42 protein-coding genes (2 of these 42 only partly in view) are annotated in these 57,671 nt (G+C 49.2%); 20 read left to right on the forward strand and 22 right to left on the reverse strand.

The annotated features are described in order from the left end of the window. Window positions 1–2,797 carry the 5' portion of a response regulator gene (locus B7982_RS06890; RefSeq protein WP_088660119.1) on the reverse strand. Its footprint begins 1,715 nt before the window's first position, so the window shows 2,797 of its 4,512 coding nt (coding positions 1–2,797); it begins with the start codon at window positions 2,795–2,797; its stop codon lies off the left edge, out of view. Between the two features lie 168 nt (window positions 2,798–2,965). On the opposite strand from B7982_RS06890, the gene B7982_RS06895 reads away from it, so the two are divergent. The 14 genes from B7982_RS06895 (at window position 2,966) to B7982_RS06960 (ending at window position 22,430) form a co-directional block, all read left to right on the forward strand. After that, window positions 2,966–6,607 carry an exodeoxyribonuclease V subunit gamma gene (locus B7982_RS06895; protein ID WP_088660120.1) on the forward strand — a complete coding sequence of 1,214 codons (3,642 nt, stop codon included), beginning with the start codon at window positions 2,966–2,968 and terminating at the stop codon, window positions 6,605–6,607. A gap of 2 nt (window positions 6,608–6,609) precedes the next feature. After that, the gene (locus B7982_RS06900) at window positions 6,610–10,386 is read left to right on the forward strand and encodes a UvrD-helicase domain-containing protein (RefSeq protein ID WP_088660121.1); all 3,777 of its coding nucleotides are present in this window, start codon (window positions 6,610–6,612) and stop codon (window positions 10,384–10,386) included. 1 nt (window position 10,387) lies between these two features. Further along, entirely contained in the window at window positions 10,388–12,493 is a 2,106-nt protein-coding gene (locus B7982_RS06905) for an ATP-dependent RecD-like DNA helicase (protein ID WP_088660122.1), read from the forward strand. Window positions 12,494–12,564: 71 nt separating this feature from the next. Continuing rightward, entirely contained in the window at window positions 12,565–13,266 is a 702-nt protein-coding gene (locus B7982_RS06910) for a hypothetical protein (RefSeq protein WP_088660123.1), read from the forward strand. 158 nt (window positions 13,267–13,424) lie between these two features. Next, window positions 13,425–13,607, forward strand: a complete 183-nt coding sequence (locus B7982_RS06915; RefSeq protein WP_255396746.1) for a winged helix-turn-helix transcriptional regulator — start codon at window positions 13,425–13,427, stop codon at window positions 13,605–13,607. 205 nt (window positions 13,608–13,812) lie between these two features. Then, window positions 13,813–14,652 carry a DNA damage-inducible protein D gene (gene dinD, locus B7982_RS06920; RefSeq protein ID WP_088660124.1) on the forward strand — a complete coding sequence of 280 codons (840 nt, stop codon included), beginning with the start codon at window positions 13,813–13,815 and terminating at the stop codon, window positions 14,650–14,652. Between the two features lie 347 nt (window positions 14,653–14,999). After that, a complete protein-coding gene (locus B7982_RS06925) occupies window positions 15,000–15,377 on the forward strand; it encodes an Hsp20/alpha crystallin family protein (protein WP_088660125.1) in 378 nt (125 codons plus the stop codon). A 566-nt stretch (window positions 15,378–15,943) separates the two neighbouring features. Next, a complete protein-coding gene (locus B7982_RS06930; RefSeq protein WP_088660126.1) occupies window positions 15,944–16,933 on the forward strand; it encodes a metal ABC transporter substrate-binding protein in 990 nt (329 codons plus the stop codon). A 1-nt stretch (window position 16,934) separates the two neighbouring features. Further along, window positions 16,935–17,573 carry a metal ABC transporter ATP-binding protein gene (locus B7982_RS06935; RefSeq protein ID WP_088660127.1) on the forward strand — a complete coding sequence of 213 codons (639 nt, stop codon included), beginning with the start codon at window positions 16,935–16,937 and terminating at the stop codon, window positions 17,571–17,573. 40 nt (window positions 17,574–17,613) lie between these two features. Continuing rightward, on the forward strand, window positions 17,614–18,468 hold the full coding sequence (locus B7982_RS06940; protein ID WP_088630148.1) for a metal ABC transporter permease: 855 nt from the start codon (window positions 17,614–17,616) through the stop codon (window positions 18,466–18,468). Between the two features lie 72 nt (window positions 18,469–18,540). Beyond that, window positions 18,541–18,960 (forward strand): hypothetical protein, encoded by a 420-nt coding sequence (locus B7982_RS06945; RefSeq protein ID WP_088660128.1) that lies wholly within the window; start codon window positions 18,541–18,543, stop codon window positions 18,958–18,960. Between the two features lie 25 nt (window positions 18,961–18,985). Further along, window positions 18,986–19,486 (forward strand): hypothetical protein, encoded by a 501-nt coding sequence (locus B7982_RS06950; protein WP_088660129.1) that lies wholly within the window; start codon window positions 18,986–18,988, stop codon window positions 19,484–19,486. Next, complete coding sequence (locus tag B7982_RS06955; RefSeq protein WP_088660310.1) at window positions 19,476–21,449, forward strand: TonB-dependent receptor; 1,974 nt, start codon at window positions 19,476–19,478, stop codon at window positions 21,447–21,449. The genes B7982_RS06950 and B7982_RS06955 overlap by 11 nt, the downstream gene beginning before the upstream one ends. 75 nt (window positions 21,450–21,524) lie before the next feature. Continuing rightward, complete coding sequence (locus tag B7982_RS06960; protein ID WP_014545921.1) at window positions 21,525–22,430, forward strand: DUF58 domain-containing protein; 906 nt, start codon at window positions 21,525–21,527, stop codon at window positions 22,428–22,430. 83 nt (window positions 22,431–22,513) lie between these two features. Here the strand turns inward: B7982_RS06960 and B7982_RS06965 are convergent, their stop codons facing one another. The 4 genes from B7982_RS06965 to B7982_RS06980 are packed head-to-tail and all read right to left on the reverse strand — an operon-like array spanning window position 22,514 to window position 26,894. Then, window positions 22,514–24,496: a GTP-binding protein gene (locus B7982_RS06965; protein ID WP_088660130.1), complete on the reverse strand. Its 1,983-nt coding sequence runs from the start codon at window positions 24,494–24,496 to the stop codon at window positions 22,514–22,516. Between the two features lie 18 nt (window positions 24,497–24,514). Beyond that, window positions 24,515–25,624 (reverse strand): GTP pyrophosphokinase family protein, encoded by a 1,110-nt coding sequence (locus tag B7982_RS06970; protein WP_088660131.1) that lies wholly within the window; start codon window positions 25,622–25,624, stop codon window positions 24,515–24,517. Then, window positions 25,624–26,193: an HD domain-containing protein gene (locus B7982_RS06975; RefSeq protein WP_088630141.1), complete on the reverse strand. Its 570-nt coding sequence runs from the start codon at window positions 26,191–26,193 to the stop codon at window positions 25,624–25,626. Before B7982_RS06975 ends, B7982_RS06970 begins: the two co-directional genes overlap by 1 nt. Window positions 26,194–26,195: 2 nt before the next feature. Beyond that, window positions 26,196–26,894: an SIMPL domain-containing protein gene (locus B7982_RS06980; protein ID WP_088660132.1), complete on the reverse strand. Its 699-nt coding sequence runs from the start codon at window positions 26,892–26,894 to the stop codon at window positions 26,196–26,198. Window positions 26,895–27,099: 205 nt separating this feature from the next. Here B7982_RS06980 and pgi point away from each other — a divergent pair, with 205 nt between their 5' ends. After that, window positions 27,100–28,764: a glucose-6-phosphate isomerase gene (gene pgi, locus B7982_RS06985; protein ID WP_088660133.1), complete on the forward strand. Its 1,665-nt coding sequence runs from the start codon at window positions 27,100–27,102 to the stop codon at window positions 28,762–28,764. Window positions 28,765–28,859: 95 nt separating this feature from the next. Here the strand turns inward: pgi and B7982_RS06990 are convergent, their stop codons facing one another. Continuing rightward, window positions 28,860–30,800 (reverse strand): GGDEF domain-containing phosphodiesterase, encoded by a 1,941-nt coding sequence (locus B7982_RS06990; RefSeq protein ID WP_088660134.1) that lies wholly within the window; start codon window positions 30,798–30,800, stop codon window positions 28,860–28,862. A 106-nt stretch (window positions 30,801–30,906) separates the two neighbouring features. Then, window positions 30,907–31,176 carry a hypothetical protein gene (locus B7982_RS06995; RefSeq protein ID WP_088660135.1) on the reverse strand — a complete coding sequence of 90 codons (270 nt, stop codon included), beginning with the start codon at window positions 31,174–31,176 and terminating at the stop codon, window positions 30,907–30,909. A gap of 122 nt (window positions 31,177–31,298) precedes the next feature. On the opposite strand from B7982_RS06995, the gene B7982_RS07000 reads away from it, so the two are divergent. After that, window positions 31,299–34,343 (forward strand): histidine phosphatase family protein, encoded by a 3,045-nt coding sequence (locus B7982_RS07000; RefSeq protein WP_088660136.1) that lies wholly within the window; start codon window positions 31,299–31,301, stop codon window positions 34,341–34,343. Window positions 34,344–34,738: 395 nt separating this feature from the next. On the opposite strand, the gene B7982_RS07010 is transcribed toward B7982_RS07000, so the two are convergent. Then, a complete protein-coding gene (locus B7982_RS07010) occupies window positions 34,739–35,722 on the reverse strand; it encodes a MoxR family ATPase (protein WP_014545931.1) in 984 nt (327 codons plus the stop codon). A 94-nt stretch (window positions 35,723–35,816) separates the two neighbouring features. Here B7982_RS07010 and B7982_RS07015 point away from each other — a divergent pair, with 94 nt between their 5' ends. Beyond that, a complete protein-coding gene (locus B7982_RS07015; protein WP_088660138.1) occupies window positions 35,817–36,551 on the forward strand; it encodes a hypothetical protein in 735 nt (244 codons plus the stop codon). On the opposite strand, the gene B7982_RS07020 is transcribed toward B7982_RS07015, so the two are convergent. Then, window positions 36,552–37,445, reverse strand: coding sequence for a hypothetical protein (locus B7982_RS07020; RefSeq protein WP_088660139.1), 894 nt, complete (start codon window positions 37,443–37,445; stop codon window positions 36,552–36,554). A gap of 109 nt (window positions 37,446–37,554) precedes the next feature. Next, entirely contained in the window at window positions 37,555–37,890 is a 336-nt protein-coding gene (locus tag B7982_RS07025) for a TfoX/Sxy family protein (protein ID WP_088660140.1), read from the reverse strand. A gap of 53 nt (window positions 37,891–37,943) precedes the next feature. Between B7982_RS07025 and B7982_RS07030 the strand changes: the two genes are divergently transcribed. Further along, entirely contained in the window at window positions 37,944–38,276 is a 333-nt protein-coding gene (locus tag B7982_RS07030; protein ID WP_088660141.1) for a multidrug efflux SMR transporter, read from the forward strand. A gap of 96 nt (window positions 38,277–38,372) precedes the next feature. After that, complete coding sequence (locus tag B7982_RS07035) at window positions 38,373–40,313, forward strand: sodium/solute symporter (RefSeq protein WP_088660142.1); 1,941 nt, start codon at window positions 38,373–38,375, stop codon at window positions 40,311–40,313. A 60-nt stretch (window positions 40,314–40,373) separates the two neighbouring features. Here B7982_RS07035 and B7982_RS07040 read toward each other — a convergent pair whose 3' ends face one another. The 6 genes from B7982_RS07040 to B7982_RS07065 form a co-directional block, all read right to left on the reverse strand. Then, window positions 40,374–41,435: an acyltransferase gene (locus B7982_RS07040; RefSeq protein WP_088660143.1), complete on the reverse strand. Its 1,062-nt coding sequence runs from the start codon at window positions 41,433–41,435 to the stop codon at window positions 40,374–40,376. Continuing rightward, complete coding sequence (locus B7982_RS07045; protein ID WP_088660144.1) at window positions 41,435–42,514, reverse strand: protein BatD; 1,080 nt, start codon at window positions 42,512–42,514, stop codon at window positions 41,435–41,437. The genes B7982_RS07040 and B7982_RS07045 overlap by 1 nt, the downstream gene beginning before the upstream one ends. Window positions 42,515–42,605: 91 nt before the next feature. Beyond that, window positions 42,606–44,051, reverse strand: coding sequence for a glycosyl hydrolase family 8 (locus B7982_RS07050; protein ID WP_088660145.1), 1,446 nt, complete (start codon window positions 44,049–44,051; stop codon window positions 42,606–42,608). Between the two features lie 189 nt (window positions 44,052–44,240). Next, window positions 44,241–45,203, reverse strand: a complete 963-nt coding sequence (locus B7982_RS07055; protein ID WP_088660146.1) for a T9SS type A sorting domain-containing protein — start codon at window positions 45,201–45,203, stop codon at window positions 44,241–44,243. Between the two features lie 7 nt (window positions 45,204–45,210). Further along, on the reverse strand, window positions 45,211–46,158 hold the full coding sequence (locus B7982_RS07060) for a T9SS type A sorting domain-containing protein (protein ID WP_088660147.1): 948 nt from the start codon (window positions 46,156–46,158) through the stop codon (window positions 45,211–45,213). A 269-nt stretch (window positions 46,159–46,427) separates the two neighbouring features. Continuing rightward, window positions 46,428–47,360 carry a T9SS type A sorting domain-containing protein gene (locus B7982_RS07065; RefSeq protein ID WP_088660148.1) on the reverse strand — a complete coding sequence of 311 codons (933 nt, stop codon included), beginning with the start codon at window positions 47,358–47,360 and terminating at the stop codon, window positions 46,428–46,430. A gap of 485 nt (window positions 47,361–47,845) precedes the next feature. Here B7982_RS07065 and B7982_RS07070 point away from each other — a divergent pair, with 485 nt between their 5' ends. Next, complete coding sequence (locus B7982_RS07070) at window positions 47,846–50,083, forward strand: cellulase family glycosylhydrolase (RefSeq protein ID WP_088660149.1); 2,238 nt, start codon at window positions 47,846–47,848, stop codon at window positions 50,081–50,083. 165 nt (window positions 50,084–50,248) lie between these two features. Here B7982_RS07070 and B7982_RS07075 read toward each other — a convergent pair whose 3' ends face one another. The 6 genes from B7982_RS07075 to B7982_RS07100 form a co-directional block, all read right to left on the reverse strand. Beyond that, window positions 50,249–51,955: a DUF4832 domain-containing protein gene (locus B7982_RS07075; protein WP_233138422.1), complete on the reverse strand. Its 1,707-nt coding sequence runs from the start codon at window positions 51,953–51,955 to the stop codon at window positions 50,249–50,251. A gap of 273 nt (window positions 51,956–52,228) precedes the next feature. Further along, window positions 52,229–53,038: an ABC transporter ATP-binding protein gene (locus B7982_RS07080; RefSeq protein WP_088660150.1), complete on the reverse strand. Its 810-nt coding sequence runs from the start codon at window positions 53,036–53,038 to the stop codon at window positions 52,229–52,231. Next, on the reverse strand, window positions 53,028–54,026 hold the full coding sequence (locus B7982_RS07085) for an ABC transporter ATP-binding protein (RefSeq protein WP_088660151.1): 999 nt from the start codon (window positions 54,024–54,026) through the stop codon (window positions 53,028–53,030). The genes B7982_RS07080 and B7982_RS07085 overlap by 11 nt, the downstream gene beginning before the upstream one ends. Window positions 54,027–54,036: 10 nt before the next feature. Next, window positions 54,037–54,882, reverse strand: coding sequence for an ABC transporter permease (locus tag B7982_RS07090; protein WP_073424752.1), 846 nt, complete (start codon window positions 54,880–54,882; stop codon window positions 54,037–54,039). 2 nt (window positions 54,883–54,884) lie between these two features. Next, the gene (locus B7982_RS07095; RefSeq protein WP_233138423.1) at window positions 54,885–56,276 is read right to left on the reverse strand and encodes an ABC transporter permease; all 1,392 of its coding nucleotides are present in this window, start codon (window positions 56,274–56,276) and stop codon (window positions 54,885–54,887) included. A gap of 35 nt (window positions 56,277–56,311) precedes the next feature. Further along, window positions 56,312–57,671 carry the 3' portion of an ABC transporter substrate-binding protein gene (locus tag B7982_RS07100; RefSeq protein ID WP_088660153.1) on the reverse strand. The gene runs 458 nt beyond the window's last position, so only the last 1,360 of its 1,818 coding nucleotides appear in the window; its start codon lies beyond the right edge, outside the window — the gene reads right to left on this strand; the stop codon is at window positions 56,312–56,314.

Below are 57,671 nucleotides of genomic sequence, written 5' to 3' on the forward strand. Positions count from 1 at the left end.
GTCCAAAGACATTCGCCTTGAAGTTCACGTAATAGGCATTCTTGTTTTTGAGGTTTTCAAGAACAATTTCCCGACGTGTCGCCTTACAGAAGCCTTCGCGGTCCTCTTCGCAGACAAACTTTTCGACAATGGCATCAATTCGATTTGCAAAGCCTTGAATTTCGTTCCAGTTCGGGAACAAACGCAAGAAGACGTCCGTACAGCGGTACACGTTTTCGTGCATGGAAACAGCATCAATATAGCACACCAAGTCAAAGTCTTCGGCAAGGCCTTGAATCACCGCCTGCTGCTGGATTTCCTTGCGGAGCTCGTCATCCTTGTCGGCAAAACCAAGCGCCGCAAATTTCGGATGGTCCGAATCGCCCACCTTCACGAACTTCATCTCGCAATAGCGATTGAGGAAGTTCACGTACATCGTATTAAAGCTTTTCTGGGTGGCAAGTTGCTCGCGGATATTCTTGATAGCCCCCGCCTGGAGCATGCGATTCTTATAGATGCCGCTCACAAACTTGTCGACGTAAACAGAGTACGCTACCGAATACTTGACGTTACGCTTGAACGTTTCACCAAACGAGTTCGCCGTCGCCTTATTCATGGAATAAGGCGTAATCTCTTCGGTTTCGAGATTGATGTAGTACACCGACGTGTATTCAGACGATAGCGCTTCGATAATGGAAATATTGCGTTCGAGTTCTACTTTCTGTTCTGCAATTTTTTTGTTCAGCTGAATCCTTTCGGCACGTTTCTTGTCCACTGCGGCAAACGTCATAATCACAAGAGTCGCAACGCCATTGCGGCGTTCCACGACCTGCATCACAAAGCTTATCCACGGGTTCTTGAAAATCGAAGCCTTAAAGAGCAATTCGCGACGGTCATCGTAAGCAAGGAGACGCTGGATATACTGCGGGCTTGCAAGGCGCATCCATTCTTCCTTGTATTCGCTATCGACAATCTGCACCATTCGGCTAGCGCGATAAGAACATGTATTGCGCTCTTGCTCGTTGCCAAAATCAACATTTTTCGAGGGCAAAATTTCACGGGCCGTATCGTTCGACAAATCGCAAAGAAGTATCGCCTCGTACTCCGCCATAATCTTTTCGTGAACAAAGCGTGCGCTAACCTCGTCATCACGGTTTGCAAAGGCGACCACCATTGCCGTCGGCTCTTCATTTTCATCATCGACCTTCACGAACTTCATTTCGCTGTAGCGGATTTGCCCCGCAACATTTGAACGGAACAACGTCACATAGGTCTTATTGTTCTTAAGGTAAGCCTTGATGTTGTTGAGTTCACCAGCCTCAAACATTTTTGGCTTATCGGCGTCATAAACAAATTCTTTTACAAAGCTCAGGTACACTTCATTGTAGAGCGCACCCTTTTTTATCATCGTCTCATAATAACGCTGCGACAACTCGTTCATGGAATATGGAATCACCTCTTTGGTCATGAGGTTCACATACATCACCGAGGAATATTCCGACGCAAGCACGTCGATAATCGAAAGGTTGATTTCCAGTTCCTTTTTCTGCTGCACGAGCTTTTCGTTCAAGCTGAGCCTTTCGGACTGGTCCCTATCCACAACCGAGGCCGTCATGACAAGCGTTACCGGGACACCGTCAATCCTATCCAGGACACGGAATACGTTGCGACACCAAAAATACGAGCCGTCACCCGTCAAATGCTTGAAAACAATTTCCCGGCTATCTGTAGTCGCAAAAATACGTTTCAAGTTTTCAATACTTCCAAACTTATTCCACTGTTCCCGAAATTCTTCATGAACAAATGCAGACGCGTTCTTGAAGCCGACTTCAAAAGGAATAATATCCTTTTCTTTTACGCCATTGTAATATTTTGACCTGCGAACAACCTGTATGATATTCTCTTCCAAATTGATAAGGTCAATGTTTGCAAATTCTTCACTGACTTTTTCGTTGATTTTTTTATTGATGACTTCATCGTTCTTGTTGACAAAGCCCACCAAAAATTCATTATCGTCACCGATATCAAAACGCATCACGCGCGCTTCGTACCAGCGGGCATAACCAAGAGCAATATCACGGAACAGGTAGCGGAAATTACGCTCGCGAGAAAGGCGGTCAAGGACATTGTTTATGTCAAGGCCTTTCTTCATCATCTCCCGATCAGCGGGATGAATGACGTCCATGACAACAAGCCCACCTATTCCATTGAGCTTGCCCTCGGCCGGAAAAAGACCTTTGAGTTCGTCCTTGCAATACAAAGTCCTGAATGTCTTTTTTGTCGGATTGAAGACAAAAACGGACTCCACCTTTTCGCCAAACTTCATGACGATATTTTCGTTGAGGTGGCGTTCAAGTTCGTAGCGTTGCTTGGAACGGATATCGCGGTCCACATTGCGCAGTCTTAAAGTAAAGCCCTTAAGCATACCGGACTTGTCGCGGTCGGCAAAGAAGTTCATCTGGAAATAAACTTCGGCACCATCCAGTTCACATCTAAACGGAACTATATATTGAGTGGCTTTTTCAAGATTTTGCGCAATCACTTCGCGACGGGTTCGTTCACGAAAATCATCACGATCTTCGGAGCAAACGAAATTATCGCAAATGAGCTTAAACCGCTTACGGAGATTGCGCTCTCCACGGAGAGCGGGTACACGGGCAACCAAGAACTGGCTAGCATGGAAAATATCGACATCATCTTCATCTAGATTTTTTGCCAAATCGACATAGCAGACACAGTCAAATTCATCAGCGATGGAATCGATGATGGCATTGCTCTTTTCAATCCAGGATTGTTGATTTACGTCTTTATTTATCATTCATGCTCCGTCCCTATTAAATATATGAAAAATCCCCAAAAAGCAAATGTTTTCCCCAAAAACATGAGATTAAGGTCACAGGCCCAAAAGCCTCAAAAAAGAGGAAATTTTGCAATTTTTTAGCTGTCAACGCCTGTTTTTGACACATGTGAAAGATATATTGTAGCCATGCTATATCTGAAATTCGCGTTAAACCTTGAAAATCTCGCCGACGAACTGATCGAGGCGGTATCCAAAGCATGGACAAACCCGTTTGAAGCCCCGGCCGTCCTCTTCCCGGACCCGAAACTGGAGCAGTGGTTCAGGCTAAAATGGGTACAGAAAAAGAAGTCCCTTGTCGGATTCAATTCGATGATGATCGACCGTTTCCTCATGGAAATCCTCATCGGCGACGATCCGCACAAGCAAAAGCTGAATTCCGATATGCTCCGGAACGTGATTCTCGCGTATCTCGTCAAGGAGACAAACGGCACGCCGAACTACATGCTGATGGACGACGAGGTCAAGCGCTACCTGGTCATCGATGGAGCGCTCGACGAAACACACCTTTTCGATTTTGCAAGCAAGATGGCATCGCTATTCTTGGAATACGAAACAAGCAGGCCGAGCGATTTCATTCGCGGCATTGACGGGAAGTCTGCGCCGGGCATTCTCGATAAGTGGAAGCAAGAGCAATTAGATGACTTTTTTGGAATGGCGAACCACGACATAGCAAAGCGTGAAGCCTGGCAGCGCGAACTGTACTCCGCCATTTTCCACGCCCACGACGGAAACCTTTCGCTGCTTTCTGAAGTTTTCGAAAACGAAGCAAAGCGCAAAGGAATTGAACGCACGGAATACATGACGATTCCGTACCTCTACATTGCATGCCAAGATGATAAAGGCAATGTCACATTCCACACGGAACACACGGGCAACACGCCGCTATTCATTTTTGGTCTTGGCGGCATGGGCCAGTTCTACCGCGTGATTTTGCAGAAATACGCCGAAACGCACGACGTTTACGCCTACATCCAGAACCCCTGTATGGAATTCTGGGAAGATACTTCAACCGTTCACAACCAAAACGCCAACATCCACCGAAACTGGATTTCGCGCAGTGGACAGTGGAGCGACAAGAGCGGGAACATCGAAAATGTCAAAGCAAAGATGTCTGTCGGTATTTCAGATGCCGGCGAAAGCAATGACGTCGACGACATCCCCGAATACACAATCGCAGAAGCGGAAGCCGAAAATACATTGCTCTGCAACTGGGGACGTTCCGGCCGCGACAACATCAAGCTCTGGTGCCAAGCCGCCAATTACGATTTCGACTTTAGCACAAGCGATGCAAGCGAGCTTCCGCACGATACGCTTTTGCACAAGGTGCAGTACGCGATTGCAAACCGCATCAACACATTGCCTGACTTTGCCGCAAGCGATTGCAAATCAAAAGATTTTAGCCTAGATGTGACCGCAGCGCCGACCAAGATTCGCGAAGTCGAAGCGCTCCACACCAGCATCTGCAAGCTCATGCAGGAAGGCGCACGAGTGAACGACATTCTCGTCGTATCGCCTGCGCTAGACGATTACCGCACCGCCATCAAGACGATTTTCGACCAGACTCCCGAAAGGAAAAAGTATGCCAGCGAAAACGACAGGGACGGATTTTTGCACATCCCGTTTGCGATTGTCGATTCACCGGCCAGAAGTTCGCAGACCGAAAATGTACTGGACAACTTGTTCTCGATTTTGGAACAGGGAACCATTACACGCCCGACATTCTTTGCGCTTTTGCGCAATCCGGTCGTGCAGCAGACGCGCCACATCAGCGAAGACGACGTGAACAATTGGGAAAGCTGGATTGAAGAGACAAACGTCTATCGCGACCGCGAGCACAAAAAAGAGGACTGGCTCGGAGGCGTTCGCCGATTGCTCCTTGCAAAAATGACGAAGAATCCCGTTGCATTTTCACACGGGGATTCTAGCGAAACGCTCATGCCGTATGCCGACATGGCAACAAGCGACAGCCGCTCGCTTTGCAAGTTTGTGGAATGCATCGAAGCTCTCAAGAAGTGGATGGATTTCGGAAAGGCCGGGCAAGTCGCGGACCTCAACAAGCTCAGTGATTTTATCAGCGAATGGATTACGATGTCTGGCGCACCCGACGGTTTCGCCAGCGAAACGATTATCGTCAACAACGTGATGCAGGCCATCGAAGGTCTCCGCAACCAGATGGATGCCGGGCTCGAAAGCATCTCGTGGAAAGTCGTCAAGCAGACGCTTCTCACCGCCGCACAGTCATCCGCTTACAGCTGCGGAACACTTTTCGTCAACGGCATCACGTTCATGAACTTCATCCCGAACCGCATTATCCCTGTAAAGCACTTGTTCTTTATCGGCGGCGATTCCATGAACTTCCCGGGTGCAAAACAGCACAACACGCTAGACCTCCGCAAGTCTTGCCGCCCGTGGCCGGGCGACGATTCACCCATCGCCAAGCGCCGTTACGCGTTCCTCTGCCAGCTCATGAGCACAAGCGCAAGTTTCCACGTGAGCTACGTGAATCAGGACATCCGCAAGGATGCCGAACTTTACCCGACCTCCGTCGTAAATGACATCCGAAAGTTTTTGGTCAACGCTATCAATTGCGATAAGAACGGCGCGACCGCCGAGAAAATCGGGCTTTCCGAAGCGTGGCCCGAGAACAAAATTTCGCTGGATGAAACTCGAGACTTTACGGAACTATTCACGCAAAAGAGCCTCCGCAACAAACGCGCATTCTTGAACATGATGCAGGACGGATTTGCGCACGTGAATCCCGCAACTGGCGCCATGCAATCTGCAGACGAAGACGTCGCCGTCAAATTGCCCGAACGCGTCCCGTTGTATATGCTCAGCGATTTTTTGAAAGACCCGTTCGAATTCCGCATCAGCCAAATGCTTGCCGCCTCCGAATCTGACGACCCAGAAAAGGAACTGTTCGAGCCGATTCATTTTGAACCGCTACAAAAGAGCGAACTTCTCAAGATGATGGTTGCCGCAGAACTTTCGCACAAGTCCGAAGAGCTTGAGAAATTCAAGAAGGAATCAGCGCTTAAAGGCAACATGCCCGATGGCATCTTCGGCGAAAAACTTCTTGCCGAAATGGAATCGCAAAAGAACTTGATCCTTGCAAAAATGGGAGAAAATCTCGTTTCACAAATCAAGGAATCCTGGAGCTATCAGGCAAAAATTCAGGACATTCAAATAAACCGCGGCGCCGACAGCAAGTGGACTCTTTCGGGAACGCTCGACTGGTGCAATAGCGAAAATCTCGACAACATTTCCGAGATGATTACCGTCTCTTCGTCTTACAGCAAGACGACTTTAGACAAGTTCTTATCCCCTTACGTCAAGGCACTAGCCGTCATTGCACAGAGAGCAAGTACACTCGACGCAAATTCAGAACAGACTGTAAAGATTTCCATCTACAATACTGAAGCTACCGCAGAACCCTCGACCGCGACGGTCTCCATGACACCGCAAAAGGCGACCGAAACATTGCAAGAAATCTACACCGCCGCATTCGGTAACGAAACAGAGCGCCCTTATTCCAAGGCCGTTCCCGCCAGCTTGCTCGACACGCAGGGCATTACAAATATCCGCGCGTTCAAGGACAAGCTTTTAGACTGCTGGAAATATTTCGACAAGAAATCACTTTTCGACCCCATCACCGATGTCGGTTTTGAAGCCAATAACTTTACAAACCAATGGGCCGATGCGATAAAGAAAATGCGCAGCCTCATGCTGATTACAGTCACCGAAAACACAAAGAAAAGGAAGGCATAATCATGGAAAATTTCAGTCTCCAAAAATTCGACCCTTCCAAAAGCCTTTTCATTGAAGCCTCGGCAGGTACAGGCAAAACGTACACCATCCAATTGATGGTCGCAAAGCTCATCAGCCTCGGTACACCGCTCAAGAAAATCCTCATCGTCACGTACACCGAAAAAGCCGCCGGCGAGCTCAAGGACCGCATTCGCAAAAAAATTGACGAAGTCCTCGTGAGCCGCAAACTCGACAAGACTAACGAAGCAGAAAAGGAACTCGACGACGCTACACTTGCACTGTTTTCCAAAGCCTACCAAGATGTAGACAACGCCGCCATTTTCACGATTCATTCGTTCTGCCAAAAGGCGCTCAAGGAATACGCCTACGATGCAGGCAGACCATTTGACATGTCGATGATTGACGATAGCGAAGTTCACGATCTTGTCGAACAGTTCATTCGCGACAAGTGGAGCGACAATAGCAATTTCCAGTTTTTGCTCAAGACCGATTCTGCACAGTCCATCGCTAACAAAGTTGCAACCGGCCTCGAAAACATCGTCAACGTCTATCGCGGTAGTGAAGGCGACCGAGAAATCATTCCTCTCGACAAGCCTGAACAAATCACGTTCGGCGATACAGCTTTAAGCGATGATGACATTCGCACCATCGCCATTGCAAAAACGTTTGACGACATTCTCGGCATCCCTGTTTTTGGCGACGCATTTTCAACACTCGAAAAGCATCCGGCCGAAAAATTTGGCAAGACATCTAAGAATTGCATTAGCGATTTTTTAAGTGCGCTCAAGCTCTGGGAAAAAGACAAGACACTCTTTTCAGGAGTCTCGTTCAAGGATAGCGATTTCGTTCGCACAACATGGCCGACCGACGCTTACGAAGCATTCTTATCTTTCAAAGCATTGAAAGAATTGCTCCCCTCCATCAATAACGTTTTGCTCAACAACTTCTTGATTTCGCAAGCCGCAAGCGTTTTTGACGAATGGCAAAAGTACAAGACCGAAAAGAAATGCCAGTCATTCAACGACATGATTCTCTCGGTTCACCGCGCAGCACTTGACACAAGCAAAGGCGATTCCTTGCTCAAGAGCAGGCTCCGCGCGCAATACACGTACGCCATCATTGACGAATTCCAAGACACGAACCAGTTGCAATGGGATATTTTCAGTGCCATTTTCGACAAGATTTTTGTCGTGGGCGATCCCAAGCAATCTATTTACAGTTTCCAAAGTGCCGACGTGAATGTCTATCAAAAAGCGATTCACGAAATCAAAAACGGCATGTCGCTACAGACAAATTTCAGGTCCACCACGGGAATCATCAACGGTTGTAACGAACTTTTCAAAGGCGATTTTTTCACACCGAACGAAGGGGCGACAAAACTCGTCGATTTTGAGCCATCGCTCCCGCCGCAAAATGAAAAGCAAGTCAAGGCTCCGCCTAAAATTAACGACAATGAAGTAGCCCCCATCTGGATTAGCGAACAAGACATCAACGAAGTGGATTTTGCACGCGCCGCCGTTCAAAAAATCATTGACTGGTGCACTTTTGTCGATGGCAAAACCGTATTGCAAGTTTTCAAAAAAGAGGACTGCACGCAATACCGGAACGTGACTTTCAAGGACTTCGCCGTACTCGCCCGCAGCCGTAGCGAAATGGACGCTATCGAAGATGCGATGCGTTCTGCAGGCGTTCCGTTCAGCCGTTACAAGGACAGCAATCTTTTCAGTTGCCGTGAATGCGCTGAATGGATTGCCATTTTCAAGGCCATCAACGCGCCCGATTTCTCGGCATGGAACAGACGCCTTTTAAGCGAAGCGCTCATCACGGACTTTTTCAGAATCGCCCGCCAGGACATTCACTACGCCGAAAGCAAAGCATTCGATGACCCAAACAATCCCGTGCGCCAAAAATTAAACACATGGACGGAATTGGCGCAAAAACGCCGTTACGCCGAAATGCTCGAACGCATTTACAGCGATACGCAAGTCGAAGAACGCTTGACCGAAATTTCCAGATTGCAGAATTTGGCAAGACTCCGTCAAATCGGCAATTACGCCATCGAATACCTTTACAATCACAACTGTTCCATTGAAGATCTCGTGCGGCACTTGGAAGCGCTCGCAAGCTACAGCGAAAACGCCGATGATGAAGACGGCAACCTCGTCGAAAAAAGTAGCGATTACGACGCCGTGCAAGTCATGACGATTCACGCCTCGAAAGGCCTTGAATTCCCCGTCGTGATTTCTGTTGCAGGTTTCAAAGGCAAGCGCCCAGCAACAGTCCCGTTCCTTTACCATGACAACGATGAAATCCGTCTTGGATTCAGCGAACACGCCAAGACCACTCGCGAACGCGAAGAACTTGAAGAATGGAAGCGCCTCTTCTACGTTGACTTCACACGTGCATCTTCGATTCTCATGTTGCCACGTTACGAGAAATGGAAAAATACCAAAGGCGTCAAGCCGGAATACGTATTCCTTGAAAGTTCCATCAACAGACTCATCGAGAAAGCATCGGAACTGACAGCGATTTTACCGAAAGCGGAAAACAGGAATCCGCAACAGCTAAGCGAAACCGTTAAGGAGCGCATTTTAAAACCGCTCAATGAAAATTCCGAAATCGGGAAAGCGTTAAGCACCGATGAAATTCGGGATAACATCATCCAGCAAAAATGCGCCATGGCAAGTTTGCAAGGTAAGCTCGCCGACGCAAGCATCATGCAGTATTCGTACAGCTCACTTTCGGGCAAGGCCGATACTCTCGTAGACGCCGATGACGGGAATCGCACGAACCGCGAAGGCGAAGAAATCGCAACATCGCGCACGTCAACGGTCCAGATTCGCGATATCGATACCGCAGCCGTCAACTGCACCATCGCAGCCGATGCTTCGCTTGATTATCAGACGCATTTGAACGAGAGCGCACACAAGTTCCCGCGCGGTTCACACGCCGGTAACGCACTCCACCGCATTTTCGAATGCACCCAATTTCAAAAGTTCGGTCTGGAAAACAAGACGCTCGAAGACGCGCTCGCGAATCCGCAAACGAGAAACATCATCGAAGAAGAATTCAAGCGCGAATCGCTTCCCATCTGGAATCATCGAGACGCCTGGATTGACATTGCAACACGCTACACGTGGAATACGTTAAATGCAAGATTGCCAGAAATCGCGGGCAACTCCGTGCAATACACAGAGCAAGATTCCGCAGGGAACGCTAAACAAGATGCGCCGCAGACATTTGCGCTGATCGACATTCCGCTAAGCGACCACAAGCCCGAAGTACAGTTCAACCAGAATGCCACCGATGAAAATGACGAAAAATGCACAAGCGACGAAAAACGCGCCGAAAGCGACATTCTCAAGCGTTTCTGCAAAGGCTTCATCGACTTGCTTTTCGTCCGCACCATAAACAGTCAAAAGTACTATTCCATTCTCGACTGGAAATCGGATATGCTCGAGAACAACAATTACACGCCCGAAGCACTCAAGGAAAAAGTCGATAACGATTACTCCATCCAACGCGTGCTTTACAGCTACTGTTTGATCCAATGGCTCAAGCAGTTCTACGGCGAAGGCACAGCCGAGAACTTGAGCGAAGATGACATTTTCAAAAAGCACTTCGGTGGCATTTATTACGCGTTCATCCGCGGCACCGAAGGCGGCACCCCCAAGGGAATTTACGCACAAACTTGGAATAGCTACACTGAACTTGCAAACGCCTATCAAAAAGTAAAAGACCTTATGAGCAAGCCCTCCATCGTTAAGGAGGAAAACTAAAATGGACAATAAAATACTCGCAACAGAATCGATTGACGAATTCATCGACGCCCTCATTGAAATGCGCGGGCTCGTTCCGCTTGACAAGCACTTGCTCCACCTGCTTTTTGAAATCAAAAGCGACATTCCACTCCATACGCAAAAATTCCTGACGCTATGCATGTCGCTCCTCGACGACGGCAACACGCGCGTTCCGCTAGATGCATTGCAATTCACGGATATGTGGACCCGCAAATGGAACGGCCTCGTGATGCTCCGCATCAGCACCGCCGAAGAAGATATCGACGAAAGCGCATTTGCAACCGCAGACGATTTTGCAAGCATTATCACGAACGGCATTCAAGACCTCCTGACAAGTGACTTTTCTGCCATTATGGAAAGCCGAGAAACCGACACGGCTTCCACCGAAGATTCTTTAAGCAAGCCGTTCATTCTCGCCAAGCGCGAAAGCGGTACGCACCTCTATTTCACCAAGCATTTCGATGCCAAATGCGTGATTGAAAAAGCAGCGAATATTTTGTTCAAAAACGGTAGCAAGCCGACCGACGAAGAAATCGCGCAGTGCACCGAAAAAGTCGCAAGCATCTGTAAGCCATTCGGCGACAAGCCCTTCCTCATCAAGAAGCGCCAGGCCGAAGCCATAATCCGCGGGCAAACCGAAAACCTCGTTGTCACAGGTGGCCCGGGCACCGGCAAGACTACCGTCGTTCTCTACATTCTGTGGAACCTGCTTGCAAGCCATAGCGAAATGCTCGATTGGAACATCTATCTCGCCGCTCCGAGCGGCAAAGCCGCCGACCGCATGCGCGAAAGCCTTATCGATGGTCTCGCGAGAATCCGCGACGAACAAAAGAGCGACAACGAGCGCATTTTCCGCAAGCTGAACGAACTCGAAAGCAGTACCATCCACCGTCTGCTCCGATTCTCCAAAAGCAAAGGCGGCTTCATGTACAATCACGAAGAGCAATTCCCCAAGAATTCCATCTTCGTCATTGACGAAGCGAGCATGATAGACATCGAAATGTTCGCTGCACTTCTCGAAGCCATCCCCGAAGGCGCACGCCTCTTCATTCTCGGTGACCCGTTCCAGCTCCCGTCTGTTGATTCCGGCGCCGTCCTCGGCGAAATCTTGAAAGTGCAATCCGGCAAGGATTTTTCCGTCAAGCTCAACGAATCCAATCGATTTGACGACCGTTCAAACATCGGCAAACTCGCCGCAGAAATCAAGGAAGTCGCCGAGAGCAAGAACAACAACAAGTTCGTCCCGCACAAATTCATAAGTGGCGAGGCATTTGACGACCTCGCAAACGAAAACTCCGCAACCTTCAAGGACAAAGTTTTCTACAGAAAGCTCGAAACAGACAACAACCCACTCACTAAAAAAGAAGAAGACAAACGCATCGAATCGTTCATTGCCGAATGGTCCCGCAATTTTGCCAAGCTCCCCGAGCTCGCTGAACAGATTCATCCGCAACGCACCGGCACCGAAGCAGACGATCCCGACCACAGCGAAACCGCCCGACGCAATCAAATCTGGCAACTATCGCTGACAAAGCGAATCCTCTGTGCCGAACGCCGAGGCCTCCGTGGCATCGAAAACATAAACAAAAAAGTTTGCTCTAAAATCAAGAGCCTCTGGCGCGCCAAAAAGAAATCGCAAGGCGAAACCGTCCAATGGGATGATTCCGGCTACTTCCCGGGTCAACTCCTCATCATCACGCGAAACCAGGAAATGTTCAAGCTCTACAACGGCGACACGGGAATCGTCGTCTTCGACGGCAACACCCCCTGCCTCATGCTCAAAAAAGCGCCTCCCCAAGGCAGCGAAAGGACACGCGACGACTTCGTCTTCTACCCGCTCTCGGTCCTCCCCGAAGATTCCATTGCGACAGCATTTGCCATCACCATCCACAAATCGCAAGGCTCCGAATATAAACACGTCACCATGTTCCTGCCAACTAAAATCGGCCACCCCCTCCTCACCAACCAAATCATATACACAGGCATCACCCGCGCCAAGGAGAGCGTCACCATCATCGCAGGCGATGACACGTTCAAAGCCGCAGTCACCACCGTCAGCGAGCGCGACACGGGAATTTCGCTATAGTTTTACAATTCCTTGTACCCGCGCCCACATTTCTGTGTATATTTAAGTAAGAAAAAAATAAAGGAAGAAAAATGGCAACAATCAAAGAACTCAAAGCAAATGGCGCCCCGCGTTTCAAAGTCCCGGGCAAAGAAGAAATCTACGACGCATTCGACCAGTACCTCGCTGAGAACTTTCTCGGTGAAACCGTCGAAGCCATCCCCGCAGCACCGACCAACGGCGAATTCGCCCCGCAGGCAGTCGCACTCTACGCCATCGCCAACACAGGCAAAGGCAATGCAGGCCTCTGGAAAGCAGGCACCGGCACGTCCTCCAAGAACTGGGACCTCAGCTTTTTGCAGGGCATCCTGAACCAGTTTTCCACCCTCCCGGCAGCCACCCGCGGCAAGACCGTTTCCGAAATCAAGGAACAGCTCGAAGACTTCGCTTCCAAGAAGTTTGCAAAGAACCCTGCAAACGCCCGTAACGGACTTTTGCACCTCTGCAACCCGAACATCTACGCCCCGATTTACTCATTTGCAGACAAACTCGCAATCTGTAAGGAACAGTCCCGTTTGCTCGAAGACTTCAAACTTTCGAAGCGCTGGGATAGCGGCCTCTTGAAACTCAAAGTCTTCCGCAAAGACGGCTACGTCGCCATCCAAACCGATGAACAACTTTGCTGGATTTTCGATAAACTCTCGACCATGCACAAAATCGAAGACGAAGAATTCGAAGTTTTCATGAAGAACTACTTCACCGCTCCGAAAAAGAGCACTGCGAAGAAGAAGTAGTAATAGAATGTCACCCCGGATTTATTCCGGGGCCGCCATACACAAATGTTTACAGCGCATCGCCCGCAATTACGCGGGCGATTTTTTTATTTTCGTCGCAAACAAAAAAGCACTACCCAAACCTACCCAGTCCTATCCAATATAGCGAAAAAGAGCTTTTGATTCTCCAAGTCCTCAAAAGCAATCCCTCTATGACGCAAGGAGAAATGGCTCAATCATTGGGAATGGATTCAAACCAAATAAAGTATTACCTTAACAAGCTTAAGAACGGTCCTAATCCGGCAATCCGCCATATCGGTACAACGCGTAACGGATATTGGGAAGTGTTGGTAGAAATCTAGTAGGGAGGAAAAGATGGCTGCGTAAATTCGCAGGAAGTAGTAGGTTATGTAAAATTTTCTTGCCCCTCTTGCCAGTTTTTTGGATATTAGGTACATTACATCTCAGCGCGTCATTCCGTAAAAAGGAATGATGCGCTTTTGCTTTATTCGGCTTTGCCATATTGCAAGGGCGCTCCCAGTAAAAACAATAAACACAGGAGACCCTATGACTAAAAAAGAAGTTACCACTTATTCTCAACAGACGTTTGAAAACATCAAGCACTTTGATGAAAACGGGAATGAATTTTGGTATGCAAGAGAACTGCAAACGGCTTTGGAATATACAGAATGGAGAAATTTCGAAAAAAGCATAAAACGAGCAAAGGAAGCATGCGCATCAAGCGGTTTTGTTGAGACAGACCATTTTGTTGGCGTCAACAAAATGGTTACTCTTGGTTCTGGTTCACAGCGTGAAATTACCGATATCAAGCTTTCCCGTTACGCTTGTTACCTGATTGTAATGAACGGGGACCCCCGTAAAGAAGTAATTGCTCTTGGACAAACATATTTTGCAGTAAAGACTCGTCAAAAAGAAATTTCGGATACAATGTCGCAACTTTCGGAAGATGAAAAACGATTGGCTATTCGCGATGAGGTTACGATTCGCAACAAATTCCTAGCCAGTTCTGCGAAAGCAGCTGGTGTTGAAACGCCCGTGGATTATGCGGTGTTCCAAAATCGCGGATATCAGGGGCTTTACAACGGCTTGGGAATGAAAGACATTCACAAGCGTAAAGGTCTCAAGAAAAACGAGCAAATACTGGACCACATGGGAGCTACAGAGCTTGCTGCAAATCTTTTCCGCATTACACAAACAGATGACAAACTCCGTCGTGAAAACATCAAGGGAAAAGAATTGGCAAATGAAACTCATTTTGCCGTAGGCAAGAAAGTTCGCCAAACAATCGCCGAACTTGGTGGAACAATGCCAGAAAACCTCCCCACGCCCAAAATCAGTGCTAAAAAGTTGAAACAGGAACGCAAGAAAACCATCGCGAAGAAATAACAAATCTCGCCAAAACATCCCCATTTCATTTTGACGCACCGATTGTTTCACTGGCGAAACACCGACCGTCACTTTCTGAAATACCCGCCTCGTCTGCGACCTTCCAATCGCATTTTTCAGCCACCCGCGCACACATTTTTGCACTTTTTTCGCCGTTTCACCCATCAAAAATTGCGTTTTTTCATCAAATTTCGCCATTTTTGCAATTTTCGCCATCACCTCACAAAAAAATTTTTCTGCACAAGCCTCAAAAAAGAAAAAGTTGGCACGGCTTTAGCTTAAGGTAGGGTGTAAAACAAAAGGGCCAACGGTAAACGCCGAGCCCGCAACAAAAAGAGGTTAAAATTATGATGAACACACAGATCCTTCCGAACGCTTTCTATGGTATCCAGAACTTCATTGACAGCTTGAACGCCGCAAACGCAAAGTGCGAAGGCACCTACACGCCAAAGGCCGACTACTACGAAACCGAAGGCGGCTTTGCTCTTGAAGTCGAACTTCCGGGCGTCAAGAAAGAAGACATGGACATCCAGGTCGAAAAGAATATCTTGACCGTCAAGGCGACCCGCGCACGCAAGGACGAAAAGTTCACTTACGAACGTAGCTTCCGCTTGGCAGACGATATCGATACCGAAAACATTAAAGTCTCCTTGGAAAACGGTATCCTGAAATTCGACCTTACCAAGAAAGCTCAGGCTGCAGCCCGCAAAATTACCATTGCCTAACGGCAATCGGGCTAGCGCCTCGTGCTGAAAAGCACATTAACCAAGCAATTTTTCATACAACTCCTCCTTAGAACAAAGAAATTCCCGGCAGCGATGTCGGGAATTTTTTATTGCCAAAATTTCTTTTTTGTACTATATTTGAATTTGCGAATGATTCTCAAATTGAATTTACACGTACTTGACAGGTTGATGGTCGCGCTGGCGCTCTTTTACACGGAGCACCACGTTGAACATCATTGTCACGGCGAGCATTGCCACGTCTGCCATCACCTCCATCACTGTCTGGACTTGATTTCGGAATTCTGCTTTGAACTCGTTGAAGCACCGATTGAAATCATTTGCCGCTGTTTTCTTTTTAAGTTAGTGAAATTTGCAGTCCTTGTACTGCGCCCGACAACGCTAGTTTCACAAAAGATTTTACTGCTAAATTAACTTTCCAGCAGTACAACTAAATTCTTTTTCAATAGAATCTTGCCATGAACGCCCCAGGACTCGTCTGGGATAACATCAGGCATATTCTTTCTATTGCCCTAAAAAATTATTCAACATTCATAAAAGGTTAAAAAATGAAAAAGCTTTCATTTTGTTCTTTGGCGTGCGCCATTTTTGTCGCAGCGCTCTTCTCCCTCGTAGCCTGCAACAGCGTTTCCGAAAACAAAAAGCAGGAATCACACGAGCTCTCCATCATCACCACCATTTATCCAGAATACGCGTGGACAAAAGAAATCCTCGGAACACGCACCGATTCCGTCAATCTCACGTTGCTCATCAAGAACGGTATCGATTTGCACAGTTACAAGCCCACAGCCCACGATGTCGCAAAAATTGCAAGTGCCGACATGGTAATTTACGTCGGTGGCGAATCTGACGAATGGATTAAAGACGCGCTCACAGCATCCCCGAAAAAGGGCCGCGTTGAAATCAATTTGATGGAAGCTCTTGGCGACCGCGTAAAGGCAGAAGAAATCGTCGAAGGCATGCAGGCCGAAGAAGAACACCATCACGACGAAGAAGTTGAAAACGATGAACACGTTTGGCTCTCGCTGAAGAATGCCGAAATTCTCGTGAAGAAAATTGCCGAAGAACTTTCCAAAATCGATGTCACCCACGCATCCGCCTACAAACAAAATGCCGAAGCCTACATTGCCCAAATCCAGTCACTTGACGCAGAATACCGCACCGCAGTAGAAAGCGCCGCCCGCAAGACAGTTCTTTTCGGCGATCGATTTCCTTTTCGCTATCTGGTGGACGATTATGGTATTAAGTATTATGCCGCGTTTGTTGGCTGTTCCGCCGAAAGCGAGGCTAGCTTTGAAACTATCGCATTCCTCGCAGGAAAAATGGACAGCGAATCCCTCCCGTCAATTTTCATTATCGAAAACGGCAATGACAAAATCGCAAAGGCAGTGCTTGCCGCAAGTAAAAAATCCCAGAACGCACAAATTCTCACCATCAATTCAATGCAGTCTATCACAGAAGAGCAAATAAACAACGGCATCAATTACTTATCGCTAATGAAAGCTAACTTGGAAAACTTGAAAAAGGCTTTGAACTGATATGTTTCTGCTCAAGTGCAACAAATTAACACTGGGATACAACAACAAAGACATTCTTCACAGTTTTGATTACGGGATTCATTCCGGCGAATACCTCTGCATCATAGGCAGAAACGGCTGCGGAAAGACGACGTTCTTGCGCGGCCTCGCCGGAGTTTTACGCCCAAAATCTGGGAAGATCGAACTTTGCGACAATCTCAGGCGAAACCAAATCGGCTACTTGCCTCAAATCACGATAGCGCAAAAAGATTTCCCGGCATCTGTCGAAGAAATCGTCCTTTCGGCATTTCAAGGGAAAAGCCTGTTGTTGCCATTTTATGGGAAAGCCCTCCGCAAACGCGCAAACGAGTGCTTGGAACTCACGCGGACAGAGAATCTGCGGAAAGAAAGTTTCCGCGAACTTTCTGGCGGTCAAAAGCAGCGCGTTCTTTTGGCGAGGGCATTGTGCGCTGCCGAGCGCTTGTTGCTTTTGGACGAGCCCGTCACAGGACTTGATCCCGAATCATCGCAGAACATGTACAACATTATCAAGGACCTTCACGAAAATAAGAACATGACTATCGTGATGGTCACACACGACGTTGAGGCCGCACGCAACAATGCCACTAGGATACTGAACTTTAACGAATTAGTGCATTAACGGAGATGCCCGCACAGAGGCGGGCATGACAATTTATCCCATGCTTGACAAACTATTCTTCTACCTAGACTTCCCTTTTGTACGCTACGCGATTATTGTCGGAACGCTCATCTCGCTATGTTCCTCGCTTTTGGGCGTCACGCTCGTTCTCAAGCGGTACTCCTACATAGGCGATGGACTTTCGCACGTCGCATTCGGAGCGCTCGCGATTGCTGCAGTTCTTAAAGTCACGAACAACATGCTCATCATTTTGCCCGTGACCGTAGCTGTTGCAATTTTACTCCTTTGCGGTAGCAGAGACTCGCGTTCGGGCATACAAATCAAGGGTGATGCCGCCATCGCCATGGTTTCGGCTGGGGCCCTTGCCATAGGCTATTTGCTGGTGAACATATTCTCGTCATCGGCAAATGTCGCGGGCGATGTCTGCACAACGCTATTCGGCTCCATGTCCATTCTCACGCTCAAGCCGACAGACGTTTACCTTTGCGTAATCCTTTCTGCAATCGTCCTCGTAACATTCGTCCTCTTTTACCACAAGATTTTTGCCATCACGTTTGACGAAAATTTTGCACGTGCAACAGGCGTAAATGTCAACGCATTCAACCTCCTTATCGCCATCATCATCGCAGCGATTATAGTCCTTGCCATGAATCTCGTTGGCGCGTTACTCGTTTCGGCACTCGTCGTATTCCCCGCACTTTCCGCCATGCGAGTTTTCAAAAGCTTTTTCACAGTAACCGTTGCCGCAGCTGTAATTTCCGTCGTCTGTTCCCTCACCGGTATCATCATTGCCATCCTCGCTGGAACTCCTGTCGGTTCAACGATTGTCGCTGCCGATATTGTCGCATTCCTCATCTGTTACACAACAAGTTTCATCCGCTGCAGGAGAGCTTAACGTCATCCTGAGTCCCGAAACGGAGTCCGGGATAAACTCCGCGAAGGATCCATATTTTTTGGAGATTAAATCTTGCATAAATTATTTTCAATTTCTCTTCTACTCCTCTTCACAACCTCAACATTTGCCAAAGAAAATTCCAGCAATGCCGACATCGACCTCACGCGAATGAGCAGTACCATGGTCTACTCGATGGTCTACCAAATGGTCACCGACCCTCAAAAATACGTCGGCAAGCGCATCAAAATGAAAGGAGCCTTTTCGAGCTATTTCGATGAAGAAGCAAACCAACGTTTTTTCGGTTGTGTTATCAAGGACGCCCTCGCCTGTTGTTCACAAGGTCTCGCATTTGAGCTAGCCAAGCCACGCAAGTTTCCAAGCGAATACCCATCCGAAGGTACATTCATCACCATCATCGGCACATTTGAATTTGAAAAAGTAGAAGACGGCATCGGTTTCCCAATAATCAAAGACGCCAAAATGTTCAGATAAGATTTCACCCATACAAAGGATAAAAATGAAAATCAAACATCTCTCTATTGCCGCGCTCTGCGCGTTCTTTGCCGCATGTAGCGACAGCAATTCCACCTCCACCGATCAGCACGAGCACTTCGAAGCCGAAGGTTGGAACCTCTACTGGCCCGACTGGAAACTTGCCTACAGTGTTTACCAGGGCAAAGAAGACAAGAGCCTTGAAACGCTCCGTGTCAATGCAAATTGCCTTAGCGAACATTTGACCGTCAAGTTTCTCGATGACGAAAAGAAAGAAGTTTCCGCTCCCAAGGACGACGAGCACACACTCGGCTGGAGCATTGGCGACGAATCCATCCTCGACATCGAAGCATGTGGCAGCTGGGGATTCCACCTGAAAGGCGTCAAGGAAGGCGAAACAACGCTGACTCTCAAAGTCAAGCACCACGACCATGCCGACGCACGTACGCCGGAAATCCGCATTATTGTTGATAAAGCCTTGAAGGCAGAAGATTGCCCGTTCCAGGACGATGACGATGATGAATAACACCCTTATTAGGGCTGTCATGGGGAGCCTCCTTTGCGGAGGCTTCCTTCATTTTTCTCTTGCCCAAGAATTTATCCAAGATTTAGGCAATTCAACAGTTGTCGCCGAACAATCTAGCGAAACAATTTTAAACGGACTCCGCGAAGACGAAGTTTTAAAAGACGAAAAACTCGATCGCAAAATTTCTACAACTATTGCAGAGACTATAAAAAACGAGCCCGACATCGCCATTCGTTCAATGGGCCCTGCCGCCGCACGCCCTGTCATCAAGGGGCTTTCAGGCAGTCACGTCACGCTTATCGAAGACGGTTCCTTTTGCGGAGACATGAGCGCCACCTCGCCCGACCATGCCGTTGCATCCGAAGTGCTGACCGCACACAAATTGCGCATCACGCGCGGACCGCAAATTCTCGCACAATCTTTCGCCACCGCAGGCGGCGTCATTCAAGTAAATCACCAAGACATTCCCTACGATGATTCGCTTTTCCACGGCTACATCGCGAACTACGCCGAAACAGGCCAACCGGGATTCGCAACCGTTATCAGCGCAAATGCCAACGTTCACGGCGTTTCGCTCAAAGGCGAAGTTTCTGCACGTAACATGGGCGACATGCAAACGCCCAATGGCACGCTCAAAAACACGGATATCGAAAACAGGAGCATCGCCATCGGTGCCGCCTACAGCCTTGACCGTTTCAAGTTTGGAGCCTCATTCCGTTCTTTCAATTCCGATTACGGCATCCCCGGCGGATTCATCGGTGGTCACCCCAACGGCGTCGACATTGAACTATCCAAACGCGATTTTACTTTGCAAGGACTGTACATTCCCGCAGCACGCCCCGACACACTCAACGTCATCTTCCGTTACAACCAATACCACCACAAGGAATTTGAGACAAAGAAATACGTTGGCGCAGAATTCGCGGTCAATCAAGCAAACTTGCGCATTGAAAAATTCATCGCCAATAGCGGTCCATTTTTCGGCATTCGCCTCGGCACAGAACTCGACAGCCGCTCTGTCGAAATGGGCGGTTACGTCTTTACGCCTCCCACCAATTCTTACGCCGCATCGCTATTTTCCATCGCCAGTTTAAATGGATGGGATGGTTTAGAAATCACCTTATCCGCACGACTTGGCGGAGCATTCTTCAGACCTCGCGAAAGCGTCGTTGCAGACAAAGACGCTATTGAAGACCGCAATTTTGCACTATGGGCTTTCGCTGCCGAATTTTCACAAATCGTCGCCCCCGGGAAATTTCTGACACTTGATGTATTCCGCACCACGCGCGCCCCGACCATCGAAGAACTCTACAACCAAGGTCCACATCTCGCCGCCTACACCTACGAACGCGGCTATCACAAACTCGATGATGAAAGCGGTTACGGAGCAGAACTCGAATTTCGAGATTACGGCGAGCACTTCAACTGGCGAGCCTCAACACACATCACCTGGTTCCTGAATCACTTGGCGCCACGCGCCACTGGTGACACTAACTGGTCCCAGCTTTTGCCGATCTACCAGGTCAGTGGAGATGACGCACTCCTCATGGGCGCAAGCGCATCCATCGAGACTTCTGCAGAGCAGGGATTTTACGCCCAAGCGGGTGCGAGTTACGTTTGCGGATTTTACCAGAACGAAAACTGGAGCGATATGCCACAAATTCCGCCGTTCCATTTTCACGCCGAAATGGCCTACATTTGGTCACACGTCCACGCAGGAGTCAACACGGAATTTGCACTCGCGCAAAACCGCCTAGACCGCTACGAACAACGCACACCCGGCTACGTCACGTTCGGTGCGCTACTGGAATTCCATTGGGCGCTCACACTCGCTAATTACAGCATCATCCTTCGTGGCGATAACTTGTTCAATGCCGATGTCCGCAACCATCTTTCTCGACTCAAATCCGTCATGCCCGAGAAAGGACGTAATATAAGCATCCTCGTAAAAGTCGAGATTTAGCGGCAAAGCGGTGGCGATTATGGTCTTTCTCGCGCGATATTTGTATATTCTTTAGCGTAAAAAAGAAGAATTACGATGGCCGATAAAGAATTGCTTGATAAAGAAGTTTTAAAGACCGTTAGCCGCATTGAACTTTCTGTGCGCGGCACGCTCGACACCGTGATGACCGGAGCTTACCACAGTTCCTTCAAAGGGAACGGTATGGAATTCAGCGAAGTCCGCGAATATATGCCCGGTGATGACGTGCGCACCATCGACTGGAACGTGACCGCCCGAACCGGCACACCTTACGTCAAAAAATTTATCGAAGAACGCGAAATGACCATGCTCCTCATGGTCGATGCTTCAAGCAGCTCCGAATTCGGTTCTGGCAAGCAAATGAAAGGTGAAGTCATGGCAACGCTCACGGCTCTCCTCGCCTTTGCGGCCATTAAGAATAACGACAAGGTCGGTCTCCTCATTTACACCGACCAAGTCGAACTTTTCATTCCGCCTGAGAAAGGCCGCAAGCACGTGCTTCGCCTCATCCGCGAAATTCTTTACTTCAAGCCGCAACACCACGGCACCAATACGCAAGTAGCATTGGAATATGCCGGCAAGATTTTGAACCGCAAAGCTGTCGTTGTCGTAATGAGTGACTTTTTGGATGAAGGTTTCGAAAACGCATTCAAGATTTTGCGCAAGCGCCATGACGTTCTCGCCGTGTCCGTTGTGGACCCGCGCGAAATGGAACTTCCGCCCGCAGGCCTCGTAGAACTCGAAGACCCCGAAACCGGTGAAACGCTTTTGATAGACACCGGCGATGCCGCCTTCCGCGAAGCATTCGCCCGCGAAGCCAAACGTCAAGGCAAGGCAACCAAGGAACTCTTCCAGCGCATGTCCATTGACTTTGTCCGCATCGAGACTCACGACGACTTCAAGGAAACAGTCGCCCCGCTCATCGAGCACTTCCGCCGCCGCGCCCGTGCTGCCAGCCGATAACTAACATTCAACATTTTGGCCGACTCAGTTGAACTTGTCATTCCGGCCTCCGAGCCGGAATCTCCTTTTATTAGCAAAGCTTTCTAAACCGTTGCCGGCCTATACCCGAGCAATTTCATGCTATAAAGCGCAGTCCCCTTGCTGATGCTACGAACGCCCGTAGCGTATCCGAAAATTTTTCGAAGCGGCACATCCGCTTTCAAAAAGTGCGTTTTGCCATCGCCTTCGATTTCTTTCACTTTGCCGTCACGCGCCTGAATATCGCCCGTCACAAGCCCTGCAAAATTCACCGGGCATTCAAGCGAAAGTTCCATCACAGGTTCGTACAACTGCACATCCGCAGGTTTCACAAGTTTTGCCACCGCATCAGCACAGCACTTCTTGATCATCGGCGGGAGCGCCCCTTCTGTCCATTCAAAGCGATGGACTTCAAAACGCACGCCTACAAGCGGACCCTTGCCGAGCACGCCAACTTCGGTCGATTCCAAAAGCGCCGAGCGCACGCCTGCCAAAATTTCAAGCGGAGCCTTTTCCATAAATTCCGCAGACAAGCGAATATCATGAGCATCACCCTCTAGCGGAGATGCCGAAATGCTGATGGACATTTTGTGCGGACCAATCTGGAATGTGTTTTCGGCAGGGCCAACTTCACGGCACAAGCGTTCTTGCCAGCGCACTTCAGGACTCCCTGCACGCACTTCGCAACCAAATTCACGTTTCAATCGAGCAAGCAAAACATCGAGCTGCACCTCGCCCACGGTATGCAAATACCAGAATCCGCCATCGTCCTTTTGCACGCGGAAACTCGGATCCATTCGCGCAAGCACTGAGAGGCTGCGCTCCACGTGGGCATAATCTTCCGTGCGCACACATTCCACACGAGTCTGCAAAAGTGGCAAATAATTTTCGCTGATCGACGGCGCGGCATTTTCAACAACATTCCCCGCCGCATCTCGCTCCGCACTCTCGCTGCACATTCCACAACCATCTAACCAAATCACCTGCCCGAGTTCCGTTTCAAACGGCGAAACCATCGCATAAATGTCGCCCGAACGGATTTCATCCACTGGCAAAAGCATATTCGCCTTGAGCCGTGAAAATTCAAAACCCGCCGGCCAATCGCGACGCAACAAATCCACATGACTGCGGAACAGCGAAATCTCGCCCACGCCACGGAAATGCCTCAGGCGCACAACTTGCCCAAGCTCATTTACACCAAACGTCGGGACTTCCGGTAAAAAGAACGAAAGCGCCGTCACAAGGCTGCGAATTCCAAAGCCTTCCAACGCAGAACCCGCATAGCAAATCACATATTCATCGCTTGCAGCAAGAGCCTTGAGCCCGCGCAAAAGCATCTTTGGCGGCACCGGCTTATTTTCAAGCGCAAGCGACAAAATTTCATCGTCAAAATTGCTTGCAAATTCCACCGCTTCATCGTAGTACTTTTTCAAAAGCGCACGTTCTTCCGCCGCACCCGCATCCGATTCCCAGCCGTCATCGAGAACTTCCGCACCCGACTCCGAATGCACCAAGCGACTCTGGCTCAGCACATCGAGCATCGCGCACATCTTGCCTTTTTTAAACTGTGGCACAGACATGAGCACCGGGCGCACGCCAAGCGTTTCTTCAATGTTAATGAGCGTCTCGTCCAGCGAATAATCGGGATTATCGAGCTTGTTTACAAACAAAATCGTACGCACGCGGGATTCGCGCAACTTGCGGAACGACGCAAGCGTCTGCGTTTCGACGCCACTTGCGGCACTCACCACAAGCACAGCGCCTTCCACAGCCGTAAGCGCCATATCGACTTCGGCACCAAAGTCGACATGCCCCGGCGTATCAATAAAATTGAACCATGTATTTTTCCATTCGAAATGCGCCACGCCACTTTCAATCGTGATGCCGCGTTCCTTTTCTTCGGGCATGTAGTCCATCGTGGCTAAGCCATCTTCCACGCGCCCCGGGCGGTGAATCTCGCCCGCCGCGAAAAGGATTCTCTCAGAAAGTGTCGTCTTGCCCGCATCAACGTGGGCGAGAATGGCAATATTTCGAATCGGCTGTTTCATAAGCCCAAAGATACATTTTTACCGGTTCATGAACGAGAGTTTCAGCGCATTCTTGTAGAGTCGATTTGCCCAAGCTTCGTGGCTTGCAGATTCACCATAAAGGTCATCCAGAATCGTCCGGATTCCCGCTACGCCGCCACCCTTTTTCAAGATGTATACCACGAGCAGGCTAATCACGCCAAGCGACGAGTTGATAATATCCAAGTCCGTATTCGCGAGCTGGAATGCAGCCAAATGGTACGCATCATCGGAATCCTCCTTGATGAGTTTATCTACATCTGCAAGCGTTTCAAAGCGTAAGAACTTCAGCGCCTTCAAAAAAGGCATCATCGACGACTCGTGAATTTCCGCCTGGTTGATTGCCGCAATACGCTGGTTCAACTTGTCAAACGGTCGCAACTTCAGATAATTCGTAAACGAGTCGCCGTTCAGCGCCACTTCATCAAAGCGCCCCGAATGCACAAGCGACTGCACATGATATCTGTAATTGTTGATTTCCGTTCGAATTTTGCAGAACTGTTCATCGACAAGTTCCAACATACCCGCCAAGCGGTTCAAATTGCGTAAGTATTCATGCGGAATTTCAAAGCCCGACTTGTAACCCGTATCGTGATCCAGCGTAGCCCACACATGTTGCAAAGCCGTACGCATCTGGATTTCAAATCGAATTTCATTGAGCTCAGGGCACTCCGGATCTTCGAACAAAGCTTTCGGAATGGTACATATAAAGTGTAACGAGTTATAGCCAAAACTGTCGAGCTCGTGCATTTTGCGTTTGTCAACGCTATTTTTCCAGTCAATTTCAAACAAGCTCTCGACAAGCGCTGCAATTTTATCCACATCGTCGTTATAGAACGCAATCACGCGGGCACCCAAAATGTCCGTCAAATCAGTCAGAGACTTATACTTGCCATTTTTACGCTCAAGCTTTTCGGCAAGGCTTGCTTCAGCCTTGATTCTAGCTTCAACGGCAGTCACATAGATATTGTTCTCTGCCACTTTTTTCTTGAGCAAATCACAGACAAAATCCCTCATTTTTTCAAAAACAGGCATCTTTTCACGATAATCTTCAAGAATCATCGTTTCAGCAGGACTCAATCCATATTTTTCAACAGAATCTTCGTTCATTACTTTCTACCGCCAAATATCTTTTCAATCAAATCCGTAAATTCTGCATACGCAAAAGTACCTTCGAGTTCTTTCAACGATGCAGCCAAACCGCGATAATGCCATTCGTGTTCCTTAATATCGGTCACGTGGAAAATTTTCCAGAGTTCATCGCCTTTTTGGACAAAATCACGATAAATGATTCTTGCATTGCTGAGCTTATCGCCCATCGCCACAATCTTTGCATCGCGACTGGCCCCTGCCAAGCGGTCAATTGCCGCCTGCTTGCGAGAATGCCAAGAATCCGATTCGCTCACGCCTTCCATGAACACGTCCGATTCTTCTTCCACAAGTTTCGCCACGCGTGGTCCAAACTCGCGACTGATATCATCCAAAGTAACAGACGTATCTTCAACGGTATCGTGCAAAGCGGCAGCCGCCATCAATTCCTGGTCATCCGTCATGGTCGCTACAATTTCCACAGCTTCCATCGGGTGGACAATGTAGGGGAAGCCTTTTCCGCGGCGGCCCGTACCGGCATGAGCCTTGACCGCAAAAACAATAGCCTTGTCGAGAACAGAAGTATCCATTTTTAGTCCTCCAGGAAGTACTGAACATTGGTCACTACGCGCACGTTCTTGATAAACGGCGTATTTTCATCACGGTCGCTAATGGAGAACTGTCCCTGCGTTGCTGTTTTGATTTTACCGAGCTTGCTTTCGGAATCCGTTGCAAACTTTTCAGCAGCGGCACGGGCGTTCTTGTTCGCCTCGTCAATCATCGTGGGCTTGATTTCGTTCAGGCCATTAAAGCTGTAAATTTTGCGGTAGCGGTAATCATCGCCACTGAATGCAATTCCCTGTTTCAAAAGTTCGCCCTGCTTACCCATGATTTCACGGACGCGATCTACATTCTTCGATGCAACCGTCGTCACCACAGTTGCAATGTAGCGGAACGGACGGCGGTTATCGCCATAGCGTTCGCCTTGGGCATCTTCAATTTCCGGAGCAGACCAACTGATTTCAGCCGCATCCACGCCGTTATCGCGCAAGAACTTTGCAAGCGTTGCATTTTTCGTCTGCACGGCATCGTGAATCAATGAAAGGTCATTCCCGACTTCTTTGTACACAATAGGCCAAATCACAAAATCGGCCTTGACCTCGCGTTCCGAGAGTCCCCGGACCGACACAACACGGTCCCTATCTTTCGTGTGGATCATAGCGCAATAGAGGAATGCGCCAAGCCCGAGAATACCAATAGCCAACAATAAAGCTTCTTTAACTCTAGACATATATTTCTCCTTCGCCGCGAAACACCCACGGCTATAAGTTTAATATACAATCTTTAAGAGCTGCGGCTCTCGCCTATTGACGCCTTTGGCGTCCGTAGCGGCGGCTCGCATATGCAAAAGCAAGCTTTTGCGCATGAACTCGCCTTGCACACTTTTTCTATATTTGCATCGAAACAAAAACCCGCGTGTGCGGAAAGGATAATCTATGTCTAAACTGACTGATTCTAAGGAATGGAAGGCCCTCGAGGCCCATGCCGAAGTCGCCAAGACTTGGCAGATGAAGGAACTCTTCGCGAAGGACCCGACTCGCGCCGACAAGTTCAGCGCCGAAGCCTGCGGACTCTTCCTCGACTACTCCAAGAACATCATCACCGACGAAACCATGGCCAAGCTCCAGGACCTCCTGAAGTCCGCCAATTTCGAAGACATGCGCGCCAAGTACTTTGCTGGCGAAAAGATTAACACCACCGAAAAGCGCGCCGTGCTCCACACTGCACTCCGCTACAAGGGCAACGATCCGATCTGCGTCGATGGCAAGGATGTCATGCCTGAAGTTCGCGCCGTGCTCAAGCACATGGAAGACTTCACCCACCTCGTCCGTAGCGGCAAGTGGAAAGGCCAGAGCGGCAAGTCCATCAAGTACGTTGTCAACATCGGTATCGGCGGTTCCGACCTCGGTCCGGTGATGGTCACCGAAGCCCTCAAGCCGTATGCAGAAAAGCCGATCGCAGGCGAAACTTCTCCGGAAGTCTACTTTGTTTCTAACATCGACGGCACCCACATGGCCGAAACCCTCAAGAAGGTGAACATCGAAGAAACGCTCTTCATCGTTGCTTCCAAGACGTTCACGACTCTTGAAACCATGACGAACGCCGAAACCGCTAAGGCAGCCGTTCTCAAGGCATTCAACGGTGACAAGTCCGCTATCGCAAAGCACTTCGTCGCTCTCTCCACCAACACCGAAGCCGTTACCGAATTCGGTATCGACCCGGCAAACATGTTCGAATTCTGGAACTGGGTTGGCGGCCGCTATTCTCTGTGGTCTGCAATCGGTCTTTCCATCAGCCTCCGCATCGGCTTCGAAAACTACATGAAGCTCCACCAGGGCGCTTACGAAATGGATCAGCATTTCAAGACCGCTCCGGTCGACAAGAACCTCCCGGTCATCCTCGCCCTCATCGGCGTTTGGTACAACAACTTCTTTGGCGCATCCAGCTACGCCATGCTCCCGTACGACCAGTACCTCCACCGCCTCGCCGCCTACTTCCAGCAGGCCGACATGGAATCCAACGGCAAGACCGTTGACCGCGATTCCAAGCGCGTGAACTACCAGACGGGTCCGATCCTCTGGGGCGAACCGGGTACGAACGGCCAGCACGCCTTCTACCAGCTCATCCACCAGGGCACCAAGATGATTCCGTGCGACTTCATCGCCCCGGCAAACAGCCACAACAAGATTGGCGATCACCACCAGAAGTTGCTCTCCAACTTCTTCGCTCAGCCGGAAGCTTTGATGAACGGCAAGACTCTCGCCCAGGCTCAGGAAGAACTCCGCGCCGCCGGCAAGTCCGAAGAAGAAATCGCATTCCTCGCTCCGCACAAGGTATTCGAAGGCAACAAGCCGACGAACTCCATCATGATGGACTACGTGAGCCCGGAACGCCTTGGCGCTCTCATCGCCATGTACGAACACAAGATCTTCACGCAGGGCGTTATCTGGAACATCAACAGCTACGACCAGTGGGGTGTTGAACTCGGTAAGCAGCTCGCCAAGAAGATCCTCCCGGAACTCGCAAAGGCCGATGCCGAACTCCACCACGACAGTTCCACCAACGGGCTGATCAAGTGGTTCAAGGCTCACCAGGCTTAGTCGCTTGTCATTCCCGCCTTGAGCGGGAATCTCCTTTTATAGAAAAAGCCGCAGCACTCCGCTGCGGCTTTTTTTTGTACTCAATCTTACGCGTCCTAAACTTCCACGCCTTTTTCCTTGAGCACCGCCATTACCTCGTCATACGGGAGCGGTTTCGAGAAATAATAGCCCTGCACGCGGTCGCATCCGATTTCCTTCAAAAAGTCTAGATGTTCCTTTATCTCCACACCTTCCGAAAGCGTGCCAATATGCAATAGCTTAGCCATTTCCACAATGGCGCGGATAATCACCTTGGACTTTTCCGAGAAGTTCCGCAAGAACATCATGTCGATTTTCAAAAAGTCGAAATCGTAATCTTTCAGCACGTTCAACGACGAGAATCCCGAACCAAAGTCATCCATCCAGACTTCAAATCCGTCATTTTGGAAACGCGTCACCTGTTCACGGATATAGCCATCCTCGTCACCGTCCAGCACGGATTCCGTAATCTCGATATGGATCATCTCATGCGGCACGTTATATTCTTTAGTCAACCGCGTGAGTTCCTTATAAATGTCACTCAACTTAAAGTCCAGACGTGAAAGGTTGAACGAAATCGGAACGCACTTGTTCCCCAAATTCGTTTCCACACGGTATTTTTCGCAAATTTTCTTGAGCACGAACAAGTCCAATTTCTGGATCAAATGAGCGTCTTCTAAAACGCCGACAAAATCAAGCGGCGGCAAAAAGCCGTGCTCCGGGTCATCCCAACGGGCAAGCGCTTCAAAGCCACAAAGCTTGTTCGTATTGATATCCACGACGGGCTGATAAAAGACCTTGATGTATTCCTTTTCTACAGCCTCATCAATGTGTGCAATCAAGTACATTTTCAAGCGTTCACGGGCGCCCATTTCATCGGCATAAACGGCGACATATTCATCGTAAACGCCCTTGGTCGTCGCTTCGGCAAGGCGAGCCCGCATAAAGCAACGTTCTACGTTTTCATTTTCAACACGCTGCACATACACGCCCGCCTTGAGCTCTAGCACACCTTGAGTCGAGAAGCTACGAATCTTGTCATGCGCTTCCTTGATTTTTGCCTTCATCCCGGCGGCATCACCTACAACGCGGAACGTATCGCACGACACATGTGTCACATAGCGCTCGCCAAACAGCGTCTTAAACGTATCCGCCATGAACTTCAGCGCACCGTCACCTTCTTCAAAGCCAAACCTCTCGTTAAAGGCCTTGAAATTCTCCAAATCAAAGGCGACAAACGCATAGCGTTTCCTCGGGTTCCTAAAGAGCAAGTCCTGCACGTAGTTCGAGAACAGAAGCGCATTCGGGAGCCCCGTCAGCTTGTCATGGTTACGCGCAATTTCAGCCTGTTGCGTCAGTCGCACCGTTCTAAAGATAAGTTTCACGGCAATGGTAAGCGTAAGCCAGAAGAACCACGATACAAAGACAAGGTAATTCAAAAATTCAGGAGTTACCTCGATCATGCGCACGCACACATACATGGCGAGGTTCACTAGCATACTAAATAACGTGACAAAGCCCAAGAACCCAAAGCGCGCAAAGATTTGCGTGTTACGGACAAATAAAAGTTCATTCCAAAGGAGTTTCCACCAAATGAAAATTGCAACCAAGTTTACTAGGGCTGCACCAACCTGCGTCTTGCCCACCACCATGCCGAGGTAACCCACACCGACAGATGCCGAAAGCATGAACAGCGATGGAGACCAGTGGATCGAGAGTGTCCTTCCAAAAATAAAAATTGCCACAGGAATCAGAATGACGCGGCTCATGTAGTCCACAATCACATCGAGCAGTAACGGGACCTCGCCCATCATGCACCCAAGCAAGTGCATCATCCCGTGATAAATCAAGTCCGAATAGATCATGTAAGGGGTCAACGAAAAAACGGCACCCCAAAAAAGTACTTTCTTCAGGTTCTGTTTTTCACTAAGCGCAGCCAGCGTAAAAAGCAAAAAACCGCTCGCCAACAGCGACGGAAAAAAGAACACATGATTTGCGTAATCCAGAAAATTTATCATTGCTATACCCTAGTATCATAAATATAATGTATAACCCCATCCCGTGCACGCAGATGGTGAAAAAACGCACATTTTAGGCGCTATACATTGGAATAAATACTAGGATTTACTTCACTTTACTAAAGTCAAGCTTGTCATCAACCGGAATCGGTTCATTCTGGTTTTGAACATTGACGTCCACCGGCTCGGGCGTACCAAGCTCCGTCGGAGGCGCAGGCATTTTCGCCATTTGAGCGGACTGGTCATCGCGGCCATCCTTCCTCAGCTGCATTTCATCTGAATTATTGCCAACGCCGATTACAGCAGGGCAGCCCCTCGGATTATCGCACGCACAACCTAAAACAAACAAAGCAAAAGCAATTAAAACAAATTTCATGATTTTAATATACAAAAGAAGTCATAAACGGACAAATAGTCAATGAAAATCGAGCATAACGAGCTCGGCAGTAAGGACAAAATTTTTAAATTTGGCGCGAAAATCTTATTTGGGAGCAATGTATGAAATCCAAATTACTCTTAACAACATCTATCTTCACACTTTCCATGCTTTACGGCTGCCTCGACGAGGTGAGTGAAGCAAGCGCCCCGGACTTGTCCGAACTCGCCTGCAAAACAGAACCGCTAGACGACGATAGTGGTCTCAAGGTTATCTGCGGCGGGGATTCCGTAGGTGTCGTTTTAAACGGCAAAGACGGAAAAGATGGAGCCGATGGTAAAGATGGCGAAGATGGCAAGGAAGGCAAATCTGGAGCCGACGGCAAAGACGGATCATCCTGCTACGTCACCGAAAACGCAGAAATCAACGGCTACGACGTGTTCTGCGGCGATGAAAAAATCGGTTCTATCGTAAATGGCAAGGATGGTGCCGACGGTAAAAATGGTGAAAACGGCGCCAACGGTAAGGATGGCGACAAGGGTGACGATGGCAAGGACGGTAAAGACGGAAAAGATGGAACTTCTTGCAAAGTCGAAGTGAACAAGGAAATCGATGGTTACGACGTTATATGCGGCGACAAGAAAGTTGGTCAGCTCCTTAATGGAAAGGATGGCGAAAACGGCAAGGATGGTAAAGATGGCAACGACGGTTCCTCTTGCTCGGTCGAAGTAAACGATGATATCGATGGTTACGACGTCATCTGCGGTAACAAGAAAGTCGGAGAAATTCACAACGGTAAAAACGGCCAGGATGGAAAGAACGGCATTGACGGTAAAGACGGAACGTCCTGCTCTGTCGTAAAGAACGAAAAAATCAATGGATACGAAGTCTACTGCGGTACCGAATTCCTCGGATTCCTCACTAACGGCAAGGACGGCCAAGACGGAAAGAATGGTACCGATGGTAAGGACGGCAACGATGGCACTTCTTGCCGTGTCGAAGTGAACAAGGAAATCAACGGTTACGACGTCGTTTGCGCAGGCAAGAAGGTCGGTGAACTCTATAACGGAAAGGATGGCGCTGATGGCAAGAACGGTACCAACGGTAAGGACGGAACTTCCTGCAGCGTTGTAGAAAATAAGGATATTAACGGTTTCGACGTCATCTGTGGCGACAAGAAGGTCGGCGAGCTCCTCAACGGAAAGGATGGCGCTGACGGAAAGAACGGTACTGATGGTAAAGACGGAACTTCTTGCAGCGTTGAAGAGAACAAGGAAATCGATGGTTACGACGTTATATGCGGCGACAAGAAAGTGGGTCAGCTCCTTAATGGAAAGGATGGCGAAAACGGCAAGGACGGAAAGAATGGCACCGATGGTAAAGATGGAACGTCCTGCTCTGTCGTAAAGAACGAAAAGGTCAATGGATACGAAGTCTACTGCGGTACCGAATTCCTCGGATTCCTCACTAACGGAAAGGATGGCGCTGATGGCAAGAACGGTACCAACGGTAAGGACGGAACTTCCTGCAGCGTTGTAGAAAATAAGGATATTAACGGTTTCGACGTTATCTGTGGCGACAAGAAGGTCGGTGAACTTCGCAACGGTAAGGACGGCCAAGATGGTAAGAATGGTACTGATGGTAAAGACGGAACTTCTTGCCGTGTCGAAGTGAACAAGGAAATCAATGGTTACGATGTTATCTGCGGCGACAAGAAAGTTGGTCAGCTCCTTAATGGAAAGGATGGCGAAAACGGCAAGGATGGTAAAGATGGCAACGACGGTTCTTCCTGCACGGTCGAAGTAAACGATGACATCAATGGTTTCGACGTCGTTTGCGCAGGCAAGAAGGTCGGTGAGCTCCGCAACGGTAAGGACGGCCAAGACGGAAAGAACGGCACTGATGGTAAGGATGGAACGTCCTGCTCTGTCGTAAAGAACGAAAAAGTCAATGGATACGAAGTCTACTGCGGTACCGAATTCCTCGGATTCCTCACTAACGGCAAGGATGGCGCGGATGGCAAGAACGGTATCGACGGTAAGGACGGAACTTCTTGCACTGTTGAAGAGAACAAGGAAATCGACGGATACGATGTCATCTGCGGTGACAAGAAGGTCGGTGAACTCCGCAACGGTAAGGACGCAGTCCTTCCTTCCTCCAGCAGCATCGCTTCTTCAAGCAGTGCAGCACCTTCTAGCAGCAGCAAGGTTTCCTCTAGCAGTGTCACACCGTCTAGCAGCAGCGTAGCATCCTCTAGTAGCGTAACGCCCTCCAGTAGCAGCGTCGTTTCCTCTAGCAGCGAAACCCCGTCTAGCTCCAGCGTTGAACAGCTCAGCGAAAAGTGCAAAACGCTCCGTGCCACAACAGACGTATTCAATTCCCTCTACGACGTTCTCGGCTGCACCCGCTCTGACGAAAAAGTCGCCATCATCTTGCGCCACGCCCAACGCGACATCAACAAATACGGCGACGACGACGGCCTCATTGACGTCGGTAGAGCACAGGCAAAGCAAGTCGGCGAAAAACTCAAAAAGCTCAACCTCGACGACTTCTATTACATGTACACCAACGTCAAGCGCACCGCAGAAACCGCACAAATCATCGCCGTGAACAAAGGCGAAAACGTTTCGTCAAACATCAACGACTGGCACAAGCATAGCATCGAAAACCTTACTGAAATCAACCAGAACCTGAAGGAATCCTGGTATGTCAAACCCAATCAAAGTGCAAACAACTGCAAGGGTAACGCCAGCTGGGGCTGGAGTTCTTATTCCAAAATTGCCTACCAGGAATACGACAACGATAACAACCGTCAAAACTGCGAAAACGCATTCTACCCCATCGACACAAGAATCGAAGCATTCATCGAAAACTACTTCACATACGAACAAATGCACAAGTACACCTTGGCCATTTCGCATGACCAGTACCTTGTGCCGTTTGTCGTTACAATCAGCAACAAACAAATCCACGACGACGTTAAAAATTCCAAATACGATCTCCGCTTCCACAAGCATGATCGCGACATCAATTGGAATCCGGATTTTAACTATTGGATTAACTACCTCACCGGTGTAGTCCTCATCGTTGATTCCGAAAACAACGTTATAAAGCTCCCCGTCAAAGCACTAGACGACGGATTCCTGCGTGAATACAAAAATCCATAACAAACAAGCTTCAAAGCCCCCGCCTGGGGGCTTTTTTCGTATATTAAGCATCATGCCAAACGAGAACATAGCAGATCTTGAATCGGCCATCTGCGTAGCCATCTACTTCCTATTGGGAATCGTCCTACTAGGCCTTTGGGGATATATGTACGACAAAGTAGACGCCTCAAAACTCAAGAACATTCCTAAAATTGACCTTTTCCATTATCTCTATGTTCCCATTAAATACCTACAGCAAAACTGGAAATCAGAGAAACGCAAAACAATTATTCTCTTTTTATTCTTCTTGATAATATTCGTCGGCGCCATAATTATTGAACTTCACGCCCATTAAAAAAGCACCCCCATCGGGGTGCATTTTTAACAAAGTCCACGACTCTCGCGAATACAGAAAATTACGGCACCTCAACAGAATCCAAAATCTTCTGCACGACGGTTTCGGCAGTGACTTCTTCCGCTTCAGCTTCGTAGCTCAGGATTACGCGGTGGCGGAGCACTTCCATCGCGACAGCCTTCACATCTTCCGGCGTCACGTAAGCGCGACCCTGGATAAACGCATGAGCCTTCGAAGCCTGGGCAAGACCGATAGAAGCACGCGGAGAAGCGCCCACTTCCACAAAGCCCACCAAGTCACTACGCTTGATGCTACCCGGATCACGCGTTGCCAAGACCAAGTTCACGATGTATTCGCGCACGCGTTCGTCCACATAAACCTGCTTCACGAGCTCGCGAGCCTTCAAGATATCTTCCTTCGTTGCAACAGCCTTCGGCTGGCGGAGTCCTGCACCCGAGACAGCATCGAGAATTTTCATTTCGTCGGCCTTGTTCGGGTAGCTCACCTTTACCTTCAACAGGAAACGGTCCACCTGAGCTTCCGGCAGCGGATACGTACCTTCCTGCTCAATCGGGTTCTGCGTGGCAAGCACCAAGAACGGTTCGTCCAGCTTGAACGTTTCATCGCCAATCGTGATGTGGCGTTCCTGCATAGCTTCGAGCAAAGCGCTCTGCACCTTTGACGGAGCACGGTTAATTTCATCAGCAAGCACAAGGTTCGTAAAGAGCGGCCCCTTGCGCGTTTCGAACTTTGCTTCGCGGGCGTTATAAATCGTCGTACCGAGCAAGTCTGCCGGCAGCAAATCAGGAGTAAACTGGATGCGCTTGAAGTCGAGCGAAACAGCATCGGCAAAAGCCTTCACCGCAGTCGTCTTGGCCAAGCCCGGAAGGCCTTCCAAAAGCACGTGGCCATCTGCCAAAATACCCGTCAGAATGCTTTCGACCATTGCCTTCTGACCAATCACCGTATCTTCAACTTCACGCAGCAAGTTCATGCAAAAAGAACTCTGCTGCTTCACCTTTTCCGAAAGTTCCTGAATATCCATTTATTTTACCTCTAAGATTTTACGCCCATTAAAATACAAATTTCGTCCCGAAAAAAGCAAACCCATCTTTTGTATATTACATTTATTGCGAAATATGGCTCAATTTACCGAAGAAGAACTCCAAATTTACAAGGCAAAAATCCGCAGGATGCCTCTGCCCAAGCTTCGTGACGAACTGCTTGATGTCATCAACGACCCCACGCCAGATCGTCCGAACATCGTCAAGACTCGCATCAGGATTCTCGAGAACCGAGAAAAAAGATACAACAACGTAAAGCGAAAAATCGCAGCCAAGCAGAAACAGCCCTTGCCCGACAAGGACGGATTCAAGCATTTTCTTTTTATCATTGCAGCCACATTCGCATACATCCTAATCGAAATACTCTTCTCTAGAGACGGATTTTCGCTTATCACAAAATTCAATCTCGGGCGATTCTTTGGCACAGTAAAATATTTCCCTACAATCGGCATTTTCGGATGGTATACCTATTACATTCCCTTTTTCAGAAGAAATGTATGGGACGAGAAAAAGCAATTTTTCAAGGACATTCCCGAATTTTGGCTCAGGAACTTTAAAATCGCCCTAAGCTTTGCGTCCTTCCTTTTCTTCTTCTCTCTAGAAATCTTTTCCACCAAGACATACAACGGCGTATTCTACTCCGGCAACGGACTCCCCGCATACATCATCGCCACCGGCTACCTCATTTCATCTACTTTGTACATCATCAACGTATTTTTCCCGATTATCAAAAAATTCCGCCCCAATTACGGAATAACATTAATCGCTTTCGCAGCCGCCCTCGAGCAAATCATCAGCAAGATTTTTTAACTAGTTTTCATTTTTTTGCAGTTCTTCGTACTCTTCCAAAGACTGCAGTTCTCTCGCCTTCCGTCTTTCTTCTGCCTCATTCCTTTCTTTTTCCATTCTTATCAGGAGCTCTTCTTCTTGTTTTTTCTCATTCGCACTTTTTTTACCCTTCATACCAACAGCGCTCAAAGTTACAGCAAACCGATTCTGTTTATTATCTAAATCTCTACCATAACGAAATTCCAAAGCAAGCATGACCCCTTCTAATTGATACGAAGCAAAGAATCCACCTCCTACCTCATAATAAAAAAGCGGATGCGGTTCAGGGAAAGAAAGCGCCATGAATCCCTCTTTTGATTCAGACAGATATCGTTCAACTCCATTTCTAGAAAAATGCTCCGTTAAGCCAATTTTCACCCTGGTTCCAAAAGGAATTTGTTGAATCAACATTGTTCCAAATGAAACGTCCTTCCAAAAATCATCCTTCACATAGTTACCCATATTAAAAGGAGAATAAATAGAGCTCCATGCAGAAAGACCAAAATATGGTGAAACAAATCCCAATTGCGCAAATGGCGTTACCGATTGAGCGCCCAAACCAATCGAAAAGATTTCTTTATTCCAAACAATAATTTCCGAAAAATCAAGTACCCACTCTGAATGGCTTTCGCTCATATCTTTGTGGTGATTGTAATGCTTATCATTATTATCTAAATCGCCGCCATACAGCGCAAGGCTCATATTTACAACAGCAGCATCTTTTTCGTAACTGTTCATGAATGCCGCAGCAGATGGCGGACGCATTATAGAACTGCCCCCCGCAAGCATCACCGTCACAAGCAAAACAAGTAAATGAGCCAACCGATTCATCACGTATAAAATAGCTTTAATTAAAAAAAATTCAACGTCGTCCATCGGCAAATTTCAGCTATTCATCAGACGTTTCATACAAGAAGGAGATCCCCGAACAAGTCGGGGAAGACAAGACGGAAAGAACCATTTTCCCAACGCCGGGAAAATGATATTACTTTTTCTTTTTCACAGCGGGCAATTCCGGGAGCATGGCGTCGAGCAAGCGCACAAGCAAGCCGTTGTCTGCAATTTGCTCTGCGGTGACACGAAGCATCGGCTTTGCACCATCGTAGGGCAACTGCAATTTTGCATTTGGGAGCATCGCTTTTGCGGCGGCCACAGGCTTCACCAACAAGCGGTCATCGTAAATTCCGCCGAAGATTTTTCCGTCGGCGTAAAGGATATACTCGCCCATCATCTTGCGGGTGGTCACGCGGAAACCTCCTTCAAGCAGCTTCCCATTGAACTGCTCCAAAACGTGGTCACGATACTTCTCTGAACTCGGCATGGATTCCTCTCATTTTTTTCACAATATAAAAATTTAATTTGTATATTACTCCTATGCTCAACTACGTATTCCTTATCCTCGCCATTTTTGCAGAAGCCGCCGGCACCACGTTCCTCAAGATGTCGGAACAATTCACCAAACTTATTCCTTCCATAGCCTCGCTTATCTGCTATGTCGCCTCGCTTTACCTGCTGAGTCTATGCCTGCGCACTATCCCCATCGGCATCGCGTACGCCACCTGGTCGGCACTGGGCATCGCCCTAATTACAATAAGCGGCATTTTCTTTTTCAAGCAGATGCCGGATTTGGGCGCCATTATCGGGCTCGTCCTGATTATTTCAGGCGTCGCCGTGTTGAATCTTTTCTCGAAAATGGACATCCACTAGCGATCAAGGCTTTTTTGCAAAAAAATGCACGGCAATCCTCTTTGCCGTTTTTTTTATTAGATTTCTTTTTAAGAAAGAGAAAATAACGGTAATAATATGGAAAAACAAAGCATCTGGGGAGCACTCGCCAACAACGGTTTTACATGCTGGGATTATGGAGTTTTCGCACTCTATATCATCATCCTTGTTATCATGGGCATTTTACTTTCGCGCGGTAAAAAGGAGACTTCCAAAGACTACTTCTTGGCGGGCGGATCGCTTACCTGGTGGGCCGTAGGCGCATCTCTCATTGCAGCAAACATCTCTGCCGAGCATTTTATCGGCATGTCAGGTACTGCATACAAGTCTGGAATCGCAATGGCCGCTTACGAGTTGATGGCAGCCGTAACACTGGTGGTATTGGCCAAGTTCATTTTGCCACTCATGATCCAAGACAAAGTTTTTACCATTCCGCAATTCTTGAGAAACCGCTACAACAAGGGCACTGGCCTCGCTTTCTCTATTTTCTGGCTGTTTCTCTACATATTTATCCAGATGACCTCCGTTTCGTGGCTTGGCGCATTGGCGACCAAGCAAATATTAGGGCTTCCCTCCCTCGAAGGTTCTATCCTCGGAATGAGCGTAGACTACACACTACTTGGAATCATATTTTTCTTGTTTTTGATTGCGGCCATCTACTCTATTTATAGAGGCCTCACATCTGTAGCATGGACTGATGTCATACAAGTTGTTTTCCTCATTGGCGGAGGTCTTATTACCACCTTCGCGGTGCTTTCGATTATCGCCGAAACCATTCCGGGTGTTGACGGAGCACTTTCTGCGCTTGGGCATATCAAGGATTACCTTGCCCAAGACGTCGCAGACAGGCACTTTAACCTTGTCGTATCGCGCAATCCCGAAGCCTTCCCTTCTATTTTAAACGACCCCTATTTCGACATTCCGGGCATTGTCGTGATTGTAGGGGGACTCTGGCTCACAAACCTTGGTTACTGGGGTTTCAACCAGTTCATTATCCAAAAGGGACTTGCCGCCAAATCCATTTCCGAAGCCAAGAAAGGCCTGGTTTTTGCGGCGTTTCTGAAAATTCTTATCCCGTTCATCGTATGTATCCCAGGCGTTTGCGCCTATTACGTCATGAACGCTCCCGAATGCGAAGCTCTCCGTGCAACTCTCGTAGGATCCATTACGCGTTCCGATGACGCATATCCGTTCCTGATTCGAAACTTCACTCCCATCATCATTAAGGGACTTTCTTTCGCTGCACTTTCTGCGGCCGTCATTTCCTCGCTTGCCTCCATGATAAACTCGACATCCACCATCTTTACAATGGACATTTACAGGCAATACATCAACAAGAACGCAAGCGAAAAAAAACTTGTTCACGTTGGCCGTCTAACAGCAGTTTGCGCAATGATTGCAGCCTTGGTAGCGGTGTACCCGATTGTAGGTAGCGCCGACCAGGCATTTTTAGTGATACAAGAATACTGTGGATTTGTTTACCCTGGAATCGTAGTCATTTTCAGCCTGGGACTTTTGTGGAAACGCGCTTCGGGGCGTGCCGCTGTGGTGACGGCTATCGCCACGTTCGTGTTGTCGACTATATTCAAGTTCACCTTGCCCGAGGTGCCATTCCTGTTACGTATGGGTTACGTATTTATGTGCTTAGCGGTTCTGTTCATCAGCATTTCGCTCACCGACAAAAACACCCGAGCAGCCGCTCCTCAGACAGAATCTCAAATAAGGGCACAAATGAAATGGAGCAAAATTCTCCTTGCAGCATCTTTGACCTGCTACATAACAGGCTGCGCATCCATGTTCTCTGAATACTGCCGCAATTATGGATTCGAGGCGATATTCTTCTTTGCAACCATGCTTCTCGTATCTTCGATTTACCTGAGATCAAACGCAAAAGACAAAGTCGAGGACATCAAATCTATGGGCATCGATCTAGCTGCGTTCCGTACAGACAAGTACTTCAATTACGGAGCATTGTGTATTATGGTAATCATTACCATTTTATACGCCTGTTTTTGGTAAAAACAAGCATAACAAATCAACAAAAGAAACCTTGAAACGGCTCTCCGGTAGAGCCGTACTTTACAATTTCTTTTTCAGCACCTTCGCACAGGGCTTTTCTACAAGTTCATATAACGCAATTGCCATAACCGCGCATAGCGCAACCGACACCGCAATTTGCAATACGTTGTTTTGAATATCGCAAGTAGCAAACAACCAATTTTCAATTTCGGTATTAAAAGTCTGCGCCAAGAAAAACGCATAACTCGCTGCACTTGCGTAGCGGAGCACTTTCGAATTCTGCAGCCGTGGCGACTTGAGGCTTGCCAGCGTCAAAATCATGCAAGCAAACAGCGGAATCACAATCCAGTCGTAAAGCATGTAATTGCCCACGAAAATATTCAATCGCACGGCAATTGAAACGCCCGCCACCAAAAGCAAAACTTCAACAAGCAAAGCTTTCCAAGTCGCAAGGATTTTCGCAATGCCATCGCGGATTGGCAACGAGCACAAAAGCACGCCAATGAAAAATTCCAGCCCACGGAAAAACGGGTTCGAATAAATCGAGTCCGTCTTGAACGTATGCACAACAAGTGGCGACCAGAACAAAATCGCCGAGCATATTGCAAGCGACATCCACTTCGTGCGAGTCGTCATCTGCTTTACGACTTCTTGCATCAGCGGGAACGCCAAGTACGCAAACAGCAGGCAAGAAATAAACCAAGTCCCGCCATTATGGCTCACCGGGAACAGCGTCGAAAACACACTTTGCAATCCCAAGATTTCAATCGGCAACAGCACTAGATTCTGGAACACCGATTTCTCTCCCAAGATCACGACGTACAACACCGCCACAACCAAGTACAAAGGAAATATCCCGAAAATGCGTTTCAGATAAAAGTTTTTGAGCGCAGGCGCCTGCACAAGCGATTTATCCTTGTACGTCAAGAACAGCACATAGCCCGAGAGCATAAAGAATGCCGTCATGAACACGGCGCCCATCGAGACAAATCCCGTCAACGGTCCAAAATTGCTTTCGTGATGGATATTGCAATGGAACAGCAATACCATCACAGCAGCTACAACGCGAAAGAGGTCCAGCCCCACCGCACGGTGTTGCATTTTGGACTTGTCGATAATCACTAATCTTCTTCCTTGATGCCCATGAGCGTCATGGCAAGTTTCCAGGTTTCCTTGTTCTCGAAGCTGTCACGCTTGCCGCCGCCGTAGCGGGCGTGCGCAAATTCCTCGAGCAGAGGTTTCCAGCCGTCCAGTTTGCCATCGGCCACAAGAGCATCTAGATTCACCGCGGAGGCGGCGGGCATTTTATCAGCGGGCATTCCCGCATCACTAGCATTCGCCGCAATTCCGCAAACACTCGCGCCAAATTGGTGCAGAGCATATTCCTTGCAGATTCCTTCAAGTTCCAAGAGCCATTCGCGGCTATCGGCAACCATCACGCGCTGCTTCAAGACGACCATCTTCTCGCGTAACGCATTCTCAAACGCATTCTTCGCGGCAGTCGCTGCACGCAAATGAGCACGCTTGCGCATGCGCCACAACGCCGCAAGCAGCACACAAACGCCAACGGCACCACCTGCAATAAACGGCATCACATTAAACGGCGCATCGACACGTATAGGCACGCTATCGCTACGCAAATCAAGCGACTGCCCCATCGGCGTCGGAATTTCAAAACGCATCGCGGGGATGTTCAAGTTGCCCGTATCCTGCATAACGAGCTTGTAGTTGAACGTAATCTGCGCCATTTCCTTGCCGTCTTTTACCGATCGGCTAGATTCCTGCGACACGCCCAGCTGCAAAATGCCCTTCGCATTTGCAGAACTTGTCGGCACCACGAGAATCGCACTCCCGTTTACACTCCACGAGACCGTCACCGGGAAGTGGATCGTATCGCCTACAGTCGCCGAAAGCGGCGCACTCGTTGCACTCCCTACGTTTCCAGCTGTAATCGTAATCCCGAGCTGTTCTGCCGTCGGGAGCGCAGGCATCCCCGCATCATTTTCCACGGAATCACCGTCAACAGCACCTGCATCCAAATCGCCCGGAGCATTCAAACTATCCGGTTCTATCGCAAGGACATTCGTCGAATCTTTTTTTGTTGCAACAAGCAACGAATCAGCATTTTTTTCTTGATTTTCAGCCTTGGCTTTTTTCGCCTTGACAGGCTTCGCGGCCTTAGTATTTGCGTTCTTTTTCATATTGAAGAATATACAAATTCCAATAAAAAAAAGTCGACCCCGCAACAACGTGCGGGGCGACAGATAAAGAGCGATTTAAGCTACGTCTTGATTATACACCAGCCGGGCGAACGAACAAGCCATTCAGCAAGGCGGAATACATCGTGAGCAAGATATCCGAGAAGTAGCTCTGCGTCGTAAGCGAAGGCACCTTTGCGTTCAAGCCCGTCGTGCAGGTAGAGAGCCATGTTGCATTGCCAGCAATGCCCGTAGCGCACCAAGCGCCATACCACTGCGACGGAACAACCGTATTGCTCGTGTAGTCGGCACCGACAGCCAAGTTCCAGGAGTAGTTGACGGCAAGGGCCATGTCATTCGGGTTGCCGCTAGCCTTCTTCGAAATGAAGGAGTTCAAAGTAGAAAGTACTGCGAGAGCGCGTGTATCCTGGTACCAGTAGTAGTCCCAAGCGATACGCCACGGGATACGCACAGATTCCTTGTTGAACTGCCAGTAGGTCGTATTTGCAGAACCGTTAGCAGGCTTGATTGCATTGCCAGCACCATCGCTCCAGTCCGGGAACACGCCCGTACCAGCGTTCTGGACCTGCTGCATGTAAGCATACATTGCATTCAAGACGCCAGTCCAGTTATGAGCAACGTCCACGATTGCAAAGAGACGGAGTGCCACCGGAGAGAAGTAGCTCAGGTTGTAAACCGGATTTGCGCCCTTCCACATATCTTCGTCACCAGAGTAGATGAGCAAGTTCGTCGGGTTCACTTCGGCATCCCAAATGGCATTGATCAAGCTCATAGCGTCTTGCAAGTACAAGGCGTTACCCGACTTGAAATACATAAGGATCAAAGCCGTCGCGATATCTTCATCGGCGTCTGTAGCACTGGAGTTATCGACTTCGGTCCAGTGGAACGACTGGGTGATCCACGGCATAAGCTTTCTGTTGGAATATTCCCTAAAAGCTCTGCTGTAATTCCACAAGCGGAGGAACGTGTCATCATCACCATTGAAGTAAGCCAAAAGCATACCGTAACCGATACCTTCCGACACCGTGCAAGCACGGGTCTTCATGTTCGGGACCGTAGTGGTGTTATCAGAGCAGTAGCTCTTGTAATAACCCGTCTGGCTAGACCAAACGACACGGCCCGCCGGCATATACACGGCCGGGAACACAACGTTAAATTCCGTTGCGAGGGTCGGGTACGTGATCATTTCCTGTTCTTCGGTCGTGAAGTGGAAGCTCTTCCACAATGCATAATGGTTCACTGCATATGCAGGATTTGCAGTCGTGGCGAGCGGAGCATAAGTTCCAGCCGGGGTCGGAGTCGGCGTTGCAGAACTTGCCGGAGCCGGTGCAGAAGAAGTCGGAGCCGGAGTAGAGCTCGTCGGGAGCGGAGTATAAACAGAAGAGGAGCTCAACGTCGGGTAGATAACCGCAGAGCTCGGGGTCGTATTCGGAGCGCTCGGTGCGGCATCGTCACCGCAGGCGCCAAAGAAAAATGCTGAGCCCACCAAAACAGGCAACAGGATTTTTTTGCAAACCATAAAAGCCTCTCATTAAATATCCCCAAAGCGGGGCTGGTAAATGCCAAAGTAATATATATAAATATAGCTTTTAAGGAAAGGCTGCAAGCAAAAATCAAGTTTACTTGTGAGCACAAACACGAACGAATTTTCTATTCAGAAAAAGGGTCGCTTGCGCGACCCTTATTAAAAGATTTTTTGAATTTTAAATCACCTCAACACGATTTTATCTACGAAGTTGGCGGACTTGCCGGTCACATGGACCATGTACACGCCCACATTGAGAGAAGAAAGGTCTAACGTAGAGCCTTTGTCAATGGCCCCCTTGGCAACCACTTGCCCCTGGATGTTCCTGACCTCGACCATAGCAGCCGAATTTACGCCGGAAATACCGAGATTACGCCCCAAGAGGGTCGCCTTGGCATTGGATGGTCCTCGAACGGAATTAATCGCATCAGGAAAAATAGGACCGCAACAGTCACAGGTGCTCGGGCAAGTTCCATCGTACGGGCCGATAGCGCAGATATTGAAGGCATAGTTACCAGAAGCAGCCTGAATCTTAAACTTCACCGAAACAAGCTGTTTTGCCGCTTCTTCACCTGTAATTTTCGTAGTCCCCTTGTACCAGGAGGGCTGTGTAAAGCTAGACCAAGGAATAACCTTATTTGCATGAGCACTAGCAGCCTTCGCAAGAGAAAACGACGGATTTGCATAACCAATTGTGGCATCAAAGTCTCCGAGACCGAGTTCAAGAGACGGAGCAGCAGCGGAAGTATAAGTAATGCAGAGGCCGCCCCAAGCAGAAGCATCACCTGGAACCGGATTACCAGAAGCGTCTTCACCAACGACGTTGAAACCAATACCGACGAACGGATTATAGGTCAAAATGCCTTTATCGAGGACCGCAGAACCACAGATACCACCGCAGTGTTCAATAACGGGGTCCATCGAACCGTCATAAGCATTATAGGAGTCGGACTCAACTGGCCATACAATCTTCGAAGTACCACCATCGTCATTGTCATTATAACTGTACCAATACCCATGAGTATTGGTTTCGTTACCGAGACCCGTTTGAATCTGCGGAGCATCGCCCAACCAAGTTTCAAACCCACCTGCGAATGCGGCAGAAATAGCAAGCAATGCCGAAGCGGCAAAAACCTTCTTGTTCATAATCACCCTACCTCAGCACGATTTTATCTACGAAATTGACAGACTTGCCGGTCACATGGACCATGTACACTCCCACATTGAGAGAAGAAAGGTCTAGCGTAGAGCCATTGTCAATGGAGCCCTTAACGACTACTTGACCTTGGATGTTCTTGACCTCGACCGTAGCAGCCGAATTTACGCCAAAAATACCGAGATTACGCCCCAAAAGGGTAGCCTTGGCCTTGGACGGCCTACGAACCGAGCTAATCTTATTACCGCTCGGGCAACGGCCTCCATCATACGGACCGATAGATTGAATATTAAAGTCATAGTTACCAGACGCAGCCTGAATCTTGAACTTTACCGAAACAAGCTTTTTAGCGGCTTCTTCACCTGAAATTTTAGTAGTTCCCTTGTACCAAGACGGCTGCGTAAAGCCAGACCATGGAATAACCTTATTTGCCTGAGCACTAGCAGCCCTCGGAAGAGAAAACGACGGATTTGCATAACCGATTGTGGCGTCAAAGTCGCCAAGGCCGAGTTCAAGAGACGGAGACGCAGCAGCAGTATAAGTAATGCAAAGACCGCCCCATGCAGAAGCATCACCAGCAACCGGAGTATCGTCCGCTAAAGAGGTTTCTCCAACCACGTTGAAACCGACACCGGCAAACGGATTATAGGTCAAAGCGCCTTTAGAAAGAGCTGCCGTACCACAGATACCGCCACAGTGTTCAATAACGGGGTCCAAGGCATCAGCAAATTGACTATTACCTATTTCGATCGACCCCGGCCATATAATCTTAGATTCTCCCCCATCCTCATGGTCGTCGTAACTGAACCAGTAACCTTGAGTTTTGGTTTCGTTTTCAAGGCCAGTCTGAATCTGATAATCATCGCCATACCAGGTTTTAAACTCACCTGCAAACGCGGCAGAGACCGACAAAAGCGCCGTAGCAGCCACAAAACTCTTATTCATAGAACACTCTCTCCTCACTCTATTGAATATAACATTTTATCAAACAAAAGAATAAGAAAATATGGATCCTATCGCCTTCGGCTCCAGGATGACAGGGGCGAAAATGGATCCTATCGCCAAATGCGATTCAAGAAATAATGGTTTCTATCGGCACTCCGTGCCTCCAGAATGACAGGCTCCAGGATGACAGGGGCGAAAATAGCAGTGCTTAAAATACAGAAAAGGGCCGCTTGCGCGACCCTTCTCTAAAGATTCTTAGGAATCCGAAATTACTTCAACACGATCTTGTTGGAGAAGTTGACGGACTTGCCAGCAACGCGAACCATGTAGACGCCTGCATCGAGAGCAGCGAGGTTCATGGAGGAGGAAGCGTCGCCCTTAGCAACAACCTGACCCTGGAGGTTCATGACTTCTGCAGTAGCGTTGGACTTAACACCAGAGAAGCTGAGGGTACGGCCAGAGAGGGTAGCCTTAGCAGAGGAAGCTGCACGGACAGAGTGAATAGCACCAGTGGGGCAAGTAGCCGGGCAGGTGCCACCAGCGTACGGACCGATAGCGCAGATGTTGAAGTCATAGTTACCAGCAGCAGCCTGGATCTTGAACTTAACAGCAACGAGCTGTGCAGCAGCGTCAGTACCGCTCATCTTTGTGGCACCCTTGTACCAAGACGGCTGAGCAAAGCCAGACCACGGAATGGACTTCGTTGCAGCAGCAGAAGCAGCCTTAGCGAGGGAAGCAGCCGGGTTTGCGTAACCGATGGTTGCGTCAACGTCGCCGAGACCGAGTTCAAGAGTCGGAGCAGCAGCGGAAGTATAAGTAATGCAGAGGCCACCCCAAGCAGAAGCGTCACCCGGCACCGGATCACCAGAAGCGCCTTCGCCGACGACGTTGAAGCCGATACCGACGAACGGGTTATAAGTCAAGGAACCCTTGGCAAGAGCTGCAGTACCGCAGATACCGTGGCAATGTTCAACAACCGGGTCCATAGCGGTAGCAGAGTATTCGTTACCGAGTTCAACCGGCCAAACAACCTTAGATTCACCACCGTCACCGTCGTCGCCGTAGCTGAACCAGTAACCGTAGGTGTTCGTGTCGTTACCAATGCCAGTTTCAACCTGCGGAGCATCGCCCAGCCAGGTGTCAAATGCAAAAGCAGCAGAGGCAGCGAGAATTGCCGAAGCAATTGTGAGTTTCTTATTCATAATTCTCTCTCTTTTTTTAACTGTTTACCCAAATTGGGTGATTTGGACAACAATATATTTTTTTTTCTTTCAAAATGCCATACCTACAGCCGTTTGAAAAAAAAATTTACATTACTGTTTACAAACCGCCCTTTCCTAGACAATATACAACTTTGGCGGCATCCAAAGTACATACAAATTTCTTTACAATTTACTTCTGTGTCGTTCATCACACGAAAACACAACGCAATTTTTTTATTACGATAGAAATCCTTGACTCCTGCGAGCAGAAAGCTACATTATATATAAATATACTTGCCATCTCGACCAAGGCCTTGCGCAAAGCGGGATCCCACGTCGCAAGGGTGGCAAAAAACGGGGTAAAGGTGTACAACAGACACAAAGCGAACAGCCTTGTGTTCAATAGTAAACAAAAAATTAGCCTAAATTGTTTACTATCTTCGATTTAATTAGATAATTTTTGTCAAAACAAAAGGAAAACACTCATGAAATTGACAAAGCTTCTGACAAGCATCTTGGCAGGCGCGGCAATATCCGCCTTTGCAGCCGATGCATCGACAGCAACCCCCAAGAAAGTTGGGCCGGTGTCTTATTATGGCGCACTCCACACTAGCGGCAGTAAGATCATTGGCGCCAAGAACAACCAGCAGGTCATGCTCCGCGGTGTGAGCCTTTTCTGGTCCGACGCAACGGGTCTTTCTTACTATAACCCGACCGTCATTTCATGGGTTGTAGACAATCTCAAGATTGACGTGTTCCGTTACGCCATGGGTATCGAATACTATGACTCCAATGGCGGCACCAAGAACAAGCTGGACGATCAGGTTTCTTATACGAAGTCCCCGGAAGGCCAGCTCTCCACCATCGACAGAATGATCCAGGCTGCTATCGAAAACGACGTCTATATCGTCATCGACTGGCATAGCCACAGAGCTCACCTCGAAACACCCATCGCCAAGGATTTCTTCGCCAAGATTTCCCAGAAATACAAAGATGTCCCGAACATCATCTACGAAATCTACAACGAACCGGTCAGCGGTAGCGGTGGCGACTGGGGTGCCATCAAGAACTACGCCAACTCCGTTGTCCCAGCCATCCGTACCAACACGCAGAACTTGATCATCGTCGGTACGCCGAACTGGTCCCAGCATCCGGAACAGGGCGCAAGAGACCCGATCCAATCCACGAACATTGCTTACGTTTTGCACTTCTACGCCTCCAGCCACTCCAAGGGTAGCTACGGCGGTTACGTCTCTAGCGCACTCAGCGCCGGTTATCCGGTGTTCATCTCTGAATGGGGTACCACGAACGCTGACGGTGACGGCGAACCGAACTCCAGCGCCACGAACGAATGGACTCAGTTCATGGACCAGAACATGATTCCGAACTGCAACTGGAGCTTGCGTCAGCAGACTTCCGATGTGGACCAGAAGAGTGAAAAGTCCGCCATCTTCGCTGGCGACAAGTCCCTCATCACGGCCGCAGCCCTCGATGCAGCAACTTTCACCTCCTCGGGTAATATCATCAAGAGCTACCTCACCAAGAACGCACGTTCCTGGGCAGACTCCCTCGTCAAGGGCAAGAGCGGCAGCTGCTCCTTCAAGGCTACAACAGCCAAGCAGACTGACGGCAAGATTTCTGGAGTCCTCAAGTCCGGTTGTACTTACACCTCCAGCAACGAAAAGGTTGCTTCCGCTTCTGGCAGCGACATCGTCGTGGGCGACTATGGTTTCGCCATCCTCACTGGTAATGACGGTTCTCAGTCTATCGTGACGGTCAAGCAAGTTGCAGGCCAGACCATCACGAACCTCTCTGATATCACTTGCAATTTCTCCGGTAGCTGCACGGCCGCCTCCAAGAACGGCATGTCTCGCGACTTTGACGGTGACGGTACCAAGGACTACCTCCTCACCATGGACGACAAGACCAATGAAGGCTCCAAGTTCACCCTCACGTCTCTCGACCCGACAACCGTTTCTGTAAGCAAGAACAAGTGCACTAACGCCAACTGCTCCAACTCTCAGAAGAATCAGCAAGTTTGGATGTTGCACTTCCACAAGTACGGCACAGCTAAGGTCGTTGCATCTGCTCCGGCAATTACAGGCTTCCGCGCCATGCAGGACACCTTCGAAATCACTTACAAGAAGGGTTCCTACAACATGAACAACAAGTTCAAGGATCAGACCATCGCTCTTGGCGGAACCACTACTGAAGGATTCCCGGATGCATTGCTCGGCAACGCCGTTACTTACACGTTCAACGGCCTGCCCACCACGCCTTACTTGACCAAGGTCGGCAACGCCTTCGTCGGTGGCGCCCAGAACGCAATCTTCGCTATTACGGCCCACATTGCTGAAACTGCCGACTACGAAGAATTCGAAAGAACTGTAACGGTTATCGTTGGCGACGCAGGCACGGCAGTCAACTTGGCCGATTGGATCGCATACACCAACAAGGCCACCGACGCCATCAAGCCGGCTAACAAGATTGTAAACAGCTTCAACGCCCGCATGAACGGTTCGATGCTCCAGTTCACGACCAAGAACACTGGTCTCGTGAAGGTGGACATCTATGACGCTCTCGGCGCAAGCGTGAAGCAGATGTCCGAAGTCTACGGCAAGGGCAGCCACGCTATCGACCTCAAGGGTCTCCCGAACGGCTCCTACACGCTCGTTGTCCGCCAGGGCAGCAGCAAGGCTTCCATCCGCTGGGTGAACAAGTAATTAAATAAAGGCGGGCTCCGCCCGCAAACAGATATTAAAACTCCAGCCAACGGCTGGAGTTTTTTTCGTGCAAAGATTTTGAAAAGGAGATGCCCGCTTACTTCGACTTCGCTCAGTACAGGCTCCAGCGGGCATGACAATGCTGTTTTGCGAAGAACCATGTTACTACTGTTTCGAGCCGTTTGGCTTGTATGAGCGTTCTCCGTTACGGATAATCACGTGATTACGTGTACGCAGAACGTAGGGCGTTTCGGTCTTTTGCACAGAGCTGCGACGAATGCGCGGCGCAATGGACTGAACATTCTCATTAAAATAGAACTTGCCTAAATAAGCGGCAGGCTGTTCCTGGCCACAAGTTCCCTTTCCACTAGGCTTATCATTGGCAAACTGAATGTCGCCTACCTTCAAATACACCTGATAATTACGATAACGAAGTTTGCCTAGTTTAACGGAAACCTCAATTTCGTTGTTTCCGTCAAATGTCATTACGGTATCTCCGCCTGCGACCGAGATGGTGCGGCTATGGACATCTCTAAAATCAACATCGGGCAAGTCCACATAATCCATGTCAGGGCACATATCCAAATCGCTTCCTTCCAGGTCTTCCAAAATGGCAAGTTTTACCGGAGCCATCCAAGTGAGGTTGCCAAAGCCCACATTCTGCACGCGGAATTTTGCATGGAGCATATGGTCAGAGCCCACCGTATCGCTTAACCACGATTCTCGCAGCACAAAGCGGTAGCCCAAGTGGTCATTGATGTACTTGAAGCCCGTCAGCGAATCGACATGCGCCGGATCATAATCAAAATCTTTCTGCTTGAACAGCGTCTTTTTCCAGCTATTAATCAGGTTGTTGTTCCACTGGATATTCAAATAGCTCGTGTGCGTGCGGAAGCCCTCGTACGCGAGGAATTCCGGCGTATTGATGACCTGGTAGCCGTTCGCCGTCGTGAGAGCTTCGCCGCCGTAAGGCGTGTTGATGCCGTACTTTTCGAGCCAGGCAACGCCTTCTTCACGGCAAATGGACGTTTTGCAATCCGCACCCCAAGTGCCGTAATCGTATTGCGTTCCCAAGTAGCCGTCATTGAACATTCCCACGCGGTACATCGTATCGCCCTTGGCCTTTGCGATTTCTGCAAACTTTTCACCGTCGATATGGAAGTCCACTCCCCAATTGTCAAACCCGAGCACTTTCGCTGAATAATTTCCCGTTCGCGTTAAAATCTTGAGTTCGGGAGGTGTGCTGCGAAGCATCAAGTTCGTCGCTTCGGCAACGCGGTCATACGTGATGCTCGTGTCGGAATGCATTTCGCCATAGGCGCCGTGCATGCCCATTTCAAGTGCGACAATCACATCGGTATTCTTTGAAAGCACAGGGGCGAGCTGCTCCACATGGCGTAACACCCACTTGTGTTCCGGAGTCACATTGCTGCGGCCATTGTACCACGGGTCATAACAAATGCGCACAATTACAAAGCCCTTGTTCGCGCGGATATTGTCAAATGTCTGCTGCAACACGTTCAGCGCGTCTTCGGTCAAATCTTGGCTCTTTCCCCAAGTCGTATCCTTCTTGCCACCCGTCGTATCAATTCCGAGCCAGGCACGGCTACTGAATTCCGAAATTTCGGCACGCAAGTGCAAGAGCTGGCTGTACGGCTTTTCAATCGGCTTACCTCCCGAGGGCTTTATATGCAACACCTGAGGCGTATAAAAACCGCGGTCGTAATTTGCAAGAGTAATCATGTAGTCGGTGGAGTCTATACCCTGTTTCACAAGCCCCGATGCAAAAGCAGGAGATTGCAAAAAAGCAAGCGACAAAGTCGCCAACGTAAAGCCCCATCCAAAAGAAAAACGTGAAAAAAATGTTGTCATAGAAGTAATATATATTTTTAATTGCAAAAATCTTCGACTTCGCCAAAAGACGGCATCAACGCCCAAATTCTAACTCATCATGGTCTAACAAACTAAAAATTTCAACTTTATCTCACCAAAGGAGATAAATCATGAATAATGAAAGCCTGACGTAAAAAACGTCAGGCTTTTTTATATAAAAGAAAAACCGCAGCGGTTGCTGCGGCTTTTCGAATTGCACTAGATCCTTCGACTACGAGGCTACGCCTCTTCGCTCAGGATGACACGCGTCAATTACTTTTTGCTGCGATGGCTATTCTTGATCCATTCAGTCTTGTGGACTTCCGGAATGTCATCGAGCAAGCGGAGCGTATGCGGTTCGTTCGTGTTGTCGAGCACTTCAGCAGGAGTACCCTGGTTCACGATCTTACCGTCGTGCATGATGAAGATACGGTCAGAAACGTAGTTTGCAAGACCGATATCGTGGGTCACGAACACCACGGTCATCTTCAGCTCGTCTTTCAACTTGCGGAGGTAATCGAGGATGTTTGCACGCACACAGGCGTCCACCATGGAGGTAGCTTCGTCAGCAATGAGGACCTTCGGACGGAGCGCGAAGATACGGGCGAGAAGCATACGCTGCATCTGACCACCGGAAAGTTCGAACGGATACTTGCCTTCGATATCTGCCGGAGCAACGTTCACAGCCTTGAGACCTTCGTCAACGCGGCGACGGACTTCTTCCTTGGAGGGCTTATCCTTCAAGATGTTGAGAGCGTCTTCGAGCTGGCTACGGATCGTAAAGAACTGGTTGAAGCAGCCGAACGGGTCCTGGAAAACGGACTGGACTTCGTTCCAGTGGTTCTTCAAGTTCTTGATCGGCTTGTCGCGATAGAGGAACTGACCGCGAGTCGGCTGGTAGAGACCGAGCATGATCTTTGCAAGCACGGACTTACCGCAACCGGAACCACCCACGATGGAGATGAATTCTTCGTCGTAGATGTCAAAGGAAACGTCCTTAACAGCAGTCTTCAAGCTCTTGCCGGCACCGAAATCCTTGCTGATGCGCTTGGCAGAAAAAACAATGGGCTTATCACTTTGCATAATCGCACCTCACGTCACGATCGCCGACAATGCGGAGATTCTGGGTATTCTTCTTGCAGTCCGGGCATGCCTTGCTGCAACGCGGAGCGAAGCGGCAGCCCACAATCTTGTTCTTGAGGCTAGGAGGAGCACCTTCGATAGCCACCGGATGGCGGCCACGCTGGCTTGCCTCGGTACTGAGCATAGCGCCCATCAAGGCCTGCGTATACGGATGACGCGGATCCTTGACGACCTGTTCTGCAGTACCCTTTTCCACGATTTCGCCTGCGTACATGATGGCGATGTTGTCAGCCACGTGGTAGAGGAGCGGAAGTTCGTGGGTAATGAAGATCATCGATTGGAAGATGCCCTTGTCGAGCAAGTCGAAGATCATCTTGATCACTTCCTTCTGCGTGGAAACGTCCAAAGCAGAAGTCGGTTCGTCAGCAATCACCATCTTCGGGAGAAGAATCGTAGAGATTGCAATCACGCAACGCTGGCGTTCACCTGCAGTGAGGTTGATCGGGAAGGAGTTGAGCACGCGCTTGGTGTCCATGCCGATACGGTCGAAATGAGCATAGACGCGATCGTAGATCTGCTTAGCGTCCGGTCTTTCGCCCGGTCTTGCGTGAGCTCTGAGCACGTCGGCTGCGATATCCTTAATCTTGCGAACCGGGTTCAATGCGTTGAATGCACCCTGCGGAATCATGGAAACCTGCTGGGCGAGGACATTCGCACGAACATCTTCGACGCTGCGGTTCATGAGGGATTCCATCTTGTCACCGTTCTTGACGCGAACGTCACCCGTTTCCGGGTAAAGCGGCGGAATGCACATGCCCATAAGGCCAGAAACGAGCGTAGACTTACCGCAACCAGATTCACCGGCGATACCGAGAATTTCCCCCTGCTTCATGGAGAAGGACACGTCTGTAACAGCGTGAGTCTTGTCTCCAAAACGGCCGAGGTAATAAAGACCCAAGTGGTCAACTTCAAAAACATTTTCAGACATTTTTTACCTCTTACTTGCGCAGACGCGGGTTGAAGACGCCTTCCATAGAAGTGTTAATCAAGTACAGAGCAAACACCGTGAGGGTAACGACGATCGTTGCCGGGATGAATGCAATCCAGATGGAGTCGGAGAGAGCACCGTTGTCCTTAGCCTGGTTCAAGATGATACCGAGGCTGGTGGAATCTACAGGGCCAAGACCGATCATGGAGATGGAAGCTTCGGAAAGAATACCGGAAGACACCTGCATGATGAACACCATGAACACGTACGAGAGCAAGTACGGAAGCACATGCTTGATCACAATCGTCAAAGTCGATGCACCGTTGAGGCGGGCAAGGGCGATGTGGTCGCGGCTACGGAGAGAAGATGCCTGGGCACGAACGGCACGGGCAGACCAGCTCCAAGCGGTAAGACCGATGATGAGACCAATCAAGGTGAGGGAACGGCCATCCTTAACAGCAGAGCTGATAAGAACGAGAATCACGAACTGCGGGATAACGATGAAGATGTTGGTGAGCATGTTCAATACTTCATCAACCCAGCCACCGCGGAAACCGCCGAACAGACCGATAAGCACACCGATAGTCGTAGCAATGATACCAGCAACGAAGCCCACGTAGAGAGAGCTGCGGAGACCGGCAATCAAGAGAGACACGTAGTCACGGCCGAGGTGGTCGGTGCCAAGCCAGTGGGCAGAGCTAGAGCCTGCATACGGGCCAGCGACGATGTCACGAGCGTGAGTGTCTACGTTGTAGAAAAGAGGTCCAAAGATGGCGATGAGGAGCGTGAGCACAAAGATGGACACGCCAATCACGAACATCGGGGACTTGAGAAGGTTTCTTAAAAGCTTACCCATGATTACTTACCTCCCATCTGGAGACCGGCCTTGACACGCGGGTCAAAGACAGCGATCAAAACGTCAACTGCAAAGTTTGCAACGAGAACGCAAGTCGAAATCATCAAGGTGCAACCCTGGATCGTTGCGTAGTCGTTCTTCTGAATGGCATTGAGCATTGCCATACCGAGACCCGGATAAGAGAAGATCATTTCGGTAATGAGAGCGCCACCCACCATGGCACCGAGGCTCTGGGCAAGACCAGTGAGCTGCGGGAGCATAGCGTTGCGGAACACATAGCTAATAATCTTGCCTTCGCGGAGGCCGAGCCACTTAGCATACTTCATGTAGTCTGTACCAAGTTCGTAAATGGACATGGAACGCATACCCGTTGCCTGACCAGAGAGAAGAATCGGGAACACAGAGAAGAACGGGAGCACGTAGTACCAGCTGACGCTCTTGATGCAGGACCAGCTGAACGTGAGTTCCGGAATGTCCGGGCTGTAAGCGCCCATAGCCGGGAACCAGCCGAGCGTGATGGAGAAGAGGGCCACCAAGAGCATACCGAACACGAAGAACGGCACACCGTTTAAGAACATGGCGCACGGGAAGAATACCTTGTCAAAAATGCCGCGCTTGTAAGCAGCGAAGGCACCAAGAAGGTTACCCACAATCCAGCCGAGAAGAATCGTCGGAGCCTGGATAGCGAGCGTCCACGGGAGGGACTTCTTAATAACGTTCGTCACCGGTTCATTGTTTTGGTAAGAGAGACCGAGGTCGCCGTGGAACACCTTGCCAATGTAGCTAAAGAACTGAGAAACTGCAGAAGCAAGCTTCGGATCAGTCTTCATGACCGGCTGATCGACCATGACGGTATCGATGCGTTCGGCCTGAACAGTTTCCATGACCGGAACCTTTTCGACAGCCGGAGCAGCCTTGGCGGCCTTGCCCTTCTTGGCCTTGATTTTCTTAGCCTTCTTAGCTTTCTTGCCCTTCTTGCCTTTTTCTGCGGCAGGAGACTTTTCAACAAAGACCGGATTGCCAGCTTCGTCGAGCTTCTGGCGTTCGACCATCACCGGATTGCCGGCTTCGTCAACGACCTTCACGACGTTCACGACCGGCTGGCCGTTTGCATCGAGCTTCGGAACCTTCTGCATGATAACGTTGCCGTTAGCATCAGTTTCAGGTTCATAAATAACGTTACCATTTTCGTCCACTTCGGCCATACCGAAGGAGACGAGGAGTTCTGCCTTTTTCTTCTGAGCTTCAGTCGGAGAAAGGCCCTTACCGGCTTGACCCATGATGATGTCAACCGGGTTGTTGTCGCCGAGACGCGGCAACGCGAAGTTGAGTGCCACTGCGCAGACGAAGGTCAGCAAGTACCAGAACGCCTTCTGCAGGACATAACGTAGCATAGGATATTGTTTAAGCATTGGTAGTCCTTTATCCTTTATTTAGCGAGCTTCAAATTCCAAAGGGTCTTGGTACCCGAGGCCACCCACGGAAGCTGAGCAGGAGCATACGGGTTTTCAGCAGTCGGCCAGTTCGTCCAGACGCGGTCGCTGAATTCATAGAACTGTTCCGGCAAGTAAACCAGCGGAATGGACGGCTGGTCTTCCATGAAGATTCGGTTCAATTCGCGGTAAGCAGTTGCGATAGAATCAGCATTCTTCATAAGCGGGATAGCATTGAGGAGCTTGTCGACTTCCGGACGGAAACCTTCGGTCCCCGGCTGGTTGTAACGGCCAATGTTCACACCTGCCCAAGAGCCAAGCGGCTGCCAGTCGCGGCTTGCCATGATTTCGTTGAAGCGGCTCCACGGAAGAGACGGAGTCACGTCAGCAACAGGCTTGTGCATGATGAGGTCGAAGTTACCGAGACCCATGGCCGGCCAGTAAGAACCGCCATCCACGAAGCCTTCACGAATATCGATACCAGCCTTGCGCATACCTTCGACAGCGATGGTCACCATAGCTTCCCAGTCGGTCCAGCCGTTCGGGCTCGTGATGTACATCGTCGGGATCTTTTCACCCTTGGCATTTTCCATGTGGTCAAGCGTACCGTCGTCATTCCAGACAGACTTGTAGCCAGCTTCGGAAAGCATCTGCTTCACCGTTTCGACGCGTTCCTTTTCATCGGTGATAGTGAGCTTGACACCATACTTAGCGAGGTCTTCGTCGCTGATATACTTGCCTTCAAGATGTGTCGGCATGATGAGGCCCGGCTTGATCTGGTCCGTGTAGTCGGACACAGCGAACTTGCGGAGAGCCATATAGTCGATAGCGGTTGCAAGAGCACGGCGGAAGCGCTTGTCGTTAAGCGGCTCCTTCATCGTGTTGATGATGAGCATCGGCATTGCACCCGGCAAGAAATACGGCGGTTCATTGAGCCATGTATGTACGCCAGCGCCAGCCTTGCGGTTGATACGCGGGATGTAGCTCTGGGATGCGTCGAGGTTGCCGCTACGCATAGCGATGGTGTTGTGTTCGTTGTTCTTGTAAATCGGATGAACGATATACTTCGGAGCAGGGAGCTGACCATTGTGGAGAGCGGCATTGCCCCAGTAGTCGTCACGGCGTTCAAGAATAATCTTGTTCGGGTCGGCACTGCGGAGAGCATACGGGCCGGAAACAACCGGATTCTGGTCCATCGGGAGTTTCTTCACTTCGTCCTTGGAGCCAAGCTTTTCGATAAGCGGTTCAAACACGTGAGCAGGGACAATGCGGATAGCCTGCAACAAGTCAAGAACAGAAAGCGGGTTGTTGCGCTGCTTCTTGTTGATGAGGAAAGCAACTCGTTCCACCTCACCT

The sequence above is a fragment of the Fibrobacter sp. UWB2 genome (assembly GCF_002210425.1).
Classification (GTDB): domain Bacteria; phylum Fibrobacterota; class Fibrobacteria; order Fibrobacterales; family Fibrobacteraceae; genus Fibrobacter; species Fibrobacter elongatus.

Bases quoted from the DNA above. Each gene is read 5' to 3' on its own strand.
- B7982_RS07075 (WP_233138422.1), bottom strand. From the start codon at position 51,955: ATGACAACATTTTTTTCACGTTTTTCTTTTGGATGGGGCTTTACGTTG.
- B7982_RS06990 (WP_088660134.1), bottom strand. From the start codon at position 30,800: ATGATAAATTTTCTGGATTACGCAAATCATGTGTTCTTTTTTCCGTCG.
- B7982_RS06895 (WP_088660120.1), top strand. From the start codon at position 2,966: ATGCTATATCTGAAATTCGCGTTAAACCTTGAAAATCTCGCCGACGAA.
- B7982_RS06935 (WP_088660127.1), top strand. From the start codon at position 16,935: ATGTTTCTGCTCAAGTGCAACAAATTAACACTGGGATACAACAACAAA.
- B7982_RS06960 (WP_014545921.1), top strand. From the start codon at position 21,525: ATGGCCGATAAAGAATTGCTTGATAAAGAAGTTTTAAAGACCGTTAGC.
- B7982_RS07095 (WP_233138423.1), bottom strand. From the start codon at position 56,276: ATGCTACGTTATGTCCTGCAGAAGGCGTTCTGGTACTTGCTGACCTTC.
- B7982_RS07010 (WP_014545931.1), bottom strand. From the start codon at position 35,722: ATGGATATTCAGGAACTTTCGGAAAAGGTGAAGCAGCAGAGTTCTTTT.
- B7982_RS07000 (WP_088660136.1), top strand. From the start codon at position 31,299: ATGAAATCCAAATTACTCTTAACAACATCTATCTTCACACTTTCCATG.
- B7982_RS06980 (WP_088660132.1), bottom strand. From the start codon at position 26,894: ATGTCTAGAGTTAAAGAAGCTTTATTGTTGGCTATTGGTATTCTCGGG.
- B7982_RS07025 (WP_088660140.1), bottom strand. From the start codon at position 37,890: ATGCCGAGTTCAGAGAAGTATCGTGACCACGTTTTGGAGCAGTTCAAT.
- B7982_RS07045 (WP_088660144.1), bottom strand. From the start codon at position 42,514: ATGAAAAAGAACGCAAATACTAAGGCCGCGAAGCCTGTCAAGGCGAAA.
- B7982_RS07090 (WP_073424752.1), bottom strand. From the start codon at position 54,882: ATGGGTAAGCTTTTAAGAAACCTTCTCAAGTCCCCGATGTTCGTGATT.
- B7982_RS07085 (WP_088660151.1), bottom strand. From the start codon at position 54,026: ATGTCTGAAAATGTTTTTGAAGTTGACCACTTGGGTCTTTATTACCTC.
- B7982_RS07070 (WP_088660149.1), top strand. From the start codon at position 47,846: ATGAAATTGACAAAGCTTCTGACAAGCATCTTGGCAGGCGCGGCAATA.
- B7982_RS07050 (WP_088660145.1), bottom strand. From the start codon at position 44,051: ATGGTTTGCAAAAAAATCCTGTTGCCTGTTTTGGTGGGCTCAGCATTT.
- B7982_RS07020 (WP_088660139.1), bottom strand. From the start codon at position 37,445: ATGGACGACGTTGAATTTTTTTTAATTAAAGCTATTTTATACGTGATG.
- B7982_RS07065 (WP_088660148.1), bottom strand. From the start codon at position 47,360: ATGAATAAGAAACTCACAATTGCTTCGGCAATTCTCGCTGCCTCTGCT.
- B7982_RS06975 (WP_088630141.1), bottom strand. From the start codon at position 26,193: ATGGATACTTCTGTTCTCGACAAGGCTATTGTTTTTGCGGTCAAGGCT.
- B7982_RS06925 (WP_088660125.1), top strand. From the start codon at position 15,000: ATGATGAACACACAGATCCTTCCGAACGCTTTCTATGGTATCCAGAAC.
- B7982_RS06900 (WP_088660121.1), top strand. From the start codon at position 6,610: ATGGAAAATTTCAGTCTCCAAAAATTCGACCCTTCCAAAAGCCTTTTC.
- B7982_RS06910 (WP_088660123.1), top strand. From the start codon at position 12,565: ATGGCAACAATCAAAGAACTCAAAGCAAATGGCGCCCCGCGTTTCAAA.
- B7982_RS07030 (WP_088660141.1), top strand. From the start codon at position 37,944: ATGCTCAACTACGTATTCCTTATCCTCGCCATTTTTGCAGAAGCCGCC.
- B7982_RS06970 (WP_088660131.1), bottom strand. From the start codon at position 25,624: ATGAACGAAGATTCTGTTGAAAAATATGGATTGAGTCCTGCTGAAACG.
- pgi (WP_088660133.1), top strand. From the start codon at position 27,100: ATGTCTAAACTGACTGATTCTAAGGAATGGAAGGCCCTCGAGGCCCAT.
- dinD (WP_088660124.1), top strand. From the start codon at position 13,813: ATGACTAAAAAAGAAGTTACCACTTATTCTCAACAGACGTTTGAAAAC.
- B7982_RS07080 (WP_088660150.1), bottom strand. From the start codon at position 53,038: ATGCAAAGTGATAAGCCCATTGTTTTTTCTGCCAAGCGCATCAGCAAG.
- B7982_RS06940 (WP_088630148.1), top strand. From the start codon at position 17,614: ATGCTTGACAAACTATTCTTCTACCTAGACTTCCCTTTTGTACGCTAC.
- B7982_RS06905 (WP_088660122.1), top strand. From the start codon at position 10,388: ATGGACAATAAAATACTCGCAACAGAATCGATTGACGAATTCATCGAC.
- B7982_RS06930 (WP_088660126.1), top strand. From the start codon at position 15,944: ATGAAAAAGCTTTCATTTTGTTCTTTGGCGTGCGCCATTTTTGTCGCA.
- B7982_RS06965 (WP_088660130.1), bottom strand. From the start codon at position 24,496: ATGAAACAGCCGATTCGAAATATTGCCATTCTCGCCCACGTTGATGCG.
- B7982_RS06995 (WP_088660135.1), bottom strand. From the start codon at position 31,176: ATGAAATTTGTTTTAATTGCTTTTGCTTTGTTTGTTTTAGGTTGTGCG.
- B7982_RS07015 (WP_088660138.1), top strand. From the start codon at position 35,817: ATGGCTCAATTTACCGAAGAAGAACTCCAAATTTACAAGGCAAAAATC.
- B7982_RS06955 (WP_088660310.1), top strand. From the start codon at position 19,476: ATGATGAATAACACCCTTATTAGGGCTGTCATGGGGAGCCTCCTTTGC.
- B7982_RS06950 (WP_088660129.1), top strand. From the start codon at position 18,986: ATGAAAATCAAACATCTCTCTATTGCCGCGCTCTGCGCGTTCTTTGCC.
- B7982_RS07055 (WP_088660146.1), bottom strand. From the start codon at position 45,203: ATGAACAAGAAGGTTTTTGCCGCTTCGGCATTGCTTGCTATTTCTGCC.
- B7982_RS07035 (WP_088660142.1), top strand. From the start codon at position 38,373: ATGGAAAAACAAAGCATCTGGGGAGCACTCGCCAACAACGGTTTTACA.
- B7982_RS07060 (WP_088660147.1), bottom strand. From the start codon at position 46,158: ATGAATAAGAGTTTTGTGGCTGCTACGGCGCTTTTGTCGGTCTCTGCC.